Source organism: Pseudonocardia aurantiaca (genome assembly GCF_039526725.1).
Classification (GTDB): Bacteria; Actinomycetota; Actinomycetes; order Mycobacteriales; family Pseudonocardiaceae; genus Pseudonocardia; species Pseudonocardia aurantiaca.
In genome coordinates, this window is sequence record NZ_BAAAJG010000004.1 from 111868 (window position 1) to 153602 (window position 41735).

The window sequence follows — 41735 nt, forward strand, 5'->3', positions numbered from 1 at the left end:
GCGTTGCCACGGTCCGGCCATAGCGCGGAGGAGGACCCCGACGATGAGCCAGAGCACGCCGACTACGCCGCTCGGCCGCGGCGACTACCCGCTGTCGGTCAACCGTCCCGAGCTGCTGCGTACGCCGACCGGCAAGGCCCTCTCCGACCTGACGATGGACGCCGTCGTCTCCGGCGAGCTCACCGGCGACGACCTGCGGATCGCGCCGGAGACCCTGCTGCTGCAGGCCCAGCTCGCGGAGGCGAGCGACCGCCCGCAGCTCGCGAGCAACTTCCGGCGGGCGGCGGAGATGACCGCGATCCCGGACGCGGAGGTGCTCGAGATGTACAACGCGCTGCGGCCGCGGGCGTCGAGCAAGGAGCGGCTGCTGGCGATCGCGGAGCGGCTGGAAGGGCACTACGGCGCCACGGAGTCGGGCGCCGTGGTGCGCGAGGCGGCCGAAGTCTACGAGCGCCGCAACCTGCTGGCCCGACCCGAGCAGGACTGAAAGGGAGCCAACCGATGACCAGCACCCAGCCCGAGGCGTTCCGCCGGCGGTCGTCCCGCCGGACGGAGATCCTGGAGAGCCGCCCGGTGAACCTCGACGGCTTCGTCGAGGAGTGGCCCGAGAAGGGCCTCGTGGCGATGGAGAGCGACTTCGACCCGCGCCCGAGCGTGCGGGTCGAGGACGGCAGGATCGTCGAGCTCGACGGCAAGGCGCGCGCCGACTTCGACTTCATGGACACCTTCATCGCGAACCACGCGGTCGACGTCGGGACGACGGAGGCCTCGATGGCCATCCCGTCGGACGAGATCGCCCGCATGCTGATCGACCCGAACGTCTCCCGGAGGGACGTCCTCGCGGTGAGCCGCGGGCTCACTCCGGCCAAGATCCTCGATGTCGTCAAGCTGATGAACGTCGTCGAGATCATGCAGGGCATGCAGAAGATGCGCGCCCGGCGCACGCCCGCGAACCAGGGGCACTCCACCAGCGCGCGGGACAACCCGATCCAGGTCGCCGTGGATGCCGCCGAGGGCGCGTTGCGCGGGTTCGCCGAGCTCGAGACCACGCTGGGCGTCCTGCGCTATGCCCCGCTGGTGGCGATCGCGCTGCAGATCGGCGCGCAGGTCGGGCGCGGCGGCGTGCTCACCCAGTGCGCGCTGGAGGAGGCCACCGAGCTGGAGCTCGGCATGCGTGGCATCACCGCCTACGCCGAGACGATCTCGATCTACGGCACGGAGTCGGTGTTCGTCGACGGCGACGACACGCCGTGGTCCAAGGAGTTCCTCGCCTCTGCCTACGCCTCGCGCGGGATCAAGATGCGCTTCACCTCGGGCACGGGTTCCGAGGTGCAGATGGGCAACGCCGAGGGCAAGTCCATGCTGTACCTGGAGATCCGCTGCATCCTCATGGCCAAGGGCGCCGGCGTGCAGGGCCTGCAGAACGGCTCGATCAGCTGCATCGGGGTGCCGGGCGCGATGCCGGGCGGCATCCGCGCGGTGGCCGCGGAGAATCTCGTCGCGAGCATGGTCGACCTCGAGTGCGCTTCAGGCAACGACCAGTCGTTCTCGCACTCGGCGATGCGCCGGACCGCGCGGGCGATGCCCCAACTGCTGCCGGGCACCGACTTCGTCTGCTCCGGCTACTCCGGGGTGCCCAACGCCGACAACATGTTCGCCGGGTCCAACTTCGACACCGACGACTACGACGACTGGAACACCATCCAGCGCGACCTGCAGGTCGACGGCGGCCTGCGGCACCTCCCGGAGGAAGACATCCTGCAGGCGCGCAACAAGGCGGCGCGGGCGCTGCAGGCGCTGTTCGCGCACCTCGACCTGCCGGCGATCACCGACCAGGAGGTGGAGGCGGCCACCTACGCCAACTCGTCGAACGACTACCCGCTGCGCGACGTGCTCGCCGACCTCAAGGGCGCGCAGTCGGTGATGGACCGCGGTCTGACCGGGCTGGACCTGGTCAAGGGGCTGGAGGCCACCGGGTTCCACGATGTCGCGGAGAACCTGCTGACCGTGCTACGCCAGCGGGTGTCCGGCGACCTGCTGCAGACCTCGGCGATCCTCACGGCCGACTTCGTCCCGCTGTCCGCGATCAACGACGCCAACGACTACGCGGGACCGGGTACCGGCTACCGGCTTCAGGGCGAGCGCTGGGAGCAGCTCAAGAAGCTCCGCCACGTCACATCCGCGACGAATCCCGAGACCGAGGTCGGATGACGATGTCGACTCCTGCCGCAGAGCGCTCCGTCAGCCTCCGCGAGACCGGACCTGCCCGGCGCGGCACCCGCGAGGACGAGGTCGTGGTCGCGGTGTCCCCGGCCTTTGCCGGGCACTTCACCAAGACGATTGTCGATGTCCCGCACGCGGAGGTGCTGCGCCAACTGCTGGCCGGTATCGAGGAGCAGGGCGTCACGGCCCGGGTGATCCGGGTCCGCGACACCGCGGACCTCGCGGCGATCGCCCACCTCGGCGCGAAGCTCTCGGGCTCCGGGATCGCCGTGGGCGTGCTATCCCGCGGTACCACGATGCTGCACCAGAAGGACCTACCGCGCCTCTCCAACCTCGAGCTGTTCCCACAGTCGCCGCTGCTCGACTCCGAGGTGTTCCGGAAGATCGGCTCCAACGCCGCGCAGTACGCAAAGGGCGAGTCGCCCGAGCCGGTCCCAACGCGCAACGACCAGATGGCGCGGCCGCGCTGGCAGGCCAAGGCGGCGCTGCTGCACCTCAAGGAATTCGAGTGCATCGAGGCCGACCGCGGCCCGGTCGAGGTGGAGCCCGCGTTCGAGCGGAGCCCCGCCTAGTGTCCCGAGTCGAAAATCAACCACATATCTCGATGTCTCAGCGAGAACCAGGATCGGCCGATATACGCACTGAACTTGCGACTCGGGACACCGGCGTGGTGGGCATGAGGCTGGTCGTCGGCGTCGACGTCGGCAACACCACCACCGAGGCCTGTCTGGCGCGCGTCGGGCCCGACGGGGCGGTGGCCTACCTCGGCACCGCCTTGATGCGGACCACCGGCGTCAAGGGCACGCCGGAGAACGCCGACGGCGCGGTGGCCGCAGTGCGCGCGGTGCTCGCCCGCGTCGGGCCCATGACCGATCAGCTGCACGCGGTTCTGCTCAACGAGGCCACGCCGGTGATCAGCGGGCTGGCGATGGAGACGATCACCGAGACGATCATCACCGAGTCCACGATGATCGGGCACAACCCGGCCACCCCGGGCGGGGTGGGCCTCGGCGTCGGCGTCACGGTGCCGATCGGGGAGCTGCTCGGCGACCGGCGCGGCGTCGAGGGGTCGCTGATCGTCGTCGTCCCACACGGGTGGGACTTCGACGACGTGGCGGCCACCCTCAACGCGGCGGTCCGCGACGGAGTGGACGTGGTCGCGGCGGTGCTGGCCGGTGACGACGCGGTCCTCGTCACCAACCGGCTCGAGAAGCCGATCCCCGTGGTCGACGAGGTGGCGGCGGTGGAGAAGGTCCCGATGGGGATGCTCGCCGCCGTCGAGGTGGCGTCGCCCGGGCGGACGATCCGCACCCTGTCGAACTCCTACGGCCTCGCGACCGTCTTCGCGCTCGACCCCGCCCAGACCCGGCAGGTCTCGCCGGTGGCGAGGGCGCTCACCGGCAATCGGTCCGCTGTCGTGATCCGGACCCCGACCGGGGACGTCACCGACCGGCTGATCCCGGCGGGGGTGCTGGAGCTGCGCGGAGCGGGCAAGACCCTGCGGGTCGAGGTCGACGCCGGGGCCGACAAGATCATGGCCACCCTCGCCCGGGCCCAGCCCCTGGACGACGTGCACGGGGAGCCCGGCACCCACGTCGGGGGCATGCTCGCGCAGGTCCGCGACACGATGACAGACGTCACCGGGCAGCCGGCGAGCGAGATCGCCATCCGCGATGTGCTGGCCGTCGACACCATCGTGCCCGCGGAGGTGCGGGGCGGACTCGCCGGTGAGGTCGCGCTGGAGCACGCCGTCGCGCTCGCGGCGATGGTGAGCACGGACCGCAGCCGCATGCAGGCCGTCGCGGACCGGGTCGCAGCCCAGCTCGGGACCTCGGCGGGGGTCGGCGGGGTGGAGGGCGCGATGGCCGTGCGCGGGGCGCTCACCACCCCGGGGGTCGACCGCCCCGTCGCGGTGATCGACCTCGGCGGCGGTTCCACCGACGCGGCCCTGCTCACCGCCTCCGGCGAGACCACGGCCGTACACGTGGCGGGGGCCGGAGAGCTGGTCACCAAGCTCATCGCCTCCGAACTGGCGCTGGACGACCGGGAGATCGCCGAGAGTGTCAAGAGGCACCCCCTGGGCAAGGTGGAGAGCTTCTACCACCTCCGGCACGAGGACGGCACGGTGGAGTTCGTCGACGAGCCGCTGCCGCCGCACGTGTTCGCCCGCGTCGTGGTGATGGCCCCCGGCGGACTGGTCCCGGTGCCCACGCGGCACAGCCTCGACGCCGTACGGCGGGTGCGGCGGGAGGCCAAGCGACGGGTGTTCTGTGTGAACGCCGTGCGCGCACTGCGGCAGGTGGCGCCGCAGGGCAACCTGCGCGCGCTTGACTTCGTGGTGCTGCTCGGCGGCTCGGCGCTCGACTTCGAGATCCCCGACATGATCGCCGACGTGCTTGCCCCGCACGGCATCGTCTGCGGCACCGGCAACATCCACGGCAGCGAGGGCCCGCGCAACGCGGTGGCGTCCGGGCTGGTGGATGCGTACGCCGAGGAGTCGGCGTGAGCGAGCTTGCGAGCGAACCATTCAACACAGCAGCGCCGCGAACGCGGCCGACGAGCGCCAGCGAGGAGGGTTCGTGAGCGAGCTTGCGAGCTCACCGTTCAACAGAGCAGCGCCGCGAACGCGGCCGACGAGCGCCGGCGAGGAGGACCGGTGAGCGACGGCCGGGAGGTGGAGCGCCCGTCGGTCGTCATCTACCGGCACCTGGGTGCGTCCCCCGCCGTGCTGCACGAAATATGCGCGGGCGCGGAGGAGGAAGGCGTGCCGACCCGGGTCGAGCCCGTCCGGGACACCGACGGTCGCGACGCCGCGGCCCTGGCGCATCTGGCCGCGCTGGACTCCGATTTGGAGGTCGGCGTCGGCATCGACGCGGGCGGCGTCATCGCGGTTCACCACGCCAAGCTGCCGCCGGCGGCCCCGGCCCACGTCACCTCCCCCTCGGCGGGCCGGCCGGACTGCCGGCGCGCGGGTCAGGTGGCCGCCCGGATCGTCACGGGTCTGCCGATCGCGCCCTGAACGCACCAGCCGGAACCGAGACGATCCAGCGGGGTCGAACCGGGGCGGCGTGGGCCCTTAATTAACCGCGGCGGGCGGGTCTCCGAGAGCGAAGTGGTCCTCGGGCAGGGCCGTCGTATCGGGTGAGCCGCCGGCGTCTCGTGCTGCCGTGTTCGATTCCGTGTTCGCTTCCGTCACCGCGTCGGTGTCGGGGGGTGTGGAGCGTTCGAGAAACCGGAGAAGCTCGACGGGGAAGGGCAGCACGAGGGTCGAGTTCTTCTCGGCGGCGACCTCGACCACGGTCTGCAGAAGCCGCAGCTGGAGTGCCGCGGGGTGCTCGGTCATCACCTCGGCGGCCTTGGCGAGCTGCCGGGAGGCCTGCAGCTCGCCCTCGGCGGTGATGACGCGCGAGCGGCGTTCGCGCTCGGCTTCGGCCTGCCGCGACATCGACCGCTTCATCGACTCGGGCAGCACGACGTCCTTGATCTCGACGCGGTCGATGTGGATGCCCCAGCCGACGGCGGGGTTGTCGAGCATCAGCTCGAGGCCCTGGTTGAGCCGCTCGCGGTTGGACAGCAGGTCGTCGAGCTCGCTCTTGCCGATGATCGAGCGCAGCGAGGACTGCGCGACCTGGAGGATGGCGGAGGCGTAGTCCTGGACGTCGACGGCCACGCGCACGGGGTCGATGACGCGGTAGTAGACGACCGCGTCCACCCGGACGGTCACGTTGTCGCGGGTGATGCCGTCCTGGGCGGGGATCGGCAGCGTGACGATCTGCATGTTGACCTTCTGCATGCGATCGGCGAACGGCGCGATCATCGCGAGACCGGGCCCGCGGGTCTCCGGGCGGACCCGGCCGAACCGGAACACGATTCCCCGCTCGTACTGCTGGACGATCCGGACGCTGCTTCCGGCGAGCGCGAGCCCGATGAAGGCGATCACGATGAACAGGAATGCGATGGTCATGGCGGTTCCACCCCCGGATACCACGTCGTGCCGGGCTCGTGTATCGTAGCACGATATAAATCGGATTCGGGGCTGTCTGTGCGACAGAAGCCCCGGCGACACACACACCGACACTGACGCCCCCACCCCGAGGAGTCGTGTGATGCCCCGCATCAACAGGGAGCTCGAGAACGCCGGTCCGGGCCCCTTGACGAAGCAGGACTTCGAGGCGCTGGCCCAGTTCCGGTTCGGCATCCGGCGCTACCTGCGCTTCAGCGAGGAGACCGTCCGGCGCGACGGGCTGACCCCGCAGCAGTACCAGCTGCTGCTGGCGCTCAAGGGTTTCCCCGGGCGCGACTGGGCGACCGTGCGGGAGGTGGCCGAGCGGCTCCAGCTGCGCCACCACAGCGTCGTCGAGCTGGTCAACCGGGCGCAGGCCGAGGGGCTCGTCGAGCGGGCGGCGGATCCCGAGGACGGGCGGGTCGTCCGGGTGCTGCTCACCGGCCGGGGGGAGCATGTCCTCTCGCGTCTGAGCCAGCTGCACCGCGAGGAGCTGGGCCGGATGCGGACCGTCCTCACACCTCCGGCGTGGAGCGACCCGTCCGACGCGCACACCTCCCACATCCGGCAGGTGCAGCCGTGACCCCGGACAGGCTCTACCAGGTCCGCGCGGCCGAGCTGACCTCCGACACCGCCCAGACGTCCGGGATGCGCCGCGAGGAGGCGATCTCCGGCGCCACGGTCGGGTCGGAGAAGCTGTGGACCGGGCGCACGATCGTCGGCCCGGAGGTCAACTCGGGCGACCACCACCACGGCGAGTCCGAGACGTCGATCTACGTGGTGTCGGGACATCCTGAGTTCGTGTTCCTCGAGGACGGCGCCGAGCGCCGGCTGCGCACCGAGCCCGGCGACTTCGTCTACGTCCCGCCGTGGGTGCCGCACCGCGAGGAGAACCCGGACCCCGATGAGGAGGCCGTGGTCGTCATCTCGCGGACCACCCAGGAGGCGATCGTCGTGAACCTCCCCGGCCTGTGGCTGGCGGAGCCGCCGGGCAAGGCGGACGGCGACGCCGCCTGGCACCGGCCTCGTAGGTCACCGCCGGATCGGGAGTGAGCACTCGAGTCCTGAAGCTCACGTCATCGCCGTTCCCAGTGGTCGGGCGGTGGCAATACGCGCTCGATCGCGCGAATCGCCGGAGGCCGGCGTGCTGGATGCCATACCTCGCGATCGGCGAAAGACCAGGCGTAGGTCGGGCTACCGTCGCGAATGCACTCCAGGAGCGCAGGCTCATCGAGCTGCTTGGCGGACCATTCGTACAGTTGCTGCAGCCGCGGCCCGATGAGCCCGTAGTCCAGCATCTGGCCGAGATTGCGCTCGGCGGCGACGTACGCCGCGACCTCGTCCCCGAGCGGATAGCGGTCGGGAAGGACCCGCGACAGGGACAGGAAGATCCCGGTCATCCCGAGGCGGGGATCGCCGAGCAAGGGTCCCAGCCAGGCGAGCCGGCCGAGCGCCAGACGCGGAGCTGCGACCAAAGCGTGCGCGTAGAGCACGCGCAGTAGCACGACGTTGAGGAAGAAGCGCTCCGGACGGCTCTCGCCGTCGGCCAGGTCACGATGGTCGAGATAGGCGGCGGCGATGCTCGCGTTGTGCGCCCGGTACCACGTCTGTGCGCTCGGATCAGAGACGAAGTACATCCACAGGTCGACAGTGTGCGACGACGGCGTCCCTACCAAACCCCCACTGCGGGCGACAGCCTCGCAGCCATCGCGCAGCAGCCGCTCATTGACCGCCCGCCACCAGGGACTGCCTGGAGGCGTTGCAGTCAGCGGCGCCAGCACCCCGCGGCCGAGTTGCCAACGCAGGAACGACAGAGCCGCCCGGCGAAACGGCAAGTGCCGAGGTGCCCGGCCGACCGGACCGTGATACGTCCGGACGATCAGCTCAAGACGGGCGGCCGGATCGTCACGCACGGCTTCGACCTGATCGAGCGCCCAGGCCGCGGCGGAAGGCTCCGAACTCACACTCCTATGGTCGAACAACGTTCGGCTCTCTACAACCTCAGCGAGGGCAGTGGCCACGGGTACCGCTCGGCAGCCGGGAATACGGGCCGACGGGGCGGACGCTGTCGATGCAGTGACAATCGCATCCGAATTCTCCGTGACCTGGGACTACCGCTGCCCGTTCGCCCGCAACGCGCACGAGCACATCCTGACGGGCCTCGCGGCGGGCACCGACTGGCAGGTGCGCTTCCTGCCGTTCTCGCTCGGGCAGGCGCACGTCGAGGAGGGCGGGGTGAGCGTGTGGGACGACCCGTCGCAGGACACCGGCATCCTTGCCCTGCAGGCGGGTGTCGTGGTGCGCGACGAGTTCCCCGACCGGTTCCCCACCGTCCACCGCGGGCTCTTCGCGGCCCGGCACGACGAGGGGCTGCACCTGGAGGACCGTGCGGTCGTCGAGAAGGTGCTGACCGAGCACGGCGTGCCCGCCCATGTGGTCTTCGGGCGCATCGACTCCGGCGCGGCGCTCGCCACCGTCCGCCAGGAGCACGAGGCGTTCGTCGCCTCCCACACGGTGTGGGGGGTGCCGACGTTCATCGCGGGCGACGAGGCCGTGTTCGTCCGGCTCATGGACCGGGCCCCGGCGGGCAGCGACCCGGCGCCGTCGATCAGGGCGGTCGAGCGGGTCGTCGACATGCTCACCGGGTGGCCCGAGCTGAACGAGTTCAAGCACACGGTCGTCCGGCGCTGACCTCGGCCGCAGCTGTCAGCATTGAGGTTGTGGCGCGGCCCGCCGCTGGTCCTGATGTTGCGTCAGCAGGAACGCCCGGGTCCGTGCCTTCTCCTCCGCGGACCGCCCGAACGGCATCCCGAGGAACTCGTCGACGCCGGCCTCGCGCAGCTTCTCGAGCTGGCCCGCCACGGTGTCCTCGTCGCCGATCAGCGTCGCGTCGGCCGGCTCGGGCCAGCCCTCGCGGTCGAGCATGGCGCGGTAGGACGGGAGCGTCCCGTACATGGCGAACTGCTCAGCCGCCAGCGCGCGGGCTGCGGCGACGTCGTCCGTGACGCACACGGGCAGGCCGCTCAGCACCTCGACCTCACGACCCACCTCCCCGGCGGCGCCTCGCAGGGTCGGGCCGATGTGGTCGGCGATCGTGCGTGGCCCGGTCATCCACGTGATCGTGCCCTCGGTGCGCCGCCCGGCGAGGCGCAGCATCTGAGGGCCGAGAGCGGCGACGTAGACGGGCGGGGGAGGTGCCCCCGGGATGCGGAGGCGACCGCGGGTGGACACGATCTCCCCGCGCACGTCTGCCTCCTCCCCGTGGAGCAGCGGCAGCAGGCCGTCGAGGTACTCGCGGAGCCTGCGCACCGGCCGGTCCCACGCGATCCCCCACATCTCCTCTGACACGGGGCGATGCGCGAGCCCCAGCCCGAGGGCGAGCCGGCCGCCCGCGACCAGGTTGACGGTCAGCGCCTGCTGGGCCATCACCGTCGGGTGCCGGACCTGGATCGGCAGCACCGCGGTACCCACCCGGATGCGGTCGACCTCGTGCACGGCGACGGCGAGGATCGTGAGCAGGTCGGGATCCCAGGGCAGCTGAGAGCTCCAGACGCGACCGAAACCGTCGTCGCGCGCCGCCCGAAGGTCCTCGACGTAGCGGTCGACCGGTGAGCTGGCGTCCCCGCCCCCGATGCCGATCATCAAGCTGATGCGCATGTGAACCTCCAGCCGCTCGCGGTGTGGCGTGCTCCATGACCGATCCTGCTCCGCGCGGCCCGCAGTGGACGGGTCGTCACCGGTTGAACAGCCAGAGGATCAGCCAGATGAGGGCGTTCAGGGCGAGCGAGATGAGCAGCATCGACGTGATCGGGATGTAGATCCGGGTGTTGCCGCTGCTGATCCGGATGTCGCCGGGAAGGTTCCCCAGCCAGGACAGCGCCCCGGTCCAGGCGAGGAAGCCGCCCAGGAGCAGGATCAGCCCTCCGCCGACCAGCCACGGACCCCACTCCCTGGCCACGGATCACCAACCGCAGCCGTCGGGCGGGACGGGCTGCGGGGACGCGGTCCGCCGGTCGGTCTCCTCGGTGCTGGTCATCCCGAACCTCTCGCAGGCGGGGAGGCGGGGACCTCGTGCCTCCGCAGTGACTCTCGCCGAACCCGCGGCGGTCGGTCCTGATCCTCGCGGGACGAACGATGGCGCCCCGCCCTGCGCTGTCGGTGCATGCGCCCGGCTCGTCGCGCGGCCGCCATGCCACCGCTGACCTGCGGTTCCCTGCTCCCGTCACATTCCAGGTTCAACGGCCCGCACCTGGGCACACCTGCCTGCATCTTTAGGCGGTGGGAGGTGTCGGCAATGTCGTCTGACCTGGAGGAGCTCGTCGCGGCCGATCCGGTCGAGCTGGCGGTCGAGATCGGGCTGGAGTACGTCAACGACGCGATCCCCGGGATCACACGCGAGCACGGATCGGACGGGTGGGTCTACCGCACCCCCGACGGCGCGGCGGTCACCGAGCCCGATGAGCTGACGCGGATCGCGGCGATCGGCATCCCGCCGCGCTGGACGCAGGTGTGGATCAGCCCGAACCCGCGTGGCCACATCCAGGCCACCGGCCGCGACGGGCGCAAGCGCAAGCAGTACCGCTACCACGAGCGGTGGCGGGAGGTCCGCGACGCCACCAAGTTCCACCGGATGGGGGCGTTCGGGGAGGCGCTGCCCGACCTGCGGCGGCGGGTCGACGCGGACCTCGACCTCGCCGGACTCGCCCGGGACAAGGTGCTCGGCGCCGTCGTCCGGCTTATGGACGAGACGCTGATCCGGATCGGCAATGAGCAGTACGCGCGCGAGAACCAGTCGTTCGGGCTGACCACGCTGCGCCACGAGCACGTCGAGATCGAGGACGACGCGACGGTGCGGTTCGAGTTCCGGGCGAAGTCGGGCAAGGAGCAGCAGGTGCGGCTGCGCGATCCGCGGCTCGCGGCCGTCGTGCACGCCTGCCACGAACTGCCCTGCCAGGAGCTGTTCTCCTACGTCGACGACGACGGGCGGATCGTCGACGTCGGCTCGGCGGACGTCAACCGCTACCTGCGGGCCGTGACGGGGGCGCGGTTCACCGCCAAGGACTTCCGCACGTGGGGCGGCTCGGCGGTGGCGGCCGAGGTGCTCGCCGAGCTGGGGCCGCCGCGGTCGGTGACCGACGCGAAGAAGAAGATCATCCGTGCGCTCGACGCCGCCGCCGCCCGCCTGAACAACACCCGCGCGGTCTGCCGGGCCAGCTACGTGACCCCCCGTGTGCCCGACTCCTACCGCGACGGTTCCCTCGCCGCCGCCTTCGAGAGCGCCGAGCCACGCGATCGCCTCCGCCCTGCCGAGTGCGCCATGCTCCTCGTGGTGAGGTGAGCCTCGGCGCTCGCTCCTCCACCCGTGGGACGAAGAGCCCGCGGCGAGTCCGTCCTCGCGGGTCGACGCAGCTGGGGGAGCGGAGTTGCCACGGTGAGGTATGACGGCCGCGACCCACGACGAGCGCCACGCCCTGCTGGAGGAGCTCGGGCTGCTGCGTGCCCGCCGGCGCGAGCTCGAGGAGAGCCTCCGGTCCGACGACCATCGCCCGCACGACTTCGGTGAGGAGGGCGCGGTCACCGAGCTGCGCGACGAGATCGACTGGATCGACCGCCGCATTCGCGACCTCACGCACTACCTCTGGGAGGCGGGACGGCCCGACGGGGACACCTCCGAGCGGGTCGGCCTCTACAGCGTCGTGACACTCCTGTACCCCGACGGTCTCTCCGAGACCGTGCAGGTGACCCACTTCCCCGACGAGGACGTCCCGGTCGTCACACCCGACAGCCCGCTCGGGCGGGCGCTGCTCGGGGCGCAGCCCGGCGAGGAGATCGAGTGGACGGCACCGGACGGGCGGCTGCGCGCCCGGGTGGAACAGGTGCGCCGGCCGGCGTAGCGGGTCGCCCACGAGCGCGCGACCGGCCGCACGCCCGACGGACCCGGGAACCCGGCTACCGGGCTGCCCGGAGGGGGACGTAGTACGGGTTCGCCATGACCAGCCCGCAGAGCAGCAGCCGGGGGTGGGACCGGAGGAGGCCCACGATGACGCTCCCGGTGATCTCGCTCATGTCGTACATGCAGAGGAAGCCGACCGGGTGCCGGGCGGCAATGTCGTTGACCGCCAACTCGTAGCTGACGAGCTCGTCGAAGTCCGGCACCTGCTTCTCCCACCAGGTGCACTCCGCGCTCAGCCGGGCGAACTCGAAGGGCCCCGTCTCCACGGCCTTCGAGATGATCCCCTCCCAGAGCTCGACCGCGTTGTCGATCGAGAACTCCTCCGGTCGGAAGACCACGTCGGCGGCGCCGAGGACCTCGAGCTGACTTGTCGAGACGGCCTGCTCGACGTTGAGGTCACCGCCGATCGCGTCGCGGATCGAGCGGGTGTCCTGCTCGTAGATCCCGACGAGGCATTTGTGGCCGAGGCTCAGGCCCTCCCGCAGGAAGGGCATCAGCACGTCGTCGCGCTCCGAGCGGTGCCGGTAGAGCGCACAGATGTGGTCGCCGGGCTCGATCTCCACCCCGGGGATCCCGGGCAGCACCTGATCAGTCATCCGATCCTCCACGCATCTTCTGCGGCGCGGCGCGGGATCGTCGCCGACGCCCGAGGAACTCCATTGGCGGGCGCGGGCATCGTCGCGGGTGGTGCCCAACACCGTTTGCTGAAAGCGGTTGCGGCGGACCACCGAGGGCCGCCTCCCCGCGCTCCATCGAGCCTGGCACCGGGGGACGATGCCTTAACAACAACACTCACGACGGTTGGCCCTCGGAGGACGACTCCCGGCCCGTCGATCCTGCCTCGTGGGCCGTGGCAGCGCCTCGCGCGCCGATCCCCCGGTCCTCGGCGCCGCCGGCGAACCGGGTGATGATCGGCCCCGCGGTGGCGAGGATCAGGACATAGGCGGTGACCAGGGCGCCCAGCCGCGGATCCGCGGCCGCGCCGACCAGCCCGACCACGACGATCGAGAACTCACCGCGTGCGATGAGCGCGGTTCCTGCCCGGAGCCGGCCCCGCCGGTCGACGCCGTCGCGGCTCGCGGCGTAGGCGCCGGCCACCACCTTCGTGACCGCCGTGACGACGGCGAGCGCCAGTGCGGCGGGGAGCGCCGGAACGATGTCGGACGGGTTGACCGACAGGCCGATCGCGAGGAAGAACGCCGCGGCGAACAGGTCGCGCAGCGGAGTGAACAGCTCGCGGGCGCGGTCGGTGATCTCGCCGGTGAGGGTCAGGCCCACGAGGAACGCGCCGACGGCAGCGGAGATGTTGATCATCTCGGCGAGGGCGGCGACGACCAGGGTGATGCCGAGGATCCGCAGGAGCACCTGCTCGGACTCCGGGTGCGAGAGAACGTCGCCGATCCGGTGGCCCCAGCGGCGCGAGACGAACAGCGCGACGAGCAGCGCCCCGACGCCGACGACCACGCCGAGCAGCGCCTGCCACCACGTGCCGCCCGCGGCCGTCACGGCCAGCACGGGCAGGTAGATCGACATCGCGAAGTCCTCGAGCACGAGCACACCCAGGACCGCGTGGGTCTCCGGGTTGCGCAGGCGGCCCAGGTCACCGAGGAGCCGGGCGACGATGCCCGACGACGACACCCACGTGGCCCCGGCGAGCGCGAGCACGCTGACCGCGTTCAGCCCGAGGAGCAGACCTGCGACGGCGCCCGGTGCGGCGTTGAGGACGAAGTCGACCACGACGGACGGGACATGGCGCTTGAGGCTCTCGGTGAACTCGTCGACCGAGAACTCCAGCCCGAGCATGAGCAGGAGCAGCACCAGGCCGATCTCGGCGCTGGTCTGGATGTAGGGCGCCGACGTCGGTTCCGGCAGGATCCCGCCGTCGCCGATGGCCAGGCCGGCCAGGAGGTACAGCGGCACCGGCGACAACGACAGCCTTCGTGCGATCGTGCCGAGCACGCTCAGCGCGATCAGAAGCGTTCCCAGCTCCAGCAGCAGCGTGATCGGCTCCGGCACGGCCGGTCACTCCCGCCCGGTCGCACGCGGTGGCCCTGGCGGCTCCTCGGCCCCGAGCCGGATGGAGTGCCGCCACACCACGGCGGTGACGGCCAGCACGAGGATCAGCGCCATCAGGATGAGCAGCTCGATCCCCTGCGGGTTCCATTGGAACGACCTCTCGGCCTCCGCGGTCAGGATGAGGACGCTCCGGATCGCCGCGACGAGGCCGACCACGAGGAACGGCAGGGGGTCCAGGGCACCGCGGTGCTCGACCGCGATCGCGACGGTGTGGAGGAGCTCGGCGACGATGAACAGCAGCAATGTCTGCTCGAGGACCGTGAGCACGATCTCCGGCAGGTTGTAGGGGCCGGCCAGTACGACGGCGATGTAGCGCACGGTGTCGACGACCAGCACGACGCCCAGCACCGCGAGCAGGATCGCAACCACGACGTGGACCACGTCCTCGGTGGCCCGGACCGCACGTCCCACCACCGCGGCCACCCCGGTGGGCATGATGTGCGCGTCGCCCGGTCCGGCGGGCATCAGACGGCGAACGGGTAGGTCTCGGGCACCTCGCCGGTCACCCAGACAGAGATGCGTTGAGGACGCGGCCCCTGAACATGGAGCGGTAGTACTCGGACGGCCACCGCGTTCCGCTCGGCGTAGAACTGCTCGTTCGCGGCGAGCAGCCCGTCGCGCCGGGCGTACTCCACCGCGTGGCGCTGCAGGTCCTGGAGCTGTTCGAGCACCTCCTGCTCACAGGTGTCGCCTGCCCTCATCGCGGCAGCCAGGCCAAAGGTCGGCCCGTCGTCGGTGCCGTAGTGGTCGAAGCAGGCGTAGCGTTCCCGCGCCCGCAGCCCGGCCTCCGGATCCACCCGGTCCAGGTAGTTGATGACCTCGTCGATCGAGCGGTGGAGGCTGTAGAGGTCGAGCCCGTAGAACCCGGCGGCGGACTCGTCGCCGCCGCGGTCGTTGCGCTCGCGCAGCGAGCCGACGAAGTCGAGGACGGCGGCGTTGCGCCACATCCAGGTGGGGAAGCGCTGGAACCCGCGCAGGGCCTCGTCCGCGTCGGCGTCCTCGCCGCGGTTCCGGACGTAGCGGTTCACCCGGTAGGCGTCGGGCCAGTCCGCCCCCGCCGCCACGGCGCAGAACCCGCGCTCCTCGATGAGCCGCCGGGTCATGGCCACGCGTGCGGCGTAGAAGTCGTGGGTGCCGTGCGAGGCCTCGCCGATCAGCACCAGCTCCGCGTCGCCGACGAGGTCGAACAGCGCCCGGTCAGGGGGCACCCCGTCCTCGGTCCGGATCGCGGCGGCCTGGATCACCTCGGCGTCGCTCAGGACCCTCTCGGTCCGGCGCGCCGAGGCCGACGTCGCTGCTTCCTGCAGCAGCGACCGCACCTCCTCGTCGGTGACTTGCTCGAAGTTCCAGTACGAGGCGCCCACCGCGGTGAACGGGGACGGGGTCGTGGCGCAGACCACCTCGTCGACCAGCGCCGCGAGCTCCTGGCACGTCGACTCGGGCGCCGCCGGCACGGCCACGACGATCCGGGCCGGGTGGTGGCGGCGGAGCGCGGCGATGGCGGCCCGCATGCTGGAGCCGGTCGCGATGCCGTCGTCGACGAGGATGACGATCTTCCCCGTGAGGTCGGGCATCGGCCGGCCGCCCCGGTACGCCTGCTCCCGGCGGAGGAGCTCGCGACCCTCATGCTCGGCGGCCTGCTGGATGACCTCCGGGGTGATGCGGCGGGCGCGGACGACGTCGTCGTTGACCACGAGCACGCCGCCGCTGGCGAGGGCGCCCATCGCCAGCTCCTCCTGCCCGGGAGCCCCGAGCTTGCGCACCACGAAGACGTCGAGCGGGGCGCCCAGCTCCTTGGCGACCTCGTAGGCGGGCGGTACCCCGCCGCGGGGCAGCCCGAGGACCACGACATCGTCGCGACCCCGGTAGTGCTCGAGCAGACTCGCCAACGTCCGCCCGGCGTCCCTCCGATCGCGGAACAACCGATCCGGCATCTCTCCTCCTGAGACTCCGGCACAACGACAGGCAGATTCTGCGGAGGGGTTGCGGCCACCGGCACCGACCCGGCGGCACCACACTCGCCGGTTCGTTCGTCCCCCCGGCGCAACGGCGGGGGTGCACGGCCGCTGACGCGGTCCCCGGGACCGCGCTACCGGCGGCTCGGGTCGCCGGGTGTGGGCTCGGGTGCGGGGCGGGCGGCCCGGCGCCGGACGCTGTCACGGCGACTCCCAGCGGACTCTCGCCGCGCACTGAGTAACGGCGTCAGCCGTCGAGAACGGCCAGGTCGAGTTGGCGGAGCCGATCGGGGTCCGCGACCACGTCGATCTCTCTGATCGTGCCGTCCGTGATCGTGAAGGCGAGCACCAGGAACAGCCGCCCTCGGGGGGCCATCACGAGGCCGACCGCCCCGTTCACCAGTGCGGGCTGCGTGAACCGGGTCCGTGCGGACGCGAGGAGCGCGCCCTTCGCCACGTTGCGGACACCGCGGAGTACGACGGGTGCGGGAGTCAGGCCCGCGGTCCGGTCGGCTCGGAGCACTTAGTCCGGATCGAGCAGCGCGAGCAGCGCGTCGAAGTCCCCGCCGCGGGCGGCGTCCAGGAAGGCGTCGACGACACGGCGCTGCCGGGCCAGATCTGCCTCGGCCGCCGGGGTGCCCCTCGGACCCGGCGGCGGGCGCGGCTGGCGAGTTGCCGGGCGGCGGCCGGGGAACGCTCGATCATTGGGGCGAGCTCGTCGAAGGGCATGGCGAACAGTTGTTGATGCGCTGGTGGCAGTCAACCGTGGATGATCGGCCGCCGAGGGTGCCGCGTCGCCCGCCTTGCGCGAGATCGACATCGCGACTAGAATCGAACACATGTTCGAGACCGTGGCGCCTCCCCTCCGGGATGAGCTCGCGGATCTCGACCTGCTCACCTGGCCGGAGCCGCCACCGGACCGGACCTGGGCCGACACCGCCCCGTCCGGCATCGCCGCCCTCGAACTGGACGTGGACACCGCGGACCCGGCGGGTTTGTCGGATGCGCAGTTGATCGATGCGATGGTCGGGTTCGAGCGGCAGGCCGCGTGGGCGCAGGCCCGGCAGGCCCGGATCGTGGCCGAGTTCGCGCGGCGCCGCCCGCCGGACGCCAAGGACCTGGCCGGCACCGACCGCACCTGCGCGGCCAGCCCGTACGCCCCGGACGAGGTCGGGCTGGCGCTACGGCTGTCCCGCCGGACGCCAAGGACCTGGCCGGCACCGACCGCACCTGCGCGGCCAGCCCGTACGCCCCGGACGAGGTCGGGCTGGCGCTACGGCTGTCCCGCTGGTCGGCGACCGCCCGGATCGCACAGTCCCGGGAACTGGTCGAGCGGCTCCCGGAAACCCTGGCCCTGTGGCAGGCCGGGCGGTTGGACGAACGCCGGGTGACCGCGATCTGCGATGCCACCCGCCACCTGACCGTTGAGACGGCGCGGGCGGTGCAGGAGCGGGTGCTGCCCCGGGCCCCCGAACAAACCCTTGGCCAGTTGAAGGCCGCGCTCGCGCGGGCGGTGATCGCGGCCGACCCCGGACGGCGCCGAGCGGCGGCACACGGCCGCCCGCCGGGACCGCCGGGTCGCGGTCAACCCGGAACCGGACGGGATGGCGTCGTTGTGGGCGCTGCTGCCGGCCACCGACGCGGTCGCCGCCTTTCAGTGGCTGACCCGGCTGGCCCGCGGCTGCGGCGCCGAGGACCCGCGTTCCATGGACGCCCGCCGCGCCGACCTGCTCGCCGCGCTGCTGACCGGCCGCCTCACCCCCGCCACCGCAGCTGCACCCGGCGGAAGCGAAGGCCCGCGGCCGGTGTCCCCCGGCAAACCCCTGGTGCAGGTGGTGATGCCGTTCACCACCCTGCTCGGGGCGGATCAGCAGCCGTGTGAGCTGGTCGGGCACGGCCCGATCACCGCCGGGCACGCCCGGGAGATCGCCGCCGACGCCACCCTCGTGCGACTGGTCTACGACCCGCAGTCCGGGACGCTGCTCGACTACGGGCGCAGCACCTACCGGCCGCCGGCCGGGCTGGCCGACCACGTCCGCGCCCGTGATGTCCACTGCCGCCAACCCATCTGCCGCCGCCGCGCGACCGACAGCGAACTCGACCACCTGATCCCCTTCCCGATGGGGCCGACCAGCGAGGCGAACCTGGCCACCGGGTGCAGCCACGACCACCACCTCAAACACAGCCCCGGCTGGCAGGTCCACGCCCTGCCCGACGGCGTCATCGAGTGGATCACCCCGACCGGGCACCGATACCGCAGCACCCCCCACGACTACCGCGACGCCGACGACCCGTTCCCCCAGGTGTGGGCGGCCCGACCACCACCGGAGCAGCCAGACCTCGAACACTCTGGGCCGGCGAGCGATCCAGCCGACGACGAACCACCGTTCTGAATCGGCCCGGACATGCCCAGAAAGCGTTGTCGGTGAGCACCCTCCAGACCTGCACGCCCCGCGCGGCGTAGAGGCCCCGCACAGGTGCCGTCACGCCCGGAGCCCCTAGAGGAGGGTCCTAGAAGTCGTCGGCGCCCCGGGCTGGGCCTCGGTCGTCGTCGTACGGACGACGAGGCGCGGCGGGACGACGAGCTCGCGCCGATCGACGGGTTTGCCGTCCAGGCGCGCGACCGCGCGGCCGACGGCGAGGGTGGCGAGCCGGTCGACGTCCTGGGCGACGGTGGTGAGGTCGACGTGGCTGAGCTGGGCAAGGCGGCTGTCGTCGAAGCCGACGATGCTGATGTCGCCCGGGATGTCGAGCCCGCCGGCGCGGAGGGTGTGGAGCACACCGGTGGCGCACCGGTCGTTGAACACGGTGACCGCGGTCGGCGGCTGCCCGTGCAGGAGATCTGCGGCCGCGGCGGCGCCGTCGTCCTCGGTGAGGCCGCCGCCCACGATCTGCTCGTGGGCCGCGAGGCCGTGGTGGCGCATGGCCTCGCGGTAGCCCCGGCGGCGTTCCGCCGCCCCGGCGGCACGGCCGCCGTCGATGTGGGCGATGCGCCGGTGGCCGAGACTGGCGAGATGGCCTACGGCCAGGTGCAGGCCGGCGGCGTCGTCGGTACGCACCACGTCGACAGCGCGGTCGCGTACGTGCCGGGCCAGGACGACCACGGGCAGTCGGGCGGTGAGCTGCGCGAGCTGGGCGGCCGGGGTACGGGGGCCGAGCAGGATCATGGCTTCGCAGCGGTCCTGCAGCAGGCCGGCGACCGCGTCGTCCTCGTCGCGGCGCGGGGTGACGGCGGACAGCGCGAGGTCGTACCCGGCGCCGGACGCCGCGGCGTAGAGGCCGTCGACGAGATCGCCGTGGAAGGCGTGCTGCACGCCGAACACCACGCCGAGCAGGCGGGTTCGGGAGCGGCTGAGCATCCGGGCGCGGGTGTCCGGCCGATAGCCGAGCTGGTCGGCGGCCCGGCGGACGCGCTCACGGGTGGCCGCACTGGCGCCGGGCGCGTCGCGGATGACGATCGACACCAGTGCCCGGGACACGCCGGCGAGCGCGGCCACGTCTTCCAACCGGGGTCGCCGCGGAACGCTCACCCGCGCACCCTATCGCTGGAGCGCTCTAGTCATGCTGCTTGACGGGCGGCCCCCGGACCGCCAGGCTGCTAGAGCGCTCTAAACCAGAGAAGGGTGGGTCATGGCGGACCTGCGGGTGGCGGTGGTCGGGGCCGGGCGGATGGGGTCGTTCCACGCGGCGACGGTGGCCCGGCGGCTGCCGGGCGTGCGGCTCGCCGCGGTGGTGGACGCCGACGAGGGTGCCGCGGCCCGACTGGGCGGCGAGCTGGGGGCGCCTCGGGTGGCGACGGACGCGGCGCAGGTGTACGCCGACCCGGACGTGGATGCGGTGGTGATCGCGGCACCGGCCCGGTTCCACGCGGATCTCACCGTCGCGGCCGCGCAGGCGGGCAAGGCTGTCTTCTGCGAGAAGCCGATGGCGTTGACGCTGCCCGACGCCGACCGGGTGATCGACGCCGTCCGCGCCGCGGGGGTGGTGCTGCAGGTCGGGTTCAACCGGAGGTTCGCCGCGGACTGGGCAGCGGCGCGGGCACTGTTGGACGTGGGGCTGGCCGCGGGCGGGATCGGCACACCGCGGCAGCTTCGGTCGGTGACCCGGGATCCGGGTGGGTTCGACCCGGCACGGGTCGCGCCCGACACCATCTTCAACGAGACGTTGATCCACGACTTCGACACGCTGCGGTTCCTCAACCCGGGCGCGACCGTTACCGAGGTGTATGCGACCGCCGACGCGCTGGTGGAGCCCGAGTGGCGGGACCGGGGGCTGTTCGACACCGCCGCGGTGATGGTGCGGTTCGACAACGGGGCAACCGGCATCGCCGAGGCCTGTTTCGAGGCCGCCTTCGGCTACGACGTGCGCGGAGAGGTGTTCGGCGCGGGCGGCATGGCCACCATGGGCGACGGCAGGCGCACCGGCATGGTCTTCTCCGGCCCGGCCGGGCGGGCGGTCGAGACGGCGCGCAGCGACCAGGAGCTGTTGCACGAGGCCTACGTCGCCGAGCTCTCGGCGTTCGCCGACGCGGTCCGGCACGGCACGACCGCCCCCGTCGGCGGGGAGGACGCGCGGGCCGCACTCGCGATCGCACTCGCTGCGGCCGCGTCGGTGCGCAGCGGGCGCCCGGTCGGGCTCGCGGAGATCGACAAATGACGGCGGAGATGTTCCGGCTGGCCGTGTCGGCGGAGATGGTGTTCCTCGACCTGCCGTTCGTGCAGCGGGTGGAGCGGATCGCCGGGCGCGGGTTCGAGGTGGAGATCTGGGACTGGACGAGCAAGGACGTCGACGCGCTCGCCGCCACCCGCGCCCGGTTCTCGTCGATGACCGGCTACATCACCGGCACCCTGGCCGATCCCGACGGGGCCGCCGAGCTGTTGCGCACCGCCGAGAAGTCCCTCGTGGTGGCCGCACAGCTCGACTGCCCACGGCTGAACGTGCACGGCACCGGTCTCGACGGCCGCGGGATGCCGGTCGTGCCGGCCGAGGTCGTCACGCCGTCGATGTGGTTGACCGCGGTCCGGACCCTGGCCAGGCTGGCCGAGCTGGGGGAGCGGGCCGGTCGGGTTTTCACGCTGGAGAACCTCAACACGGCCGTCGACCATCCGGGCACGCCGTTCGCCCGCGCCGCGGACACGCTCGCGCTCGTCGAGGCGGTCGACAACCCCCACGTGCGGCTGAACCTGGACCTCTACCACGCCCAGATCGGCGAGGGGAACCTCGTGCAGCTCGTCGAGCGCGCGCTGCCGTGGGTCGGTGAGATCCAGGTCGCGGACGTCCCCGGCCGCTGCGAACCCGGAACCGGTGAGATCCACTACCCGGCGGTCGCCGCCGCGCTGCGCCGTCTCGGCTACACCGGTGTCGTCGCGCTGGAAGGGTGGGCCGCTGCCGACCCCGATCACGCCCTCGACCGGTTCCGCGCCGCGTTCACCGCCTGACGGGCCCGTCCGCGGGGCGGGCGAGGCGCGGGCCTATCGGCGACCGGCTCGGCGCGCCGGTGCTTAGGCTGGCGGAATGGCCGTGCTGCTCGTGGTGGAGGACGACGACACCATCGGTGCCGCGTTGTCGGTGAGCCTGCGGGCTCACGGGCACGAGGTCGTGTGGGAGCGGGGCGGACACGCGGCGCTACGCGACGCCGGGCGCACCGAGTTCGACCTCGTGCTCCTGGACCTGGGCCTGCCGGACCTGGACGGCGTGGAGGTCTGCCGGCGGCTGCGCGCAGCGCAACCCGGGGTTGTGATCGTCATCCTCACCGCCCGCACCGACGAGATGGACGTCGTGGTCGGGTTGGAGGCGGGCGCGGACGACTACCTGGCCAAGCCCGTCCGGCTGGCCGAGCTCCACGCGCGGCTGCGCGCCCACCTGCGCCGCGGGGCCCCGGTCGCGCAGCCCGTCGCGGTCGCGTCGATCGGCGACCTGGTCGTCGACACGGCACGCAGGCGCGTCACGGTGGGGGACCAGGAGGTCCCCCTGCGCGCGAAGGAGTTCGACCTGCTGGCCCGGCTTGCGGCCGAGCCGGAGATCGCGATCAGCCGGGAGACGTTGATGGCCGACGTGTGGGACGAGAACTGGTTCGGCTCGACCAAGACCCTCGACGTGCACGTGGCCGCGGTGCGCCGCCGCCTTGCCGAGTACGCCGACTCCGCCGCGGTACCGCAGATCGTCACGCTGCGGGGCCACGGCTACCGGCTGGAAGGCCCTCGGCGGAGCGGTTAGAGCGGACCGTTCGGACCGTTCGGACCGGCCTGACCGGCCTGACCGGCCTGACCGGACGGCCCGGTCGGACGCCGGGTCGGACCAGCCGGGTCGGACCAGCCGGGTCGGACCAGCCGGGTCAGAACAGCCGGCTCGCGTTGCGGACCGGCCGCCTGGCCGCCCTGGCGGCACCGGCAGCCGCGGCGGCCAGCGCCACGATCGTCAGCGCGGCGAGCCCGGCCAGGTACGGCCACGGCACGGACGGCGCCGCCGGCGGCGGGTCGAACACCCCGGTGAGCACCGCGACGAGCATCCCGGACAGCAGCGCGCCGCCGATCGCCCCGATCGCGATCCCGCCCGCACCGACGACCGCGGCCTCCCCGAGCACGAACCCGCGCAGCTGGCTGGGGGACGCACCGAGAGCGGTGGCGATCGCGAAGGAACGCCGCCGCTCGGTGAGCCCGAGCGCCAGGACCAGGCCTCCCGACGCCGCGGCGAGCACCAGCGCGAAGCCGAGTTCCACGCGGGAGAGCCCGCTCAGGTCCACGGCGGTGAGACTTGAGCCGATCTGGGCGCGCACCGTCGAGATGTCGCTCACCGTGGCGCTCGTTCCGAGCTGCGCCCTGATCCTGTCGGCAACCGCGGCGGTGTTGCCGCCCCCGGTGTCGACCAGGAACGTCCCGACCGCCGCGTTGCCCGTCGCCTGCGCGAGGTAGTCGGCGTTCGCCACGAGGAAGCTGTCCTTCGGCGCCGTCGGAAACTCGGTGGCGATGCCCGCGTAGTGGAACGGGACGGTGACAAGCGCCCCGGTCCGCCCGTCCGGGACGCGGAGGTTGAGCAGATCGCCCGGCCGCAGCTGGAAGTCCCGCACGGTCTCCGCGCTGACGAGCAGCGAGTCCGGTCGGGCCGCGAGCTGCGCCATCAGCTGCTGCGCCGTGCCGCCCTGGAAGTAGGCGTCCTGCAGAGCGGTGACCGAGGTGATCGTGCTGGGGCGGACGCCGTAGAGGTCCTGCAGGTCGGCCCCCACGTAGCCGAACCGATGCTGGAGGGGTTCGACGGCGCGGACCCCCGGCACGGACGCCAGGTCGGCTGCCGCCCCGGGCCCGACGACGACGCCGGGTGACTCCTTGACCGCGACGTCCGCGCCGTTGGTGAGCATGGCGTCCACCTCCGCCTGCCGCTGGTAGGTGGCGTTGAACGTGGCGGTGGACGCCGCGAACGACAGGGCCAGCGCGAGCAGCACGATCGAGCGGGCGAGTGGGCGCCGCTGGCGGGCGAGAGTGCTCGCGACCGTCGAGGAGAGGCCGCCGGCGACCGGCCGCAGGCCTCTCCCGACTATGCGCCTGCCGCGGCCGAGCGCGAGGTCGGCCAAGCGCCAGCCCAACAGCCCGGTGCCGGCCCAGAGCAGCGCGGGGCCGGCGAACGCCCAGTAGGACACCGAGATCGTCGGCACTCCCTCCGGGGCGAGCACGAGCGTGTAGCCGTCGAGGCTGCTGAGCCAGAAGACCACCCCGGAGAGGGCGAGCAGCACGAAGTCGAGCCCGTAGCGGGCCCACCACGGCGACCGCGGCCGCCCGCCGGCGTCGAGACTCGTGCGGCCGGTGGCGACGGTCATCTGCCGGGCGTCGCGCCACGCGGGTAGGAGCACGGTGAGCGCGGCGATCCCCAGCCCGACGACCACGGTGGCGCCGACCCAGACGACGGCAGCGCCGGTCGTCGCGCCGAAGGCCGCGGAGCCGAACCCGAGTGGGCCGACCAGCGCCGCGACACCGATGCCGGCACAGCACCCGGCAACCCCGACGGTCGCCGCCTCCACGGCGGCCAGCTGGAGCATCTGGCGCGACGAGGCCCCGCGGGCCCGCAGCAGCGCCTGCTCCGCGCGGCGCCGCTCCGCCCCAGCCGCGACAACGGCGGCGGCGAGGAGCGCGGCGAGCACGGCACCCGGGGCCCCGAGGAAGAGGAAGAGGATCCGGGCGTACGCGGCGTCCGCGCGGGCGGCGTCGAGCGCAGCGCCCAGGTTGTCCCCGACGACCGCCGCGCCGCCCGTCTGCGCTTCGAGGTTCCGGGCGGCCCCGGTCTCCTGCACGAATGCGGTCACCGGATCGCCGGACCCGTCGTGGCTGCGGGCGGCGTGCACCTGGATGGCGACGCCGGCACCCCCACCCGAGGCGAGCGGAGCGACCATGCCCTGCCACTGCGCCTCGGGCAGGAGCACGACGTTGTCGGGCGGGGCGCTCGGCTGTGCTCCGGGCGGGGCCCCGACGTGCTGGAAGAGGGAGTCGGCTGCTGGGAGCTCGACCACGCCGTCCACCCGGAACGTGGTGGCCTGACCGCCGGGCATGTTCACGGTGATCGAGTCGCCTGGTGCGGCGCCGAGGTTCGCGGCGGTCTGCTGGGCCAGCAGGACGCCCTGGTCGGTACCGGCCAGCGTACGCAGCTCGCCGGGGAAGGTGGCCCGGTAGCCCGGGGGGAGCCCGAGCACCTGCGCCGCACCCGTCGTGCGGGTGGTGCCGCCCGTCGTGGCCTGCAGACCGTCGGCCCGGGCGTATCCGACCCGCTCGGCGGCGAGGGTGCCGGGTGCTGCGCTCACCGCGTCGAGAACGGCAGCCGGGTCGCCGCCGGGCTGGACCTGGACCTGCCAGTCGACGGGGACGCCCGCGGCGGCGCGTGCCGTCATCGTCGCCTGCGCGGCGGTAAGGAACACCCCGAGCGAGACGAGCAATGCGACGGCGACCGCGACGCCTGCGGCCGCTGCGCCGAGCCGGGCAGCCCGGCGCCGGATCAGGGCCTGCCACCAGATACGGATCACGACGCCCTCCCGCGGTCCGATGTCGTACCGGCCCGCATGTCGGTGCCGAGCCGGCCGTCGACGATCCGCCATCTGCGGTCCAACCGTTTCGCGACCGCCTCGTCGTGGGTGGCGACGAGCAGCGCGGCGTCGAGCTCGGTGGCCGCCTGCAGCAGCACGGTCACGACCTGATCCGCCGACGCGCGGTCGAGCTGGCCGGTGGGTTCGTCGGCGAGGATCAGCGACGGTCCCGCCGCGAGAACCCGCGCGACGGCGACCCGCTGCGCCTGCCCGCCGGACAGTTCGGATGGCAGCGCGGCCGCGAGGCCGCCGATCCCGAGGGCGTCGAGCGCCTCGGTGGCGCGCTGCGCGGCTCCCGGGTCGGGCACTCCTGCGAGCAGCAGTGGCAGGGCGACGTTCTCCCGCACGTCGAGGGCGGGGAGCAGGCTGGGGCCCTGGAAGACGACTCCTACGGTGCCAGGGCGGCCCACGGGCGACCCGTGCCATGCCGGCCACGCCACGAGTCCGGCCGAGGGGACGTCGAGCCCGGCGAGGAGGTGCAGGAGCGTCGACTTCCCCGACCCTGAGCGCCCCGTGAGCGCGATCCGGTCGCCGCGGTGCACCTGGCAGTGCGCGCCGTGCACCGCCACGACGGTGGCCGCTCCCGTGCCCAGCGTGCGGGCCGCGTCGACGCATTCCACCAGTAGCTCGCCGGCCCGGTCGGTCGCCGGACCGGGCGCGCGAATCGGACCCGTCACTGCACGACCCGACCGTCGGCGAGGGCCACGACGCGGTCGGCAGCGGCTGCGACAGCAGGGCTGTGGCTGGCGACGAGGACTGCGGCACCGCGCTCGGCGGCCGCCGCGAGCAGCTCGAGCACCGTCGCCTCGGTGGAGGTGTCGAGTTCCCCGGTCGGCTCGTCGGCCAGCAGGACGGCGGGGTCGTTCGCCAGTGCGACGGCGAGCCCGGCCCGCGCGGCCTCTCCGCCGGACAGCGTGCGCGGCAGGGACCCGGCGCGTGCGGTGAGCCCCACCGCGGCGAGCAGGTCGGCGGGACGCGTGCGCACGGACCGGTCGGCGAGGTGCTGGGCCAGCTCCACGTTGGCCTCGACGGAGAGGTGGTCGAAGAGGTTCCCGCTCTGGAACAGCATCCCGACCATCTGCGCCCGGATCCGCGCCCGCGCCGGCTCGGTCTGATGGCTCATGCGCCGGCCCGCGATCGTGACGCTGCCGCCATCCGGCTCGTCGATCCCGGCGAGGCACGCGAGCAGGGTGGACTTGCCCGAGCCAGACGGCCCGACGACCGCGATGACCTCGCCCGCGGTTGCCGAGAGCGTCACGCCCTGCAGGGCGAGCGTCTCCTCGTCACCGGCGCGGAAGAAGCGGTAGAGCGAGCGCGCCTCGATCGCGGGGCGCGACGGCGGCGCCCCGGGCGCCGGGCTCGCCTCGGCGACGGGGTTCACCGCTGCCAGCCGAAGGAGTCGGTGACGGCGCGCCACGGGTCGACGTTGTCGGCGCCCTGCGGCCCGGAGAGGGTCAGGACCACTTCCTGACCGCCCTTCCAGAACTCGTAGCGCTCGACCGCGGTCGCGACGCTCTTCCCGGTGACAGGGTCCGCGGGTGAGGCCGCGTTGTAGGTGATCAGCACCGCGGGTCCGGCCTTGCGGGTGACCGACGTGACGTTGCCCAGCGCGAAATACGGCGTGCCTGCGGAGATGGCAGGTACCTCGTCGGACGTCGCCGACGTGGGGTCGGGCGCAGCCGGACGCTGCACCGACTCGACCCGCACCGAGTTGTACTTGTCGGTGAAGAGCACCGCGGCGCCATCAGCCGTGCGTGCCCACCCTTCCGGCACCGAAACCTGGAACGACTGGTCAGGCGCGGTGTAGGGCACGAACACCTGGTTGTCGGGGATGTCGCCGGCGACGTTCACCTCGGGCGCCTGCGGCGGGGGAGCAACCGGCCCGGCGCTGCCGCTCGGCGCGGGCGATGCCGCCGGTGCGGCGGAGCGGCTCGGAGCGGGGGAAGCGGCCTGGCTCCCGCATGCGACCGAGCCGGCGAGCAGCGCGGCGGTACACACAGCCACAGCGGCGGTCCTCCGGACGGCGGCCTCGTCTAGGCGGATCATGGCGTTGAAGCTACGAAGACGCCGGGAAGGAGCCCGCCGCCGCAAGGCCAAGGGAACGCAAAATCTCGGCCCCGTAGTCGCGTTCGCGCCTGCCGCCCGGGGGCCGGTGACCGTACGGCTACCGGCGCCCTGCGGGTTCGGGAAGGCCTGCGCCGTTCCTCGTGCGGTGCCGCTGCCACATCCTGCGCAGCACGGGCGCGGCCACCAAAGCCGCGGCGACCGCGGTCATCGCAGCCGCCCAGACCCCCACCCAGCCCTGCACCGCGTCCCAGGAAGAACCTGCCAAGTAGCCCGCGACCAGCACCGACGTGGCCCAGCTGGCGCCGCCGAGCACGTTCCACAGCAGGAAGCGGCGTACGGGCATCCGCGCCGCGCCCGCGGCCATGGGGACCAGCGCCCGCAGCACGCCGACCCAGCGGCCGAGGAACACCGCGAGGGGCCCGCGCGTGCGCACCATCTCGTCGGCCCGGTCCCAGCGGGCCGCACCGACGGCCCGCCCCCAGCGGGTGCCGCGTACCCGCCGGCCCAGTCCGCGTCCCATCCCGTACCCCACCAGATCGCCGAGGATCGCGCCGACGACCGCGGTCGCGATCATGATCGTGAGGCTGGCGTGTCCGAGCGCTGCGAGCGCACCCGCGAGCAGCAAAGCGGTCTCACCCGGCACGACCAGCCCGACGAACGCTGCCGACTCCAGGAGCGCGAACACCCCCGTCGCGGCGTAGACCGCAGGTCCGCTGATCCCCTGCACGAGCGCCGTCATGTCCACCGTGTCGTCCTCCTCCGGGAGCGCGCCGGAAGCCGGTTCGCGCCACACCCATGAGGCTAGGAACGGAGAGGGAAGCGAAGAGTCCGTCGACGACCAGCCGACGGCAAACTCGCTGCCGGCCGGTCAGGAGTCCGTCGGCGGGGGTCGGTGGGCCACCCGCCACAGGCTCAGGGGCAGCAGGATCACCACGGCGACGGGAAGGACCCACCAGCCGGGCGCGCCCGATCTCGTGACGACGAACGTCAGTACCAGCGCCACCACGACCCCGGTCGCGACCCGCCAGTCGTCGCCGACGACGAAGTCGTACCAGAAGTCCAGGAAGGCGCGGATGCGGCGGATCATCGGGCCAACCTCTCGGCGCGGGCCTGAGCCGGCGCGGAGGTGCGAGCGACGCGGCGCAGGACGCCGATGAGGGCGAGGGAGAAGAGCGCGACGCCGGGCACCACGACCAGGAGCGCGGCGTCGGCGCCCGGCCACACGGCTCCGGCGCCCTCGGCTCCCCAGAAGATGCCGAACGCCGTGAGCATGATCCCGACGACGAGTTTCATGGTGTTCTCCGGTACCCGCGTGAGCGGAGCGCGGATTGCGAGGCCCGCCCCGGTGACGATGACGACGGCGGCCAGCGCGGCGGCGGCGGCGAGCGGGATGTTCTGCTGGTTGGCGCCGAAGGTCAGGGCGATGAAGGCGACTTCGAGGCCCTCGAGCAGGACACCCTTGAACGAGAGGGTGAAGGAGTACCAGTCGGTGACGAAGCCGCGGCTGCCACCGGGTGCGGCCTTGGCGGCGGCGAGCGTGGTGCGGAACGCCTCGTCCTCGTCGTGCAGGGCCTTCAGCCCGCTGGCTCGCAGGATGGCCTTGCGGAGCCACTGGAGGCCGAACACGAGAAGCAGCCCGCCGACGACGAGACGCAACCCTTCCAGCGGGACCGCGGTCAGCGCCGGGCCGAGCGCGGCGACGATCACGGCCAGCACGGCGAGACCGGACACGGCCCCGGTGATCGCCGAGCGCCAGTCCCGGCCGGTCCCCGCGGCCAGCACGATCGTCACCGCCTCGACCGCTTCGACCATGCAGGCCAGGAACACTGCGACGAACAATGCTGTGGCGCTCATCTGCAGCACCTCCTAGGACGTTGGGAGCGGCGCGTCCGCCACCTCACGTCAACGGGGCGCGGTGGTCACGACCACCGAGGTTATGTGCGGTTTTGCACGACGCGGCCCAGCCGAAGGTTAGGGGACGGGAAGAAGTTCGGCTCCCTGTCACCGGGCCAGGGAAGCAGCCCCTGCGGGCTTCGCATGTCAGCGCCGCGGCCCGGGGTGCGTCACAGGGAGACGACGACCTGGCGCAACAGCAGCACAGCGACGAAGACCACCAGGAAGGCCAGGTCGATCGCCACCGAGCCGGCCCGAATCGGGGGAATGACCCGTCGCACGGGCGCGAGCACCGGCTCGGTCACACCGTGGGTGATCCGCCGGGCCTGCCGCCTCCATCCCGGTTCCGGCCCCGAGGACAGCACGGCGGTCCAGTCGACCACCATGCGGGCGACAAGAACGATCTGGAAGATCAGCAGCAGTGTGCCGAGCAAGAATCCGATCGCGGTCACGGCGATCTCCCTTCATGTCTCTCTACCCCAGCGTGCGGCCGGCCGGATGAGAGAACGCTGAGTACCGGACTGCAGACCGCCCACCGGGAGACGCGGAGGTTCTCTCGATGGCCCGGCGCGCGGCACTGCGCAGACCCCCGTTCAACCTGATCTACGAGGTCCCCCTGGGCCTGGAGGGCTGAGTCCGACGCCCGCCTCGACCTCTCCGTCCACCCTTCCACCTTTGACGGACCTGGCCCAGCACAACGTCAATGCATCTGCGGCTTTCCAGCGGCAGCTCGTGCGACACGATCCAGGACGGCTTGCACATGCCCTCGTGCTGAGCCGCTCGCGCGTCGCGGTCAACTGGACCGGGGCGCCCCGCACGCCGTATGACGGTGTGAGGGTGGCGGGCGAACCGCACCGCCGCGATCGTTCACGCAGGACCGATTCGGAGGAACAGTGCGATTCGGAGGAACAGTGACGGAGGATCTCGTAGACATCGTCTGGAACGGTGCGCTCAGCGGGAGTTTCGACGCGGCCGGGCTGAGCGGCCGGTGGTCGATCGACGACGGCGAGCACGCCCAGCTGGCGGTGCTGGCGCGATGGGTCCAGCGCGGGCGGTCGCGGGCAGGCTGGAAGGTCGGGTTGACCTCCGGTGCCGTGCGCGACGCATTCGGCCCCGGCGTCCGCCCGTTCGGCTTCCTGCTGCAGGAGCGGGTCTTCGAGTCGGGGGCGACGGTCGGCCTGCCGCGGATGTCGCGGGCCGGCCTGGAGACCGAGCTGTGCTTCCGCGCGGGCAGGCGCCTCGCCGGCGCCGACCTGGACACCGGCGAGGTCGAGCGCTCGCTCTCCTGGGTCGCGCCGGCGTTCGAGCTCAACGAGCGGCGCATCGACGGCCCGCAGGACCCCGGAGTCCGGGTGGCGGACAACCTCACGCAATGGGGCGTCGTGGTGGGCGCGCCCGTCTCGCCGCTCCCGGACCGCGCGGTCCTGGCCCGGTCGGCGGCGACGCTGAGCCAGGACGGGCAGGTCCTCGAGACGGTCGCGGCCGACGGGCACATCGACGACCACTACCTCTCGATCGCGCGGCTCGCGGCGCAGCTGTCCAGGTTCGGCCGTGCGATCGAGGAGGGCGACCTCGTGATCACCGGCTCCTTCGCCGCTCGCCGCAACGGGCTCGAGCCCGGCGAGTACGCCGGGGCGTTCGAGGGCCTTGGTGAGGTGCGGGTGCGTCTGGTGGAGGCGTAGGACGCCGGCGGTGCGCCCCGACCCGTCAGCAGGGTGGCTCCGCTGACGTTCAACGTCCGCGATGTCACCCTGCTGACGTTCAGCCGACCTGCACGCGCACACGGCCGACCCCGGCCCCCTGACCCGGCCCCTGACCTCGGGGGACGTCGGCCGGGTTCAGTCCTTGCGGAAGTTCGGGCTGAACCCTGCGGGGATCGTCAGGTCCTCGGGGCCGAGCTGGTGGATCGAGGACCGGCCCACGCCGAGGAGGGCCTCCTCGATGCCGCTGCGCAGGATCGCGAGGACGTTCGACACGCCCTTCTCCCCGCCCGCGGCCAATCCCCACAGGTAGGCCCGGCCGATCATGACGGCGCGGGCGCCGAGGGCGAGCGCCTTGACCACGTCGCTGCCGCGCCGGATGCCGCCGTCGAGCAGGATCTCGATCTGGTCGCCGACGGCGTCGGCGACCGCGGGAAGCAGCCGGATGGTCGCCGGGGTGGAGTCGAGGTTGTTGCCGCCGTGGTTGGAGACCGAGATCGCGGTGGCGCCGATGTCGACCGCCCGGCGGGCGTCGTCGGGGTGGGTGATCCCCTTGACCATGAACGGGCCGCCCCACTCCGCACGCAGCCAGGCCAGGTCCTCCCAGGTCGGCAGGGGGGAGGTCATCCACTGCCCGTAGGCCCCGAAGAACGTGGGCGCCTCCTCGCCGGGGCCGACCAGGTTCGGCACGCCGAGGTCGGGCAGCTTGCCGTGGCGGAGCCACTGGAGCAGGTAGCCGGGTCTGACCGCGACCTGCGGGGCGTAGCGGGCCATCGCCTTGAGGTCGAGCGTCTCCGGGATGAAGGGGCTGCCCCAGTCACGGCGGGAGTCGAACACCCAGTCGAGGGTGATGATGAGCCCCTTCGCGCCGGCGGCACGGGCCCGCTCGGCGCGGGCGAGGATGGCGTCGCGGTCGCCCAGCCAGTACGACTGGAAGAAGAGCTTGTCGTTCGCGGTGGCGACCTCCTCGACCGGCTTCGAGGCGAACGAGGAGAGCCCCATCGCGGTGCCCGCCGCCGCCGCGGCGCGCGCCACGGCGACCTCTCCGTCGGGGTCGACGGCCTGAACGCCGGTGGGGGAGATCAGCACCGGGAAGCTGATGTCCTGGCCCATCACGGTGGTCGCGAGCTCGCGGTCGGTCCGGAGGTCGGCCACCCGGGGGCGGAAGCCCAGCTCGCCGAACGCCGCCACGTTGTCGTTCATCGTGACGCCCGCCTCCGAACCTGCGACGAGGGCCAGGTAGACGCCCTTGGGTAGCCGCCGCTTGGCCCGCCGCTGCGCCTCCGCGACGCTCTCGAACCAGTCTCTCGTGCTGGCCATCGTCAAATCCCTTCAGAACTCGGTGACGCCGGCGTCGGGGGCGATCTCGTGCGCGGTGATGAACTTCGACTCGTCGGAGGCGAGGAAGAGCACGGTATCGGCGACGTCCTCCACGTCGGTCCCATCGACGGGGAGCATGTTGGTGAACATGCCACCGAGCCGCGGGTCGCCGGCGATCGCCGCGCCGAGCACCGCCTGCATGTCGCCGGTGCCCATCGGGGTGTTCACGCCGGTCGGGTGCACGCTGTTGACCCGGATGTGGTGCTTGGCCAGCTCCGCGGCGAACGCCTTGGCCATGCCGCGCACAGCGAACTTGCTGGTCGTGTAGGGGACCATGAAGGGCTGCACCTTCAGCCCGGCTGCCGAGCTGATCAGGATGATGGAGCCGCCGCCGGCCGCGACGAGGTGCGGGGCGCCCACCATGACGGTGTTCCAGACGCCGGTGACGTTGGTGCTGATGGTGTCGTCGAAGACCGTCGGGGTGACCTGGTCCCAGGGCGCCGGGACGCAGATACCCGCGTTGGCCACGACGACGTCGAGCCTGCCGAGCTCCGCGACGGCGTCGTCGACGGCGGTGCGCAGGGCGTCGAGGTCGCGGACGTCGACGATCGCGCTGACGATCCGGCGGTCGAGCTTCTCGACCAGCCGGACGGTCTCCGCCAGGTCCTCGGGTGTGGCTGAGAGGTACGGGACGCTCGGGAGGGGGGCGGCGACGTCGATCGCGACGATGTCGGCTCCCTCCTGGGCCAGCCGCACCGCGTCGGCCCGGCCCTGACCCCGGGCCGCGCCGGTCACCAGGGCGACCTTGCCCTCCACGCGTCCTGCCATCGGAACATCACTCCCTTGTGTCGACCCTGCACCGGCGCCAGTTTTGGCATCCGGTGCCACTATGGCACGCGGGGTCTCGCGCCTGAAGTGTTCGGGTGCGGGCGCGTTCGCTGGGAGTGATGGAAGGCGGCCCAGGAGAGATGGGCAGGGAAGTCGAAGGCGAGACGACGGCCGGGCGGGGCGGGGGCGGGATCCCCACCCCGCCCGGCCGTCAGGCGACGTGGCGGATGTCTGTGACGACCCGCGGCCTGGTGGTGGCGGCGGCGAGGACCTCACGGACGAGCCAGTGCTGCTCGGCGGCGTCGATGTCGGCGTGCCAGTCGATCGCCGCCGCGATGCAGGCGACCTGCTGCGGGTCGCCGGGATCGACGGGATCGACCGGGGAGCGCACGATCCGGTAGCCGTGCGACCGCATCCAGGCGGCCATGTGGGCGGGCGCGCGGTTGGCGGGGGCCTTGTTGGTGCCGGCGGCGAGGAGGTAGTCCGTCATCGCGTCGCCGATCACTGCCGCGGTGTTCATGGGGTCAATGGTGCGGAGGCAACGGGCGCCGCGTCGTCAACGCCTGCTGCCATCTCCGCTACCCGCTGGCTGGAACTGCCCGATGGGTGGTGTCAGCGGCACCCGGTGCGCCTGCGGTCACCGGCGGTTACGGCTAGCCGCAATGCGAGGGCCCGGGCGCGGTGCGATGCTTGGCACGTGGTTCGGCAATGCCTGATCGTCGACGACAACGAGTGGTTCCTCGAGATCGCGCACACGAGCCTCGAGCGTCAGGGGATGGAGGTGGTAGGTACGGCGCGGACGATCGCGGAAGCGGTGCAGAAGGTCGCCGTGCTGCGCCCTGGAATCATCCTTGTGGACATCGCCCTCGGGCGTGAGAGCGGGTTCGAGCTCACCCGCCGGCTGGTCGACGAGTTCCCGGACCTCGGCGCTCGCGTCGTGCTGATCTCGACGCGCGGCGAGGAGGACTTCGCCGACCTCATCGCGGACAGTCCGGCCGTCGGTTTCCTCTCGAAGTCCCTCCTGTCGGCGCAGGCCGTCGAGGCGCTGGTCGGCGCGGGCGAGTAGTCCCGCCAGGCGGAAGCCGGGGCCTGCGCGCGACTTTCCGACTGACCTGCCGTGGATCGGCCCGAGAGGTCGTCACGGAGGCGTTCAGCCGGTAGCGTCGGCCCCGGGGAGCCGTCACGATGGCAGACGTCCGGATTCGACCGTCGTTGCTCCGCTGGCTGAGCTGCCTGCTCGTCAGCGTGGCCTTGGTCGCTGCCGTCAGTGCGGCGCTCGTGCTGCTCGAGCCGTACGTTCCGGTGCTGAGCCTGCTGGTTCTGTACCTGCTCGCGGTCCTGCCGGTCGCCTTTGTGTGGGGTGTGAGTCCCGCGGCGGCGGTGTCGGTGGCGAGCGTCGCCGTCTTCGCGGTCATGTTCCTGCCTTCCCCGGCAGGAGCCGTCGACCCGCGGGACGTGTTCGCGCTCGGCGTCTTCCTGATCACGGCGGTCGTGGTGGGCGAGCTGGCGGCGCGGTCGCGGCGGCAGGCCCGGGAGGCCGCGCGGCTGGTCGAGGAGCAGGCGGCGTTGCGGCGGGTCGCCACGCTCGTCGCGCAGGGGACGCCCCGGTCGGAGGTCTTCGAGGCCGTCCTCCGGGAGGTGGCGCTGCTCTGCGGCGCAGACCTCGCGCGCCTGGAGCGATACGAGGCGGACGGCACCGTGCTGGGTGTGGCCGGCTGGAGCCGGGTGCCGGTCCGGCTGGCCGTCGGCACCCGGTTCACCCTCGACGGTCTGAGCGTCGCCGCGCAGGTCCGGCGGACCGGCGGTGCGGTCCGGGTGAACAGCTTCGCCCGCGCAGGCGGCGAGATCGCCCGGGAGGCCCGGGAACTGGGCATCCGCGCGTCGGTCGGCTGTCCGATCATGCTCACCGGGCGGCTCTGGGGAGTGATCGCGGCGTCGTCGAGCGTGGGGCCGTTTCCCGACGACACCGAGTCGCAGATCGCGGACTTCACGGATCTCCTCGCCACCGCGATCGCGAACGCGGAGAGCCGCGGCGAGCTCAACCGGCTGGCTGAGGAGCAGGCCGCGCTGCGCAGGGTGGCGACACAGGTGGCGCTCGGGGCGTCGCAGGCCGAGGTCTTCACCACGGTCACGGACGAGGTCGCGCGGCTGCTCCACTTCGACCTGGCGGTCCTGCAGCGGTTCGAGCCGGACGGGACGGCGACGCACCTCGCGGGCGGCGGCTGGAACGCCGAGGCCCTTCGGATGGGCCAGGTCGTGGAGGTCGATCCCTGCGGGTCGATCGCGGCGGTCATGCGGACCGGCAGGTCCGCGCAGACCCACGACTTCAGCCGGGCAGGCGCGGACCTCGCCGACGTCGTGCGGCGGGAAGCGATCCTGGCCTCGGCCGCCAGCCCCATCACCGTCGAGGGGAAGCTGTGGGGCGTGCTTGCCGTCGCGTCGCGCACGGCAGCGCTCCTCTCCGACGTCGAGCAGCGGCTGTCCGACTTCACGGAGCTCGTCGCAACCGCGGTCGCGAACACGCAGAGTCGCGCCGAGATCACCACACTGGTCCAGGACCTGGCGACGCGGGGCCGGGTTGCCACCCTCGTCGCCTGCGGTACGCCCGCGGACCAGGTATTCGCCGCGGTCGTCGACAACGTCGGGCGAGCGCTCAGGGCCGACGCCACGATCATCGTCCGGTACGACGACCAGGACGGCCTCGCCACGGTCGTCGCACGGATCGGCGGGAATCCGCTCGACGTGTCCGTGGGGAGCCGCGTCGAGCTGGAACCGTCCGCGGTCCTCGCCAAGGTGCGGCTCACCGGCCGCTCGTGCCGTGATGACGGTCGGGAGGACCACGACAACCCGGCGTCCGGCGAGTTCGTCGACCTCGTGCACGGCGTGGCAGTCGAGTCGGTCGCCACCCCGATCGTGCTGGGGGGCCGGACCTGGGGCGCCCTCGGCGTCGGGACGCGCGACGAGAGGTTCCCCGGCGGCGCCGAGCAGCGCATGGCGGGCTTCGCGGAGCTCGTCGCCATCGCGGCCGGCAACGCGGAGAGCCAGGCGGAGCTGGCCGCTTCCCGGGCCCGGGTCGTCGTCGCGGCCGACGAGGCGCGCCGGCGCATCGAGCGGGACCTGCACGACGGGGTTCAGCAACGGCTCGTCAGCCTCGGGCTCGAGATGCGGCTGGCGGAGAGCGCCGTGCCGCCGGAGCTCGGCGAGGTGCGGTCGGGGATCGGCCGGATGGCCGAGGAGGTCACCGCCGTGCTGGACGAGCTGCGGGAGATGTCTCGCGGGATCCACCCGGCGATCCTGTCCGAGGGCGGGCTCGGGCCGGCCCTGCGCACGCTCGCCCGCCGCTCGGTCATACCGGTGGAGGTGGACGTCCGAACGGACACGCGCTTCCCCGAGGCGGTCGAGGTGGCCGCCTACTACGTCGCCTGCGAGGCGCTCGCGAACACCGCCAAGCACGCGCGCGCCTCACACGCGACGGTCGCGGTGCGGGACCAGGACGGGGCCGTGCATCTCGCCGTGCACGACGACGGCGTGGGCGGCGCGCGACCGGTACGCGGTTCGGGCCTCATCGGGCTGCGGGACCGGGTGGAAGCGCTGGGCGGTCTGCTGGTCGTCCGGAGCGCTCCCGGCGACGGCACGCTGGTGATGGCGACGCTCCCGCCGCAGCCGTCCTGACCGCCCGATCCGGTGGCGCATGACTGGTTCGTGCCTGGTCGCAGGCCCTCGGAAGCATCTTCGCTCCTTTCTGGGCTGGACCGCTCGCCCGCATGCCACCACACTCTGACGGGCCGGTGTCGACCGCGGGGCGAGGAGAGCCAGTGGCTGAGTTCGGGATCGATCTTGGCACTGCGAACACCGTCGTCTGCGACGAGTCTCGCGGGATCGTGTTCGACGAGCCGTCGGTGCTGCTGCGCCGCTCCGGGCGCCGACGACATGCGCGGATCCTCGCGATCGGGCGTGAGGCATCCGAGCTGCTCGGGCGGGTCCCCGCGGGGATGTCCGCGATGCGCCCGCTGCAGGACGGTGTCATCACCGACCTGGAGACGGCGCGGTCCTACCTGCGGGCAGTCCTGCGTAGGACCACCCGGCACCCGTGGCAGCGCAACTACGCGCGTGTGGTCATCGGCGTGCCCTCCGGGGCGACCGTGCTGGAACGCCAGGCGCTGCTCGAGGCGGCGGACGAGGCCGGGATCAGGGGGCCGACCGCGCTCGACGAGCCGATCGCCGGGGCGGTGGGCTGCGGCATCGACCCGATGGAGCGGCGGGTGCACATGGTCGTCGATGTCGGGGGCGGCACCGCCGAGGTCACCGCCTTCTGCTTCGGCGGCGTGCTGACGGCCCGCTCCTGCCGCGTGGCGGGAGACGAGATGACCGTCGCCGTATACCGGCACATGCGGGAGCACCACCAGCTCGTCGTGGGTGAGCAGACCGCGGAGGACGTCAAGATCCGGGTTGGTTTCGAGACCGAGCCCAGCGTGGTGGTGCCCGGCCGGGACGCCGGTACCGGCCACGCGCGCCTCGCGACGGTGCCGGTTGCGGAGATCGTGGAGGTCGTCGAGCCCATCACGGACTCGATCGTGGAGACGCTCGCGGCGTGCCTGGACGACCTGCCTCCGGAGGCTGTCGGGGACGTCCTGGCCGACGGGGTGACGGTGTTCGGCGGGGCGTCGCTGACCCGCGGGTTCGGGGCGCGGCTCGAGCGGGCCTTCGGGTTCCCCGTGAAGGTGGCCGAGAACCCGCTGACCTGCGTGGCCGAGGGCGCGGCGCGCTGCGTGCACAGCCGGGCGGTGACCGATGCGTACGGCTGGAGCTGATCGCTGCCGTCCGGTGCCGCGCGCCTCCTCCTAGAGGAGCGCGCTGAACAACTCGGCCCTACTGCGAACAACTCGGCCCTAATGCGCGACGCCCAGGCGGGCACCCGCGGCGTTGGACGATCGCGCCGATACAACAGCGGTATCGGCACTCGCGCGTCAGGTGACCCGATGCGGATGACCCACCTGGACGCCGCTCGCTACGGGCGGAGTTGTTCAGGACCCTCCTACGGCGTCTGCACCGGGTCGGTGGCGAGCACATCGGCCCGGTGGTCCAGGAAGTACCGAAGCCCGTCGGACACCACACCTTGCACGTTGTTGGCGCCCATGCCGGGGCCCTGGACGAGCGCGGTGATGACCACACCCGGGTCGTGCATCGGCGCGACCGCCGTCAGCCAGTTGTCGTAACTGCCGGTGGGCAGGTTCCCGTCCTCGGCCGTGCCGGTCTTCGCCCCGACGGCCGGGACGGCGGAGAGCGCGGCGCCGGTTCCGCCGGTCACAACTGCCCGCATGCCGTCCCGGACCGGGCCGAGAGCCTCCGCGAACGGCAGGGGCGTCGGTGCCGGGACGGGGAGGGCGGTGTAGGCGCTCCCGCCGGTCCCTGTCGCGAGGCCCAGCCGTGGCGTGACCATCTGCCCCGTGGCGACGCCCGCGGTCCAGCGGGCGTTCTGCAGCGGGGTGGTCTGCAGGTAGCCCTGCCCGATGCCCAGGATCACCGTCGACCCGCCGTACCAGGTGCCGCCGCGCGCGGCCACCGACTCCGGGGTGCCGAGGTAACCCGGTGACTCCCCGGGCAGGTCGATGCCTGTCGGGGCGCCGACCCCGAGGGCACGCGCGACGTCGATGATCGGGCCTGGTCCGAGTGCATTGGCGAGCTTGTAGAAGTAGACGTTGTTGGACCAGGCGATGGACTGCACGAGGTTCATGGGGCCCATCGGCATCCAGTTGGCGAACGAGTGGCCCCCCAGGGTGAAGCTGCCCCCGGTCGGGATCGCGCGCTCCGGCGGGAACACGGGGTTGACCAGCCCCGCCGCGGCCATCACGAGCTTGAACGTCGATCCCGGGGGTACCGCCGCCTGGGTCACGTGCTCGAGCATGGGGTCGCCCGGCGCCTTCGTCACGGCCTGCAACCCGGCGGCGTCGATCGGCGGGCCGTAGACGTTGTTGTTGAACGAGGGCAGGCTGACAATCGCGAGGACCTGTCCGTTGCGCGGGTCCATCGCCACGGCCGCCCCGATCGCGCGCGGGTTCCGCGCCGCACGCACCGCGGTGGCGAGGTTCTTGGTGAGCCGCTCCTGCAGCCCGAGGTCGAGCGCCAGCCGCAGGTCGGCACCAGGAATCGGGTCCACCCGCTCACCCATCGCCACCGGCACCCCGGCCGGCGTGACGTAGATGCACTGCTGTCCGTTCACGCCGCGCAGGATCGAGTCGTACTGCTGCTCGAGGCCCGCCCGGCCGACGATCTCGCCGGAGGGCAGGCCCGGCCACCGCTGCGTCTCGGTCGGGGTCGCGATCCCGGTGAACCCGAGGACGGGGCCGAGCAGGGAGCCGGTCGGGTAGGAGCGCCTCGGCTGCGGCACGACGAGCACTCCCGTGATCCCGGCCGCCGCCACCGCGTCCCCGGTCGGTCCGGGGACATCGGCCACCTGGAGGGCGAGGGTGGTCGCAGGCACCACGTCGAGGGTGGCGCGGATCGTTTCGGCAGGCGCTCCGATGAGCGCGGCGAGGCGGGCCACATCGTCCGGCCGGGACCGCAGCATGGCCGGCACGGCGATGATCTGGTCGACGCCGCCGTCCGCGGTCGACGCGCTCACCGCGAGTGGGGCGCCGTGCCGATCGGTGATCGCCCCGCGCTCGGCGGGGATCCGGATGCACCGCGTCATCTGCTGCTGCCCGGCCGCGAACAGCTCCTCGCCGCGAGCGACCTGCAGGTTCCAGCCGTAGAGACCGAACGACACGAGCAACCCGCTCACGCCGAGTGCGACGAACCGCATCAGCCGGGGGCGCCGGCTGCGCCAGCGCGGCACCAACCACAGCCGCCTGCGGGCCCCGTCGCGCCGGACGCCGAGGGCGACCCCGAGCGCCGCGAGGTGGACCAGGAGGGCGGTGCCGCCGAAGCTGAGCAACGGGAACGGCACACCCGCCAGCGGGAGCAGCCCGAGGTTGCCCCCGACCGACACGATGATCTCGACCCCGACCAGGATCGCGAGGCCGCCTGCGACCAGCGCCCCGTGCGGGGACCGCGGCACCCGGGTCGCCAGGGCGAGCCGCCACACGAGCACTATCCCCGCGAGGACCACGAGGCCGCCGGCGACCAGCCCGTACTGTTCGACGACGCTGGCAAGCGCGAGGTCGGTCTCCTTCTCGGGCAGGTACTCGGCCAGCAGACCCGCCATCGGTTCGCCCGCTCGACCGAAGAGCGAACCCGAGCCGAGTGCGATGTGGGCCTGCTGGATCGCCCAGCCGGCTCCCGTCGGTGACTCGTGCGAGCCGACGAGAAAGCTTCCGAGCCGCTGCACCTGGTAGGGCCGCAGCATCCCGACGACCAGGGGCGCCGCTACCGCGACGGCGCCGAACAGGGGCAGCAGGATCCGCGCCGGCATCCGGCCGATGATCAGCATCGCGACCGTGAGGACGAGCAGCAGCATCGCGGTGCTGAGGTCGGGCTGGAGCACCGTCAGCGTGATCGGAGCCAGGGCGAGCCCGACCGCGAACAGGAAGCGCTGCCACGCGGGGCGGTTGGAGCCGAGCGCCGCTGCGAGGACGAGCAGCAGTCCGAGCTTGGCGAGCTCCGAGGGCTGGAAGGTGAAGCCGCCGATGCCGATCCAGCGCGTCGCGCCGTTGACCGTCAGGCCCCCGATATGCACGGCAGCCAGAAAGATCACCGCGCCGCCGTAGGTGACCCAGCCCAACGCGGTCAGCAGCCTGATCCGGAACCGCCAGAACGCGATCAGGAGGACGACTCCGGCGACGGCGACGGACCCCTGCCTGGCCGCCATGTCCGCCCCGTCGACGGCGTAGAGGTTGGCCAGCCCGACACCGACCAGCCCGAGCGCCGCGAGGATGGCCAGGACGTCGAAGGTGACGCCGCCGGCGTCCTTGCCTCGCGACGGCTCGCGGCCGCCCCGCTCGCCGGGGACCGGGTGGTCGCCGCGCTCCACGATCAGCACGCCATCGCCTCCTCAGGACGAACGGACGGTCACGCAGGAAGATCAGCCGGGCGGTTCGGCCGGGTGCGGCCCGCACGCGCCGTCGGCGGGGACGGGCAGGGCGGAGCTCGCCGCGATGGCCGGCGCGCGGGTCAGGACCAGCACGGCCAGTGCGTCTCCCGGCGGCACTGCGACCGTGCCGACGGCATCGGCCCGGTCACCTCCGAGTGGGACGGTGACCGTCCCGCCGGGTGCGGTCGTCGTCTCGCCGGTGCACCGGTCGACGACGGTGAAGTCCCAGGTGACGGTCTGCGGCTCGGGCTGCGGCTGCAGCAGCACCTGGACCCGGACCGCGCAGCTCTGACCAGGCGTGCAGGCCTCGACCCCACGCAGGTTGACGGCGGTGACCGGGCCTGCGGAGGTAGGGGCAGGGGGAACGACCGGGGGCAGTGCCGGGATGTCCGACGCCGTGGGGCCGGACCGGCCGGCGTCCATCACAACCTGGATGTCGCGGGCGATCTCGTCGCGCAGTAACGCGACCTCGATGAGGATCACTGCGGTCAGCACGACGATGGACAGGACCCATTTCCAGGTGCGGGCCACCACCGTGCGCGCCACGGCCCGCGGCGGCCGGTGCGGGCGCGGCGTGACCGGCCGCGGCGTCGACGGGGCGCGCCGCGGTGCGGCCAGGCGCCC

At 72.6% G+C, this 41735-nt stretch carries 39 protein-coding genes and 3 pseudogenes; 19 read left to right on the plus strand and 23 right to left on the minus strand.

Features of this window, described 5'->3' with window-relative positions:
* Positions 1-43: 43 nt before the first annotated feature.
* The 5 genes from ABD143_RS08330 (at position 44) to ABD143_RS08350 (ending at position 5242) form a co-directional block, all read left to right on the plus strand.
* Positions 44-487 (plus strand): diol dehydratase small subunit, encoded by a 444-nt coding sequence (locus ABD143_RS08330; protein WP_343973755.1) that lies wholly within the window; start codon positions 44-46, stop codon positions 485-487.
* 14 nt (positions 488-501) lie between these two features.
* Entirely contained in the window at positions 502-2211 is a 1710-nt protein-coding gene (locus ABD143_RS08335; protein ID WP_343973757.1) for a propanediol/glycerol family dehydratase large subunit, read from the plus strand.
* Positions 2208-2795: a propanediol/glycerol family dehydratase medium subunit gene (locus tag ABD143_RS08340; protein WP_343973760.1), complete on the plus strand. Its 588-nt coding sequence runs from the start codon at positions 2208-2210 to the stop codon at positions 2793-2795. Before ABD143_RS08335 ends, ABD143_RS08340 begins: the two co-directional genes overlap by 4 nt.
* A 104-nt stretch (positions 2796-2899) precedes the next feature.
* Positions 2900-4729: a diol dehydratase reactivase subunit alpha gene (locus tag ABD143_RS08345; protein ID WP_343973875.1), complete on the plus strand. Its 1830-nt coding sequence runs from the start codon at positions 2900-2902 to the stop codon at positions 4727-4729.
* A 150-nt stretch (positions 4730-4879) separates the two neighbouring features.
* Positions 4880-5242 carry a glycerol dehydratase reactivase beta/small subunit family protein gene (locus ABD143_RS08350; protein WP_343973763.1) on the plus strand — a complete coding sequence of 121 codons (363 nt, stop codon included), beginning with the start codon at positions 4880-4882 and terminating at the stop codon, positions 5240-5242.
* A 57-nt stretch (positions 5243-5299) separates the two neighbouring features.
* On the opposite strand, the gene ABD143_RS08355 is transcribed toward ABD143_RS08350, so the two are convergent.
* Positions 5300-6187, minus strand: a complete 888-nt coding sequence (locus ABD143_RS08355) for a slipin family protein (RefSeq protein WP_343973766.1) — start codon at positions 6185-6187, stop codon at positions 5300-5302.
* A 142-nt stretch (positions 6188-6329) separates the two neighbouring features.
* On the opposite strand from ABD143_RS08355, the gene ABD143_RS08360 reads away from it, so the two are divergent.
* Together ABD143_RS08360 and ABD143_RS08365 are read left to right on the plus strand one after the other, a co-directional pair.
* A complete protein-coding gene (locus tag ABD143_RS08360; RefSeq protein ID WP_343973769.1) occupies positions 6330-6809 on the plus strand; it encodes a MarR family winged helix-turn-helix transcriptional regulator in 480 nt (159 codons plus the stop codon).
* Positions 6806-7279, plus strand: a complete 474-nt coding sequence (locus ABD143_RS08365) for a cupin domain-containing protein (protein ID WP_343973771.1) — start codon at positions 6806-6808, stop codon at positions 7277-7279. The genes ABD143_RS08360 and ABD143_RS08365 overlap by 4 nt, the downstream gene beginning before the upstream one ends.
* A gap of 23 nt (positions 7280-7302) precedes the next feature.
* On the opposite strand, the gene ABD143_RS08370 is transcribed toward ABD143_RS08365, so the two are convergent.
* The gene (locus ABD143_RS08370) at positions 7303-8190 is read right to left on the minus strand and encodes a hypothetical protein (protein WP_343973773.1); all 888 of its coding nucleotides are present in this window, start codon (positions 8188-8190) and stop codon (positions 7303-7305) included.
* A gap of 112 nt (positions 8191-8302) precedes the next feature.
* Here ABD143_RS08370 and ABD143_RS08375 point away from each other — a divergent pair, with 112 nt between their 5' ends.
* Positions 8303-8917: a DsbA family protein gene (locus ABD143_RS08375; RefSeq protein ID WP_343973775.1), complete on the plus strand. Its 615-nt coding sequence runs from the start codon at positions 8303-8305 to the stop codon at positions 8915-8917.
* Positions 8918-8932: 15 nt separating this feature from the next.
* On the opposite strand, the gene ABD143_RS08380 is transcribed toward ABD143_RS08375, so the two are convergent.
* Both ABD143_RS08380 and ABD143_RS08385 read right to left on the minus strand, forming a co-directional pair.
* Positions 8933-9883 carry a TIGR03564 family F420-dependent LLM class oxidoreductase gene (locus tag ABD143_RS08380; RefSeq protein WP_343973778.1) on the minus strand — a complete coding sequence of 317 codons (951 nt, stop codon included), beginning with the start codon at positions 9881-9883 and terminating at the stop codon, positions 8933-8935.
* 76 nt (positions 9884-9959) lie between these two features.
* Positions 9960-10184, minus strand: coding sequence for a DUF2905 domain-containing protein (locus ABD143_RS08385; protein WP_343973780.1), 225 nt, complete (start codon positions 10182-10184; stop codon positions 9960-9962).
* A gap of 336 nt (positions 10185-10520) precedes the next feature.
* On the opposite strand from ABD143_RS08385, the gene ABD143_RS08390 reads away from it, so the two are divergent.
* Both ABD143_RS08390 and ABD143_RS08395 read left to right on the plus strand, forming a co-directional pair.
* Entirely contained in the window at positions 10521-11564 is a 1044-nt protein-coding gene (locus ABD143_RS08390) for a DNA topoisomerase IB (protein ID WP_343973782.1), read from the plus strand.
* A gap of 100 nt (positions 11565-11664) precedes the next feature.
* A complete protein-coding gene (locus tag ABD143_RS08395; protein WP_343973785.1) occupies positions 11665-12120 on the plus strand; it encodes a GreA/GreB family elongation factor in 456 nt (151 codons plus the stop codon).
* A 55-nt stretch (positions 12121-12175) separates the two neighbouring features.
* Here the strand turns inward: ABD143_RS08395 and ABD143_RS08400 are convergent, their stop codons facing one another.
* The 5 genes and pseudogenes from ABD143_RS08400 to ABD143_RS08420 all read right to left on the minus strand — a co-directional run.
* Positions 12176-12775, minus strand: coding sequence for an MEDS domain-containing protein (locus tag ABD143_RS08400; protein ID WP_343973788.1), 600 nt, complete (start codon positions 12773-12775; stop codon positions 12176-12178).
* 196 nt (positions 12776-12971) lie between these two features.
* Positions 12972-14195, minus strand: coding sequence for a cation:proton antiporter (locus ABD143_RS08405; protein ID WP_343973791.1), 1224 nt, complete (start codon positions 14193-14195; stop codon positions 12972-12974).
* A 6-nt stretch (positions 14196-14201) separates the two neighbouring features.
* A complete protein-coding gene (locus ABD143_RS08410; RefSeq protein WP_343973794.1) occupies positions 14202-14720 on the minus strand; it encodes a phosphate-starvation-inducible PsiE family protein in 519 nt (172 codons plus the stop codon).
* Positions 14720-16189, minus strand: coding sequence for an erythromycin esterase family protein (locus ABD143_RS08415; RefSeq protein WP_343973797.1), 1470 nt, complete (start codon positions 16187-16189; stop codon positions 14720-14722). The genes ABD143_RS08410 and ABD143_RS08415 overlap by 1 nt, the downstream gene beginning before the upstream one ends.
* 268 nt (positions 16190-16457) lie before the next feature.
* Positions 16458-16948, minus strand: a pseudogene (locus tag ABD143_RS08420) (sigma-70 family RNA polymerase sigma factor family protein); the annotation flags it as partial.
* Between the two features lie 310 nt (positions 16949-17258).
* On the opposite strand from ABD143_RS08420, the pseudogene ABD143_RS38140 reads away from it, so the two are divergent.
* Together ABD143_RS38140 and ABD143_RS08430 are read left to right on the plus strand one after the other, a co-directional pair.
* Positions 17259-17675, plus strand: a pseudogene (locus tag ABD143_RS38140) (DUF222 domain-containing protein); the annotation flags it as partial.
* 76 nt (positions 17676-17751) lie between these two features.
* Positions 17752-18603: pseudogene (locus tag ABD143_RS08430) on the plus strand (HNH endonuclease signature motif containing protein); the annotation flags it as partial.
* A 105-nt stretch (positions 18604-18708) separates the two neighbouring features.
* On the opposite strand, the gene ABD143_RS08435 reads toward ABD143_RS08430, so the two are convergent.
* Positions 18709-19740 (minus strand): LacI family DNA-binding transcriptional regulator, encoded by a 1032-nt coding sequence (locus ABD143_RS08435; RefSeq protein WP_343973803.1) that lies wholly within the window; start codon positions 19738-19740, stop codon positions 18709-18711.
* 100 nt (positions 19741-19840) lie between these two features.
* Here ABD143_RS08435 and ABD143_RS08440 point away from each other — a divergent pair, with 100 nt between their 5' ends.
* The 3 genes from ABD143_RS08440 (at position 19841) to ABD143_RS08450 (ending at position 22426) form a co-directional block, all read left to right on the plus strand.
* Positions 19841-20866, plus strand: coding sequence for a Gfo/Idh/MocA family oxidoreductase (locus ABD143_RS08440; protein ID WP_343973806.1), 1026 nt, complete (start codon positions 19841-19843; stop codon positions 20864-20866).
* Positions 20863-21648 (plus strand): TIM barrel protein, encoded by a 786-nt coding sequence (locus ABD143_RS08445; protein ID WP_343973809.1) that lies wholly within the window; start codon positions 20863-20865, stop codon positions 21646-21648. The genes ABD143_RS08440 and ABD143_RS08445 overlap by 4 nt, the downstream gene beginning before the upstream one ends.
* Positions 21649-21724: 76 nt before the next feature.
* On the plus strand, positions 21725-22426 hold the full coding sequence (locus tag ABD143_RS08450) for a response regulator transcription factor (protein ID WP_343973812.1): 702 nt from the start codon (positions 21725-21727) through the stop codon (positions 22424-22426).
* A 118-nt stretch (positions 22427-22544) separates the two neighbouring features.
* Here ABD143_RS08450 and ABD143_RS08455 read toward each other — a convergent pair whose 3' ends face one another.
* The 8 genes from ABD143_RS08455 to ABD143_RS08490 form a co-directional block, all read right to left on the minus strand.
* Entirely contained in the window at positions 22545-25214 is a 2670-nt protein-coding gene (locus ABD143_RS08455; protein WP_343973816.1) for an FtsX-like permease family protein, read from the minus strand.
* Positions 25211-25951 (minus strand): ABC transporter ATP-binding protein, encoded by a 741-nt coding sequence (locus ABD143_RS08460; RefSeq protein WP_343973819.1) that lies wholly within the window; start codon positions 25949-25951, stop codon positions 25211-25213. The genes ABD143_RS08455 and ABD143_RS08460 overlap by 4 nt, the downstream gene beginning before the upstream one ends.
* The gene (locus ABD143_RS08465) at positions 25948-26655 is read right to left on the minus strand and encodes an ABC transporter ATP-binding protein (RefSeq protein WP_343973822.1); all 708 of its coding nucleotides are present in this window, start codon (positions 26653-26655) and stop codon (positions 25948-25950) included. The genes ABD143_RS08460 and ABD143_RS08465 overlap by 4 nt, the downstream gene beginning before the upstream one ends.
* The gene (locus tag ABD143_RS08470) at positions 26652-27320 is read right to left on the minus strand and encodes a hypothetical protein (RefSeq protein ID WP_343973824.1); all 669 of its coding nucleotides are present in this window, start codon (positions 27318-27320) and stop codon (positions 26652-26654) included. Before ABD143_RS08470 ends, ABD143_RS08465 begins: the two co-directional genes overlap by 4 nt.
* Positions 27321-27438: 118 nt before the next feature.
* The gene (locus ABD143_RS08475) at positions 27439-28134 is read right to left on the minus strand and encodes a DedA family protein (protein WP_343973827.1); all 696 of its coding nucleotides are present in this window, start codon (positions 28132-28134) and stop codon (positions 27439-27441) included.
* A 75-nt stretch (positions 28135-28209) separates the two neighbouring features.
* Positions 28210-28428 carry a hypothetical protein gene (locus ABD143_RS08480; protein WP_343973830.1) on the minus strand — a complete coding sequence of 73 codons (219 nt, stop codon included), beginning with the start codon at positions 28426-28428 and terminating at the stop codon, positions 28210-28212.
* Positions 28425-29195 (minus strand): COG4280 domain-containing protein, encoded by a 771-nt coding sequence (locus ABD143_RS08485; protein ID WP_343973833.1) that lies wholly within the window; start codon positions 29193-29195, stop codon positions 28425-28427. The genes ABD143_RS08480 and ABD143_RS08485 overlap by 4 nt, the downstream gene beginning before the upstream one ends.
* A gap of 209 nt (positions 29196-29404) precedes the next feature.
* Positions 29405-29686, minus strand: coding sequence for a YggT family protein (locus ABD143_RS08490; protein WP_343973836.1), 282 nt, complete (start codon positions 29684-29686; stop codon positions 29405-29407).
* Between the two features lie 459 nt (positions 29687-30145).
* Here ABD143_RS08490 and ABD143_RS08495 point away from each other — a divergent pair, with 459 nt between their 5' ends.
* Positions 30146-30916: a 2-keto-4-pentenoate hydratase gene (locus ABD143_RS08495; RefSeq protein WP_343973838.1), complete on the plus strand. Its 771-nt coding sequence runs from the start codon at positions 30146-30148 to the stop codon at positions 30914-30916.
* Positions 30917-31072: 156 nt separating this feature from the next.
* Here the strand turns inward: ABD143_RS08495 and mftD are convergent, their stop codons facing one another.
* The 3 genes from mftD to ABD143_RS08510 form a co-directional block, all read right to left on the minus strand.
* Positions 31073-32254: a pre-mycofactocin synthase MftD gene (gene mftD / locus ABD143_RS08500; RefSeq protein WP_343973841.1), complete on the minus strand. Its 1182-nt coding sequence runs from the start codon at positions 32252-32254 to the stop codon at positions 31073-31075.
* A 12-nt stretch (positions 32255-32266) separates the two neighbouring features.
* A complete protein-coding gene (locus tag ABD143_RS08505) occupies positions 32267-33082 on the minus strand; it encodes a mycofactocin-coupled SDR family oxidoreductase (protein WP_343973844.1) in 816 nt (271 codons plus the stop codon).
* A gap of 211 nt (positions 33083-33293) precedes the next feature.
* Entirely contained in the window at positions 33294-33602 is a 309-nt protein-coding gene (locus tag ABD143_RS08510; RefSeq protein WP_343973846.1) for a hypothetical protein, read from the minus strand.
* A gap of 177 nt (positions 33603-33779) precedes the next feature.
* Here ABD143_RS08510 and ABD143_RS08515 point away from each other — a divergent pair, with 177 nt between their 5' ends.
* From ABD143_RS08515 to ABD143_RS08525, 3 genes are all read left to right on the plus strand, one after another.
* On the plus strand, positions 33780-34148 hold the full coding sequence (locus ABD143_RS08515) for a response regulator (protein WP_343973849.1): 369 nt from the start codon (positions 33780-33782) through the stop codon (positions 34146-34148).
* A gap of 119 nt (positions 34149-34267) precedes the next feature.
* Complete coding sequence (locus ABD143_RS08520; RefSeq protein ID WP_343973852.1) at positions 34268-36754, plus strand: sensor histidine kinase; 2487 nt, start codon at positions 34268-34270, stop codon at positions 36752-36754.
* 143 nt (positions 36755-36897) lie between these two features.
* Entirely contained in the window at positions 36898-37893 is a 996-nt protein-coding gene (locus ABD143_RS08525) for a rod shape-determining protein (protein ID WP_343973855.1), read from the plus strand.
* A 224-nt stretch (positions 37894-38117) separates the two neighbouring features.
* On the opposite strand, the gene ABD143_RS08530 is transcribed toward ABD143_RS08525, so the two are convergent.
* On the minus strand, positions 38118-41060 hold the full coding sequence (locus ABD143_RS08530) for an FtsW/RodA/SpoVE family cell cycle protein (RefSeq protein WP_343973857.1): 2943 nt from the start codon (positions 41058-41060) through the stop codon (positions 38118-38120).
* A 42-nt stretch (positions 41061-41102) separates the two neighbouring features.
* Positions 41103-41735 (minus strand): hypothetical protein (locus ABD143_RS08535; RefSeq protein ID WP_343973859.1); only part of this gene is annotated, 633 nt, incomplete at its 5' end.

What these genes read in the sequence shown, in the direction of transcription:
- ABD143_RS08510 (WP_343973846.1), bottom strand. Translation starts at nt 33,602, where the DNA reads ATGAACACCGCGGCAGTGATCGGCGACGCGATGACGGACTACCTCCTC.
- ABD143_RS08330 (WP_343973755.1), top strand. Translation starts at nt 44, where the DNA reads ATGAGCCAGAGCACGCCGACTACGCCGCTCGGCCGCGGCGACTACCCG.
- mftD (WP_343973841.1), bottom strand. Translation starts at nt 32,254, where the DNA reads ATGGCCAGCACGAGAGACTGGTTCGAGAGCGTCGCGGAGGCGCAGCGG.
- ABD143_RS08480 (WP_343973830.1), bottom strand. Translation starts at nt 28,428, where the DNA reads ATGATCCGCCGCATCCGCGCCTTCCTGGACTTCTGGTACGACTTCGTC.
- ABD143_RS08345 (WP_343973875.1), top strand. Translation starts at nt 2,900, where the DNA reads ATGAGGCTGGTCGTCGGCGTCGACGTCGGCAACACCACCACCGAGGCC.
- ABD143_RS08400 (WP_343973788.1), bottom strand. Translation starts at nt 12,775, where the DNA reads ATGACTGATCAGGTGCTGCCCGGGATCCCCGGGGTGGAGATCGAGCCC.
- ABD143_RS08390 (WP_343973782.1), top strand. Translation starts at nt 10,521, where the DNA reads ATGTCGTCTGACCTGGAGGAGCTCGTCGCGGCCGATCCGGTCGAGCTG.
- ABD143_RS08440 (WP_343973806.1), top strand. Translation starts at nt 19,841, where the DNA reads ATGGCGGACCTGCGGGTGGCGGTGGTCGGGGCCGGGCGGATGGGGTCG.
- ABD143_RS08485 (WP_343973833.1), bottom strand. Translation starts at nt 29,195, where the DNA reads ATGAGCGCCACAGCATTGTTCGTCGCAGTGTTCCTGGCCTGCATGGTC.
- ABD143_RS08445 (WP_343973809.1), top strand. Translation starts at nt 20,863, where the DNA reads ATGACGGCGGAGATGTTCCGGCTGGCCGTGTCGGCGGAGATGGTGTTC.
- ABD143_RS08335 (WP_343973757.1), top strand. Translation starts at nt 502, where the DNA reads ATGACCAGCACCCAGCCCGAGGCGTTCCGCCGGCGGTCGTCCCGCCGG.
- ABD143_RS08340 (WP_343973760.1), top strand. Translation starts at nt 2,208, where the DNA reads ATGACGATGTCGACTCCTGCCGCAGAGCGCTCCGTCAGCCTCCGCGAG.
- ABD143_RS08395 (WP_343973785.1), top strand. Translation starts at nt 11,665, where the DNA reads ATGACGGCCGCGACCCACGACGAGCGCCACGCCCTGCTGGAGGAGCTC.
- ABD143_RS08505 (WP_343973844.1), bottom strand. Translation starts at nt 33,082, where the DNA reads ATGGCAGGACGCGTGGAGGGCAAGGTCGCCCTGGTGACCGGCGCGGCC.
- ABD143_RS08415 (WP_343973797.1), bottom strand. Translation starts at nt 16,189, where the DNA reads ATGCCGGATCGGTTGTTCCGCGATCGGAGGGACGCCGGGCGGACGTTG.
- ABD143_RS08355 (WP_343973766.1), bottom strand. Translation starts at nt 6,187, where the DNA reads ATGACCATCGCATTCCTGTTCATCGTGATCGCCTTCATCGGGCTCGCG.
- ABD143_RS08520 (WP_343973852.1), top strand. Translation starts at nt 34,268, where the DNA reads ATGGCAGACGTCCGGATTCGACCGTCGTTGCTCCGCTGGCTGAGCTGC.
- ABD143_RS08380 (WP_343973778.1), bottom strand. Translation starts at nt 9,883, where the DNA reads ATGCGCATCAGCTTGATGATCGGCATCGGGGGCGGGGACGCCAGCTCA.
- ABD143_RS08450 (WP_343973812.1), top strand. Translation starts at nt 21,725, where the DNA reads ATGGCCGTGCTGCTCGTGGTGGAGGACGACGACACCATCGGTGCCGCG.
- ABD143_RS08470 (WP_343973824.1), bottom strand. Translation starts at nt 27,320, where the DNA reads ATGATCCGCCTAGACGAGGCCGCCGTCCGGAGGACCGCCGCTGTGGCT.
- ABD143_RS08360 (WP_343973769.1), top strand. Translation starts at nt 6,330, where the DNA reads ATGCCCCGCATCAACAGGGAGCTCGAGAACGCCGGTCCGGGCCCCTTG.
- ABD143_RS08410 (WP_343973794.1), bottom strand. Translation starts at nt 14,720, where the DNA reads ATGCCCGCCGGACCGGGCGACGCGCACATCATGCCCACCGGGGTGGCC.